This is a genomic window from Gemmatimonadetes bacterium SCN 70-22 (genome assembly GCA_001724275.1).
Classification (GTDB): Bacteria; Gemmatimonadota; Gemmatimonadetes; order Gemmatimonadales; family Gemmatimonadaceae; genus SCN-70-22.
This window is the reverse complement of sequence record MEDZ01000005.1, coordinates 1-57,671: the sequence shown is the minus strand read 5'-3', so window position 1 is coordinate 57,671 and position 57,671 is coordinate 1. Positions and strand designations below refer to the sequence as shown.

47 protein-coding genes and 1 pseudogene are annotated in these 57,671 nt (G+C 68.6%); 25 read left to right on the top strand and 23 right to left on the bottom strand.

Annotation, left to right across the window (positions count from 1 at the left end; translation table 11 throughout):
* Positions 1–610 precede the first annotated feature (610 nt).
* Positions 611–1,390: a hypothetical protein gene (locus ABS52_04475; protein ID ODT04515.1), complete on the top strand. Its 780-nt coding sequence runs from the start codon at positions 611–613 to the stop codon at positions 1,388–1,390.
* A 40-nt stretch (positions 1,391–1,430) separates the two neighbouring features.
* Here ABS52_04475 and ABS52_04470 read toward each other — a convergent pair whose 3' ends face one another.
* From ABS52_04470 to ABS52_04460, 3 genes are all read right to left on the bottom strand, one after another.
* Entirely contained in the window at positions 1,431–1,733 is a 303-nt protein-coding gene (locus tag ABS52_04470; GenBank protein ID ODT04514.1) for a hypothetical protein, read from the bottom strand.
* An 873-nt stretch (positions 1,734–2,606) separates the two neighbouring features.
* A complete protein-coding gene (locus ABS52_04465) occupies positions 2,607–3,659 on the bottom strand; it encodes a hypothetical protein (protein ODT04513.1) in 1,053 nt (350 codons plus the stop codon).
* 88 nt (positions 3,660–3,747) lie between these two features.
* The gene (locus ABS52_04460; protein ODT04512.1) at positions 3,748–3,996 is read right to left on the bottom strand and encodes a hypothetical protein; all 249 of its coding nucleotides are present in this window, start codon (positions 3,994–3,996) and stop codon (positions 3,748–3,750) included.
* Between the two features lie 76 nt (positions 3,997–4,072).
* Between ABS52_04460 and ABS52_04455 the strand changes: the two genes are divergently transcribed.
* Positions 4,073–5,491, top strand: a complete 1,419-nt coding sequence (locus ABS52_04455) for an integrase (GenBank protein ID ODT04511.1) — start codon at positions 4,073–4,075, stop codon at positions 5,489–5,491.
* Here ABS52_04455 and ABS52_04450 read toward each other — a convergent pair.
* Entirely contained in the window at positions 5,457–6,071 is a 615-nt protein-coding gene (locus tag ABS52_04450) for a hypothetical protein (protein ID ODT04510.1), read from the bottom strand. The genes ABS52_04455 and ABS52_04450 overlap by 35 nt on opposite strands.
* A gap of 57 nt (positions 6,072–6,128) precedes the next feature.
* A complete protein-coding gene (locus ABS52_04445; GenBank protein ODT04509.1) occupies positions 6,129–6,431 on the bottom strand; it encodes a hypothetical protein in 303 nt (100 codons plus the stop codon).
* Between the two features lie 88 nt (positions 6,432–6,519).
* Here ABS52_04445 and ABS52_04440 point away from each other — a divergent pair.
* Both ABS52_04440 and ABS52_04435 read left to right on the top strand, forming a co-directional pair.
* A pseudogene (locus ABS52_04440) lies at positions 6,520–7,383 on the top strand (hypothetical protein).
* A 718-nt stretch (positions 7,384–8,101) separates the two neighbouring features.
* Complete coding sequence (locus ABS52_04435) at positions 8,102–8,344, top strand: hypothetical protein (protein ID ODT04508.1); 243 nt, start codon at positions 8,102–8,104, stop codon at positions 8,342–8,344.
* A 484-nt stretch (positions 8,345–8,828) separates the two neighbouring features.
* Here ABS52_04435 and ABS52_04430 read toward each other — a convergent pair whose 3' ends face one another.
* The 10 genes from ABS52_04430 to ABS52_04385 all read right to left on the bottom strand — a co-directional run bounded on the left by ABS52_04430 (position 8,829) and on the right by ABS52_04385 (position 22,680).
* Positions 8,829–9,791: a hypothetical protein gene (locus ABS52_04430; protein ID ODT04507.1), complete on the bottom strand. Its 963-nt coding sequence runs from the start codon at positions 9,789–9,791 to the stop codon at positions 8,829–8,831.
* 11 nt (positions 9,792–9,802) lie between these two features.
* Positions 9,803–12,229, bottom strand: coding sequence for a copper-translocating P-type ATPase (locus ABS52_04425; GenBank protein ODT04506.1), 2,427 nt, complete (start codon positions 12,227–12,229; stop codon positions 9,803–9,805).
* A 59-nt stretch (positions 12,230–12,288) separates the two neighbouring features.
* On the bottom strand, positions 12,289–13,521 hold the full coding sequence (locus tag ABS52_04420) for a glyceraldehyde-3-phosphate dehydrogenase (protein ODT04505.1): 1,233 nt from the start codon (positions 13,519–13,521) through the stop codon (positions 12,289–12,291).
* A gap of 201 nt (positions 13,522–13,722) precedes the next feature.
* Positions 13,723–15,150, bottom strand: coding sequence for a hypothetical protein (locus ABS52_04415; protein ID ODT04557.1), 1,428 nt, complete (start codon positions 15,148–15,150; stop codon positions 13,723–13,725).
* A gap of 40 nt (positions 15,151–15,190) precedes the next feature.
* Positions 15,191–15,865, bottom strand: coding sequence for a DNA-binding response regulator (locus tag ABS52_04410; GenBank protein ID ODT04556.1), 675 nt, complete (start codon positions 15,863–15,865; stop codon positions 15,191–15,193).
* 105 nt (positions 15,866–15,970) lie between these two features.
* The gene (locus tag ABS52_04405; protein ID ODT04504.1) at positions 15,971–17,506 is read right to left on the bottom strand and encodes a hypothetical protein; all 1,536 of its coding nucleotides are present in this window, start codon (positions 17,504–17,506) and stop codon (positions 15,971–15,973) included.
* Positions 17,507–17,804: 298 nt separating this feature from the next.
* Positions 17,805–18,563: a hypothetical protein gene (locus tag ABS52_04400; GenBank protein ID ODT04503.1), complete on the bottom strand. Its 759-nt coding sequence runs from the start codon at positions 18,561–18,563 to the stop codon at positions 17,805–17,807.
* Between the two features lie 13 nt (positions 18,564–18,576).
* Positions 18,577–20,550, bottom strand: a complete 1,974-nt coding sequence (locus ABS52_04395) for a copper resistance protein CopA (GenBank protein ID ODT04502.1) — start codon at positions 20,548–20,550, stop codon at positions 18,577–18,579.
* Between the two features lie 246 nt (positions 20,551–20,796).
* A complete protein-coding gene (locus tag ABS52_04390) occupies positions 20,797–22,140 on the bottom strand; it encodes a type II restriction endonuclease (GenBank protein ID ODT04501.1) in 1,344 nt (447 codons plus the stop codon).
* A gap of 342 nt (positions 22,141–22,482) precedes the next feature.
* On the bottom strand, positions 22,483–22,680 hold the full coding sequence (locus tag ABS52_04385) for a hypothetical protein (GenBank protein ID ODT04500.1): 198 nt from the start codon (positions 22,678–22,680) through the stop codon (positions 22,483–22,485).
* A gap of 180 nt (positions 22,681–22,860) precedes the next feature.
* Here ABS52_04385 and ABS52_04380 point away from each other — a divergent pair, with 180 nt between their 5' ends.
* Entirely contained in the window at positions 22,861–24,435 is a 1,575-nt protein-coding gene (locus ABS52_04380) for a hypothetical protein (GenBank protein ID ODT04499.1), read from the top strand.
* A gap of 69 nt (positions 24,436–24,504) precedes the next feature.
* On the opposite strand, the gene ABS52_04375 is transcribed toward ABS52_04380, so the two are convergent.
* A complete protein-coding gene (locus ABS52_04375; protein ODT04498.1) occupies positions 24,505–24,984 on the bottom strand; it encodes a hypothetical protein in 480 nt (159 codons plus the stop codon).
* A 427-nt stretch (positions 24,985–25,411) separates the two neighbouring features.
* Here ABS52_04375 and ABS52_04370 point away from each other — a divergent pair, with 427 nt between their 5' ends.
* The gene (locus ABS52_04370; protein ODT04497.1) at positions 25,412–26,221 is read left to right on the top strand and encodes a hypothetical protein; all 810 of its coding nucleotides are present in this window, start codon (positions 25,412–25,414) and stop codon (positions 26,219–26,221) included.
* Positions 26,222–26,419: 198 nt separating this feature from the next.
* On the opposite strand, the gene ABS52_04365 is transcribed toward ABS52_04370, so the two are convergent.
* The 3 genes from ABS52_04365 to ABS52_04355 are packed head-to-tail and all read right to left on the bottom strand — an operon-like array spanning position 26,420 to position 29,102.
* Positions 26,420–27,721: an MFS transporter gene (locus tag ABS52_04365; protein ODT04555.1), complete on the bottom strand. Its 1,302-nt coding sequence runs from the start codon at positions 27,719–27,721 to the stop codon at positions 26,420–26,422.
* A 23-nt stretch (positions 27,722–27,744) separates the two neighbouring features.
* A complete protein-coding gene (locus ABS52_04360) occupies positions 27,745–28,383 on the bottom strand; it encodes an MBL fold metallo-hydrolase (GenBank protein ODT04496.1) in 639 nt (212 codons plus the stop codon).
* Positions 28,380–29,102, bottom strand: a complete 723-nt coding sequence (locus tag ABS52_04355; GenBank protein ODT04495.1) for a hypothetical protein — start codon at positions 29,100–29,102, stop codon at positions 28,380–28,382. The genes ABS52_04360 and ABS52_04355 overlap by 4 nt, the downstream gene beginning before the upstream one ends.
* A 219-nt stretch (positions 29,103–29,321) precedes the next feature.
* On the opposite strand from ABS52_04355, the gene ABS52_04350 reads away from it, so the two are divergent.
* The 8 genes from ABS52_04350 (at position 29,322) to ABS52_04315 (ending at position 40,302) form a co-directional block, all read left to right on the top strand.
* Complete coding sequence (locus tag ABS52_04350) at positions 29,322–31,373, top strand: hypothetical protein (GenBank protein ODT04494.1); 2,052 nt, start codon at positions 29,322–29,324, stop codon at positions 31,371–31,373.
* A gap of 317 nt (positions 31,374–31,690) precedes the next feature.
* The gene (locus ABS52_04345; GenBank protein ID ODT04493.1) at positions 31,691–32,131 is read left to right on the top strand and encodes a hypothetical protein; all 441 of its coding nucleotides are present in this window, start codon (positions 31,691–31,693) and stop codon (positions 32,129–32,131) included.
* Positions 32,132–32,343: 212 nt separating this feature from the next.
* Positions 32,344–33,648, top strand: a complete 1,305-nt coding sequence (locus ABS52_04340) for a hypothetical protein (protein ID ODT04492.1) — start codon at positions 32,344–32,346, stop codon at positions 33,646–33,648.
* Positions 33,645–35,174, top strand: a complete 1,530-nt coding sequence (locus ABS52_04335; protein ODT04491.1) for a hypothetical protein — start codon at positions 33,645–33,647, stop codon at positions 35,172–35,174. Before ABS52_04340 ends, ABS52_04335 begins: the two co-directional genes overlap by 4 nt.
* A gap of 13 nt (positions 35,175–35,187) precedes the next feature.
* Positions 35,188–38,367 carry a multidrug transporter AcrB gene (locus ABS52_04330; GenBank protein ODT04490.1) on the top strand — a complete coding sequence of 1,060 codons (3,180 nt, stop codon included), beginning with the start codon at positions 35,188–35,190 and terminating at the stop codon, positions 38,365–38,367.
* The gene (locus tag ABS52_04325) at positions 38,364–39,068 is read left to right on the top strand and encodes a hypothetical protein (GenBank protein ID ODT04489.1); all 705 of its coding nucleotides are present in this window, start codon (positions 38,364–38,366) and stop codon (positions 39,066–39,068) included. The genes ABS52_04330 and ABS52_04325 overlap by 4 nt, the downstream gene beginning before the upstream one ends.
* A 91-nt stretch (positions 39,069–39,159) precedes the next feature.
* Positions 39,160–39,372, top strand: a complete 213-nt coding sequence (locus tag ABS52_04320; protein ODT04488.1) for a hypothetical protein — start codon at positions 39,160–39,162, stop codon at positions 39,370–39,372.
* 84 nt (positions 39,373–39,456) lie between these two features.
* The gene (locus tag ABS52_04315) at positions 39,457–40,302 is read left to right on the top strand and encodes a hypothetical protein (GenBank protein ID ODT04487.1); all 846 of its coding nucleotides are present in this window, start codon (positions 39,457–39,459) and stop codon (positions 40,300–40,302) included.
* Positions 40,303–40,642: 340 nt separating this feature from the next.
* Here the strand turns inward: ABS52_04315 and ABS52_04310 are convergent, their stop codons facing one another.
* Complete coding sequence (locus tag ABS52_04310; GenBank protein ID ODT04554.1) at positions 40,643–41,257, bottom strand: cation transporter; 615 nt, start codon at positions 41,255–41,257, stop codon at positions 40,643–40,645.
* A gap of 281 nt (positions 41,258–41,538) precedes the next feature.
* Positions 41,539–41,934 carry a hypothetical protein gene (locus ABS52_04305; protein ID ODT04486.1) on the bottom strand — a complete coding sequence of 132 codons (396 nt, stop codon included), beginning with the start codon at positions 41,932–41,934 and terminating at the stop codon, positions 41,539–41,541.
* A 1,136-nt stretch (positions 41,935–43,070) separates the two neighbouring features.
* On the opposite strand from ABS52_04305, the gene ABS52_04300 reads away from it, so the two are divergent.
* The 11 genes from ABS52_04300 to ABS52_04250 all read left to right on the top strand — a co-directional run bounded on the left by ABS52_04300 (position 43,071) and on the right by ABS52_04250 (position 56,370).
* Positions 43,071–44,474: a hypothetical protein gene (locus tag ABS52_04300; protein ODT04485.1), complete on the top strand. Its 1,404-nt coding sequence runs from the start codon at positions 43,071–43,073 to the stop codon at positions 44,472–44,474.
* A 299-nt stretch (positions 44,475–44,773) separates the two neighbouring features.
* On the top strand, positions 44,774–45,721 hold the full coding sequence (locus tag ABS52_04295; GenBank protein ID ODT04484.1) for a hypothetical protein: 948 nt from the start codon (positions 44,774–44,776) through the stop codon (positions 45,719–45,721).
* An 8-nt stretch (positions 45,722–45,729) separates the two neighbouring features.
* On the top strand, positions 45,730–48,900 hold the full coding sequence (locus ABS52_04290) for a cation transporter (protein ODT04483.1): 3,171 nt from the start codon (positions 45,730–45,732) through the stop codon (positions 48,898–48,900).
* On the top strand, positions 48,897–49,232 hold the full coding sequence (locus tag ABS52_04285; GenBank protein ODT04482.1) for a hypothetical protein: 336 nt from the start codon (positions 48,897–48,899) through the stop codon (positions 49,230–49,232). The genes ABS52_04290 and ABS52_04285 overlap by 4 nt, the downstream gene beginning before the upstream one ends.
* A 108-nt stretch (positions 49,233–49,340) precedes the next feature.
* On the top strand, positions 49,341–51,920 hold the full coding sequence (locus ABS52_04280) for a cadmium-translocating P-type ATPase (protein ODT04481.1): 2,580 nt from the start codon (positions 49,341–49,343) through the stop codon (positions 51,918–51,920).
* Positions 51,920–52,843 (top strand): cation transporter, encoded by a 924-nt coding sequence (locus tag ABS52_04275; protein ID ODT04480.1) that lies wholly within the window; start codon positions 51,920–51,922, stop codon positions 52,841–52,843. The genes ABS52_04280 and ABS52_04275 overlap by 1 nt, the downstream gene beginning before the upstream one ends.
* Before the next feature lie 68 nt (positions 52,844–52,911).
* Positions 52,912–53,832 (top strand): hypothetical protein, encoded by a 921-nt coding sequence (locus tag ABS52_04270; GenBank protein ID ODT04479.1) that lies wholly within the window; start codon positions 52,912–52,914, stop codon positions 53,830–53,832.
* A 157-nt stretch (positions 53,833–53,989) separates the two neighbouring features.
* Entirely contained in the window at positions 53,990–54,277 is a 288-nt protein-coding gene (locus tag ABS52_04265; protein ID ODT04478.1) for a hypothetical protein, read from the top strand.
* A gap of 89 nt (positions 54,278–54,366) precedes the next feature.
* Positions 54,367–54,954: a hypothetical protein gene (locus ABS52_04260; protein ID ODT04477.1), complete on the top strand. Its 588-nt coding sequence runs from the start codon at positions 54,367–54,369 to the stop codon at positions 54,952–54,954.
* Between the two features lie 862 nt (positions 54,955–55,816).
* Entirely contained in the window at positions 55,817–56,032 is a 216-nt protein-coding gene (locus ABS52_04255) for a hypothetical protein (protein ID ODT04476.1), read from the top strand.
* Complete coding sequence (locus ABS52_04250) at positions 56,029–56,370, top strand: hypothetical protein (GenBank protein ID ODT04475.1); 342 nt, start codon at positions 56,029–56,031, stop codon at positions 56,368–56,370. Before ABS52_04255 ends, ABS52_04250 begins: the two co-directional genes overlap by 4 nt.
* 49 nt (positions 56,371–56,419) lie before the next feature.
* Here the strand turns inward: ABS52_04250 and ABS52_04245 are convergent, their stop codons facing one another.
* Positions 56,420–56,671, bottom strand: a complete 252-nt coding sequence (locus ABS52_04245) for a hypothetical protein (protein ODT04474.1) — start codon at positions 56,669–56,671, stop codon at positions 56,420–56,422.
* Positions 56,672–56,896, bottom strand: a complete 225-nt coding sequence (locus tag ABS52_04240) for a hypothetical protein (GenBank protein ID ODT04473.1) — start codon at positions 56,894–56,896, stop codon at positions 56,672–56,674.
* Positions 56,897–57,671 lie beyond the last annotated feature (775 nt).

Below are 57,671 nucleotides of genomic sequence, written 5' to 3'. Positions count from 1 at the left end.
CCGTCCTCCCCCGCACCGGCAAGCCGACGCTGGTACCGGATCCCGAAGCGCTCCAGGTCGAGGCCCTCGATCTACGACGTGACCATGACTGATGCCGACGCACCGCTCATGCGACAACTATCCTGACATAGGGGGACAGCGGGGGACAGCGGGGGACAGCGGCCACGCAGCCTGGGAGGTCAGCCACCAGCGCGCCCGACACCATCCTCGATATCGCGAGAACCCGACGGGCCGGCTGCTTTACTGCACGTCAAATGCGTGCACCAATCTTGCTGCCGCTGGATGACAAGTGCGGCGGGCGGCTGTCTCGGCCGCGTTGAGCATGAAAGCTGATGAGACCGGAGGGAATCTGATGCAAAAGACAAAGCGGGAGCGATGGCAGGCTGCCGCGACCGGCACGGTCCTCGTGCTGATCGGCGCCTTCGGGTGCAGCGACGGCGTGAGTGCGCCGACTGTCGGTGGGGGCTCACGGGGCGATCGCCTGACGACGGCCACGATACCTGAGACGCCGGATGTCCCGAATCTGCCGTCCACGGTAGTCGGTGACGTCCGAGAGTTCCGGCTGCGCGCGCACGTCTTCCAACAACAACTGGCCACGTTCCCCTACCGTATGGCGGAAGTCTGGGGCTACAACGGCTCGACGCCGGGACCGACCGCGATCGCGCACGACGGGGAGCGCGTCCGTTTTGTCGTACAGAACGACCTGCCCGAACCGACCACCGTGCATTTTCACGGTGCGCATGCGCCCAACGAGGCCGACGGGGTGCCCGGCGTCAGCCAGCTGAAGCCGATTCCGCCCGGTGGCTCGTACGTGTACGAGTTCACGCCCGGGCACGCGGGGACGTTTGCCTACCACTCGCACACGAACAGCGCCACGCAGGAACTCAAGGGGCTCGACGGCTTCTTCATCGTGCTCCCTCGGCGCGAGGCGGCGCGCGACCGCGTCGACCGCGACTACGCGTTCGTATTGCAGTCGTGGTTCTTCCAGGGCGACGGGCAGCCCGTCGTGGTGTTCCCGCCTGGCGGCGACTTCAACTTCCACACGATGAACGGGAAGACGCGAGATGCCGCGTCCGAAATGAGGGTGCGGGTCGGCGAGAAGATACGTGTGCGGTTCTACAACGCCAGCCAACTGGTGCATTCGATGCACCAGCACGGCTTCGACCTCACCATCGAGTCGCAGAATGGGCATGAGCGCGTCGACCGCCCCGTGGTCACGACGGTCGATGAAGGACCGGGGAACTTCCACGAAGTGGTGTTCACGCCGGACAAGCCCGGGCGGTGGCTCGTACACTGCCACTTTCCGCACCACACGTCGAACGCCATGCAGGAGGGTCCCGAAGGATCGCCGGTCGGCATGGCGCGCGTGTTCGACGTCGTCGCACGTTGAATGGCGCCCGCTGGTCAGCCGCGCTGGTCAGCCGCGCTGGTCAGCCGCGCTGGCACTCCTGCGCACATCGCACGACGCGCGCACACCGCCCCCGGAAATACGTCGCCGGGTGGTCGCCGCGACGCAGCAGCGCGTGCAGCATTTCGTGCCGAACTACCGGCCCGTCGTACACGTAGGGGCGTGCCAGCACGATGATGTTACCGGCCGCGAACCAGAAGGCGTTGAACCATGTCCCATCCACCGAGAAGCTGTCCCGGTCGATCACGTACCATCGCACGGCACTGATGTCGCCCCGGACATCGGCACAGGCCTCGGTCGCCCGCCACCACGCGTCATAGTCCACTGGCGGCGGTGCGAGCGCTAGCGTATCCCGCAGTGGCGCGTTTCCGGCGCCGACCGTCGGGCGGTCAGTGCCGCATGCGGCGACGATCACCATGAGGGCAGTGATGGCGAAATTCCTGCCGCGATCACATCTCGAGCGGTGGATGCTAGACAGAGGGCGGTGAGGGTATAAGGAGCGCGAACACAGTGGAATCGTGACAATTGACCGAGCACCACATCGGCAGCGCGAACTTCCGGTCAGGCTGCCACGGCTGACTTACTCCCGTCATGGCTACGCGCGGCGCCCCTGACGGGTCGTGTTCCCGGGCGTACCCGACTGCGCTCCAACGGCTTGCTCGAGATGCGCAGTCGGGTACGCGATGTGAAGCGGCGGGTCGGGACTGAGGGTCTTTGCTGCGGCCAAGCCGAGCGTCGCTCGCTCGGCTTGGTCACCCACCAGCCTCTCGTTCATCGTGACCTGGTGAAGACCCCATCGCCTCAGTCACGGCTCCTTCTTCGGCGTCGAGGCTCCGAGCGTTCGCACGTACTTCACCACGGCCTCGATTTCCGGGGCTGAGAGTTTGTCCTTGAACGGCTTCATGTCCTTGCCGACACCGCGAGTGATGGCGGCAGTGAGGGAATCATCAGAACGCGTGGAAAGAAACGCTTGATCGAGTTTGGCGATCTTAGGTGTCTCGCGCAGAGCCTGCTTCGATGGCGTGCCGCTATCGCCGTGACAACTGCGGCAGTTCTTCAAGTAGAGCGCTTTGCCATCCGCGTCCTGCGCGTCGCCACGAGTCGCGATGCCTGGAAGTGCGACGAGCACCCCTAGGATAGTTGTCCTGATCCATGTCATCCGTGTGCAACTCCGCTGCGGTGGATTTGTGAGGGACTATCAGAATGTCATCTGAAACTCGACCGCCAAGCCGTTACGGCGAGGGCGGCTCCCTCCCTGCGGTAGATCCCTTCGGTACTCGAGGGCCAGTCGCAGAAACTCCGGCAGATTGAGGGGGAGCACACCGCCCGCGACGAACCGGCGATCGGCGTCGTCTACCGCGTCACCGTCAGGGTCACGAACTTCCCACCGTGAGAAGAGCGTCAGCGGCGACGGACGAAAGGTGTGCTGACCCGAGAACCAAAAAGCCCGCCCATCAACGCGAGCACGAGCGAACTCGTCGCCGACCGGGAGATCACGATCTCTGCTGAGCACATACGCGCCGAGCGCTTCGAAGTTGCCCATATACTTGTTGGCCGTGACCGCGACTCGCGTGTACCGCGATCTTTCGCTGGCCGCCTCGGCCGCGAGGCCCTGCGTGCTCCCGAGGTACACCGCTGCACCGATCCCGGCGCCGGCCGCGTCCCAGACGAACTGGTTCGTCAACACCAGATCTTTGGACGTGCTCCGCGAGCCCTCTGCCTCGCCTCCCACGGCATTCACCACCTGGACCGAGCTGCGATTCGAACCGGCCACGAGGAACGCTTCCACGCCTACAAGATCTCCACCAAGGTTCAGGGGGACCGCGGTGTTGGACATGCCGAATGGCAGCGGCGGGGCAATGCCGATGGCACGGTCGAAACCGGCGACCCCTCCTCCAAGCGCGAGCATGTGTCCTTGTCCGGCGCGGAGGCCCCCGAAGCGTCGCTCGGACCCCCACACGGACGATGCCGAGACCAGTGCCTCGACCTCACCGTCAGCCGCGCGCGCGAGTTCGACCAGTCCCCCGTACGCTTTGCCGATCGCTCCCCCAACAAACACGCTCACGTTGTCGACGCTGAACCCATTGGTTTCTGTCGCGGCCCCACTCGCCTTCTCGTACAGGTATTGGACGAGCGTCCGCGCAGCAACGTAGTCCTGAAGGCGCGTGACCTCCGCGTTCTCACCGATCTCCTCAGGCATGCGGTAGCCCGCCCACTTGAACTGAATGCCGCGGGCGTTCAGGCGCGGCACCGCGGGACTATGGCACATGGAGCAGTTCGCATTGTACTTGCGAGCCCATGCGGGGATTGGGCCTGCCCCGCTTTGACGGACACGGGGTTTATGCTGCCTGCTGCTGCTCCTCGTACTGCACGGGGCTGACGTAACCGAGGCTCGAGTGCCGTCGCTGCCTGTTGTACCAGACCTCGATGTACGCGAACACCGAAGCCCGGGCGGCCTCACGCGTCGGCCAGTCAACGTCCTCCACCAGCTCCGCCTTCAACGTGGCGAAGAAGCTCTCCGCCACGGCATTGTCCCAGCAATCGCCCCTCCGGCTCATGCTGCACGTCATGCCCTGCGCCGCAAGCATCGCCTGGTAATCGCCGGAGGCATACTGGGTGGATTCAATCGGTCGTCGAAACACCTCTAGTGACGTTGAGGGTTCGATGACCAAGCATTCCGACTGGTTGGCGGCGAAGCGTGTGCAGAAGCCCCTGCGGTCCCCTGGACGCCCACCCGTCGGCCGACGCGAGGACCGTGTCCGCTTCTGGGCGGCTATTGCGCGTGGGCTGTATCCGGAGATGGCAGTGCAGGAGGCTCGGGTGTCGTGGGTGGTGGGGGCGCGATGGTTCCGGCATGCTGGTGGGATGCCGCCCACTCACCTCGCACCCTCCGCGCCGCCGCTCAGCGGTCGCTATCTCTCCTTCGCCGAGCGTGAAGAACTCGCGCTCCTGCGGGCCCAAGGCTTGGGGGTGCGGGACTGCGCACGGCGAATGGGCCGAGCCCCTTCCACGATCTCGCGGGAGCTTCGGCGTAACGCCGCGCGACGCGGAGGCTGCCTCGACTACAAGGCCACGACGGCGCAGTGGCACGCGGATCGCGCGGCGCAGCGCCCGAAGGCCGCGAAGCTGGCGGTCCACCCCAAGCTGCGGCAGTATGTGCAGGACCGCTTGGCCGGCGTGATCGCCACGCCCGGCGGCCGGCGGGTCCATGGGCCGACGGTTGAATGGACCGGCCGGAAGAAAGGGCGACGGCAGCACCGCCGCTGGGGCCGCGCGTGGAGCCCCGCTCAGATCGCGCACCGTCTGATGCTCGACTTCCCCGATGATCCCACGATGCGCATTAGCGCGGAAGCGATCTACCAAGCGCTGTACATCCAAGGCCGTGGGGCGCTCCGCCAGGAACTCACCGCGTGCCTGCGTACGGGGCGGGCGCTTCGCGTGCCGCGTGGCAGGACCGGGCGCAGCGGCAAGCACTTCGTCACACCCGAGATCCTGATCAGCGAGCGTCCGCCCGAAGTGCAGGATCGCGCCGTTCCTGGGCATTGGGAGGGCGATCTCATACTCGGCCTCGAGAGCTCCGCTATCGGCACACTGGTGGAGCGCACCAGCCGCTTTACCCTCCTGCTGCATCTCCCGCGGATGGCCGGCCACACGCCGGGTCTGCGCGTCACGGACACGAAGAACGGTCCGCCGCTCGCGGGGCATGGCGCTGCCGCCGTCCGCGACGCGATCACTCGCGCGATGAAGCAACTGCCCACGCAACTACGTCGTTCTCTGACGTGGGATCAGGGAGCTGAGTTGGCCGAACACGCGGCACTGCGCCTCGACACGGGGCTGGCCGTCTACTTCTGCGATCCGCGCAGTCCGTGGCAGCGTGGCACGAACGAAAACACTAATGGGCTGCTGCGCCAGTACTTCCCGAAGGGTACCGATCTCAGCGCACACAGCGCCTCAGAACTTTCCGCGGTTGCACTCGCGCTCAACACGCGTCCCCGCAAGACTCTTGGCTGGCGAACCCCTGCCGAAGCCTTCAACGACCTACTACGATCTACGCACACCACAACTGTTGCGACGACCGGTTGAATCCGTGCTGGCTTCCCCGATCCGTGTGATGCAAGACCCCTCGCCCCGGCTGCCGCGCCGTGATCGCCATGGCGAGCGCGTCGAGCGTGAGCCCACGCTCCAGGGTGTGTCGCATGCTCCAGCCGATCACACGCCGTGAGCCAAGATCGAGCACGACGGCCAGGTACAGCCACCCTTCCCGGGTGGGCAGATAGGGGATGTCGCCCACCCACACGCTCGCCCACGTGCGGGCGGCTGCGGCCTGCTGCTCGACGCCGAACTGGCGATCCAGCACGTTCTCGGCGACCGGATGCGCATGCGCCGAGTCGGTCGTGCACGCCCGGCGCCGGCGTCGGCGCGCGACCAAGCCATGCGCCTGCATCAAGCGCGCGACCCGCTTGCGCGCCACGTGCTGGCCCTTGGACCTGAGCTCGGCGTGGACGCGCGGGCTGCCGTAGGTGCGGCGACTCGCGCGGTGCACCTCGCGAATGTCGGCGGTAAGCGCGGCATCGGCGGCCGCGCGTCCCGTCGAGCGGCCTGCCGCCTGGCGGGCGCGCCAACCGTAGTACCCGCCGCGCGAGACGCGGAGCAGGCGACACATCAGAGCGACGGAGAGCGACGTCGAACCGGTCCCGGTGCTCGTCGATGCAGCCGTACGTCACCGCGATTCCCGCGCGAAGAACGCCGTCGCTCGCTTCAAAAAATCCCGCTCCTGCTTGGTGACCTCCAACTCTCGCCGGAGACGCCGGATCTCCTCATCCTGGCTCGTGAGCTTCCCATTGCCCGGAAACGCCTCGTGTGGCGCCGGTGCCGCGTTGTACTGCCGCCGCCAGGTCCGCAGCATGTCGGGCCGGATGCCGAGCTGCCGGGCCACCTGACCCGTCGTCCGTCCCGGCTCGCCGGCCAGACGCACCGCCTCCACCGTGAACTCCGCCGTGAACTGCCGTCGCTTCTCGCCCATTGGACACCTCCGCCCCGAACTATAGCGAGGCTATCTGGGTGTCCGTCCCAGCGGGGCAAGGCCAGTTTCAGGTCTCCGTGGTGCGCGCCTGTCGCCTGGCGGGCTTCTCGCGGGCCGCGTGGAACACGCGTGGTATCGGCGCAGTCGCGCGAAGGATCAGGGGGCGCTCCGCCTCCGGATCCGCGACCTCGCGCAGGCCCGTCCGCGCTTCGGGTATTTGCGCCTCCACGTGCTGCTCCGCCGGGAGGGCTGGCTGGTCCACAAGAAGCGGGTGCGGCGGTTGTATCGCCTGGAGGGGTTGCAACTGCGCAATCGGCTGCGCCGACGGTAGCACGTGGCGCTGCACCGTGGGGCGCCCCCGCCGCCGACCGCGCGGGCGCAGCGCTGGAGTAACCATGGAGCATGGACTTCGTGCATGATCAGTTGCTTGTCAGTTGCTCGACGGACGGCCCTTTCGCGTGCTGACCCTGATCTGACCCTGATCTGACCCTGATCGATCACTGGAATCGCGAGAGTGTGCTACTGGAGCCCGCGTTTGGCTTCCGGGGCGCGCGCGTCGCCGCCCTGCTGGATGAGGCCATCGCGCGGGCGGGACGCCCCGTCTCGATCACGTGCGATCCACGTGCGACCACGGCACGGAATTCACCTCCCGCGCGCTCGAAGCGTGGGCCTACGAGCGGGGCGTCCAGCTCGACTTCACGCGCCCCGGTAAACCCACGGATAACGGGCACATCGAGTCCTTCAATGGCCGGCTGCGGGACGAGTGTGGGACGAGTGCTTGAACGTGCAGCACTACGTGTCGCTTGACGACGCCCGCGCCAAGCTCAAAGCTTGGCAGCGGGACTACAACGACCACCGCCCACACAGCGCCCTGGGACACCTGACCCCCAGGGAGTTTACGCGTAAGCGTCAGGACACTGAGGAGCGTTCGCTCGCGGCTACTCCAGCTTAGACCTGTCTCCAAACGGGACCAACGTCACCCTGTCCCTGAGTCTCGTTTGCAACTGTCCGCTTGACGGGGGAGTCTACGGAAGGACAGCAAGGGCCTCTACGGCGTGCGGAAGGTGTGGCACCAACGGCGACGCGAAGAGACGACGGTCGCGCGGTGCACGGTGGAACGCCTGATGTGCGCCGACGGCTTGGCGCGCGTCCGCGACGATGCGGACCGATCTCGCCCTCGACGCGCTGGAGCAAGCGGTGTACGCCCGACAACCGACGGCGTCGCTTATTCACCACTCCGACCGCGAGTTGCAGCATCTCGCGATTCGCTACACCGAACGCCTCGCGGCGCCGGGATTGAACCCTCGGTCGGCAGCCGCGGAGACTCGTACGACACCACCCTCGCGGAGAGCGTGATCGGCCTGTTCAAGACGGATGTCATTCGCCGTCAGGGTTCATGACGTTCCCTCGAGGACGGGGTGAGCGCAACGTGAGGGAGCCTGGCCGAGTCACCAACGGATGAACACCGGGCTGAGCGCGCAGTTGTGCTTGACGGGGCGTGCCGTTGCAATCGCCTCAGAGCGCCCTCAGGCGGTCTTCATCTCTTGCTGACCTCATTCACACGCCAGCGGAGGAGATCGTGGCCGGTCGTTCGTCGGCCTTGGCGACGCGGTCGCCGGCGGGCAACGGGCGGTCTTCGGACGAGGCGAGTCCCGGGGATGCGAGGCAGCATGGCGGGAGAACGCGAGGATGCGAGGACGCGAGCGCCCGATGTGCAGATCCACCGGCCCCGGCCGTCGTCGGAGGATGTCTGCGCCGCCGGTGGAGACGCGTCGGTAGACGTCGCATCCCGCTGCCACAGCCGAGTCGCCTCGCAGTGGCCGACGGTGCTACTGCTGGCGACGCTCGCCACGACAACGTGGTCCGGGGCACTGCACCAGCGCGTCAACCTCATGGCAGAGCTGCTGCGCTAAACGCTCGGTGTACCGTCGTACGCGCTCGCGGTGATCGGTATTGTCGGTATCCACGAGCTCGGGCACCATGTGATCGCTGGGCGCGCTCGCCATGGGTCTGCCCGGCTGTACCGGGCAGCGGCGGCCGACGGCTGCTCCATGACGGCACCACACCGAAGACTCAACTGATGAGGCAGATCCCTCGTCCCTTCTGCGTCGCCCCAGGAAACCTCTCGCCACCTGGTGGCCTCGACTCATCGAAGGCAACGGGCAGTATCCCCTGCGACGCCTCGGCCGACCCAGGTCCGACCGCGTGCGACCGAGCGGCAGCGGCTGCAGCATCGCCCGATGCGCGCCTGTTTGAGTAGTACGCGGACTCGAAGTACCCAGAGTTGAGCCCCCTGTTCATCGGTTGACGACACGGGTGGCGGCGCCGGACGGCAGTGTGCCGATCTCGTCTCTGCCGAGCCGGCCATTCTCCATGTCGATGGCGACCGTGCGCCGTTCACGCGGGTGATGCCGTCGCGCCGACCTTCCGCTGCGTAGCGTTGAGGAAGGACTGGATTTTCGCGACGACCCAGGCTGGGTCACGGAGGAGCAGGTGGTGGTCGCCCCCTGGCCGGACGGCAAGCTGCCACAACCGACGCCCTTGCATCAGCCGACGCGCGCCCGCCAGCGGTGCTGTCTCGTCGCGGTCGCCGTGGAGCATAAGGATCGGGAGAGTGTCAGGCAGTCGTGCGGCGTCCGGCGCCGCGTCGTATCGGTAGACCACCTCCCAGAGCGTGGACGTCGAGGAGCGCCAAGTGTGCTGCACCAGGTCCTCGGCGACCTCCCGCGGGAGGTCCGGCAGGAGCCGCGGCAGCGCACGGCCCACGACGCGTCGCGTGACGATGCACGTGGCGGCCGCAAGTCCGACGTTCGTCATTAGCCACCGCTCCGGCACCCGACTGCGACCGAAGTGGGCGAGCGCAAGTTCCTCATTTCCAAAGTACGGCAGCCCCACGAGCACCAGACCGTCGATGCCCTGGGGGTGGCGTGCAGCGTAGGCGACTGCCAGAAGCGCCCCGAACGAATGCCCGACGAGCGTCACGCGCCCGCGTCCTGCAAGCACGCGGTGAAGTTCCGCGACATGGCGTTCCACGGAGTAGACGGTGTCCGGTTTCGCCGAGAGCCCGAAGCCGAGCGGGTCAACCAGCACCAGGCGGTGGTCTGCCGCGAGGGGGACGACGCGGCTGTCCCAGTACCGCGTCGTGCCGCCCACCCCCGGCAGGAAGACTAGCGTGCGCCCGCCCCCGCCCCGCTCGACCACGTGCAACGGCGGCCCCGCGGCGGACACCGGCTCAGTCGCCAGTGGTTCGGCGGCAGGGTCCGCCGGCTTCGGGATCGCCGGCTTCGGGATCGCGATATGCCCCGCACCCACCACAGCCACCGCGCCCGTGCCGAGTAGCACCCACGACCACGCTCGCATCGTGCCTCCAACTACGACGCGGCCACTCGTTGGGGCCCCGCGGCTCCGGCGTCGGCCGCAAGCACGCGATCGTCGATCGGCCCGCCCGGCGCCTGCCGGCGGATGCCGGGCAGGCGCGTCCACTTGAGCAGCATCGCGTTCACCGCGACGATGAGCGAGCTGCCCGACATCGAGACGGCGGCGACCCAGGGGCTCAGCAGGACGCCGAGGCTCGGATAGAAGACGCCAGCCGCGAGCGGGAACGCGACGATGTTGTAGCCGGTCGCCCACCAGAGGTTCTGCTTCATCTTGCGCACCGTCGCGCGGCTCAGCGCGATCGCGCCGAGCACGTCGTACGGGTCGCTCTTCATGAGCACCACGTCGGCCGTCTCCATGGCGACGTCGGTCCCCGCGCCGATGGCGATGCCGACGTCGGCCTGCGCGAGTGCCGGCGCGTCATTGACGCCGTCGCCCACCATGGCCACCAGCTTCCCCTGGCTCTGCAGCTCCTTGACCTTGTCCGCCTTCTGCCCCGGGAGGACGTCGGCGAACACGGTGTCCATCCCCAGCTCCGCCGCGATCCGCTCGGCGGTCGCCTGGTTGTCGCCCGAGAGCATCGCGACCTGCACGCCGTGCGCATGCAGCTCCTCGATCGTGCGGCGGGAGGAGGGGCGGATGGCGTCGGCGATGGCGATGAGGCCGCCGGGGCGCCCATCGATGGCGGCGAAGAAGACCGTGCGCCCCGCGCCCTGCATCTCGCTCGCGCGTGTCCCCAGACCGTCCAACGCGACGCCGTTGTCCTGCATCAGCTTGCGATTGCCCACGAGGATCGTGCGACCGTCCACCGTCGCCCGGAGCCCGTGCCCGGCGATCCCCTCGAAGCCGGTCGCGTCCGCGAGCGCGAGCTGCCGCTCCCGGGCGTGGTCGACCACGGCGCGCGCCAGCGGGTGCTCGCTCGACTGCTCCGCCGAGCCCACCAGGCGCACGAACTCGTCCTCGGCGACCGGGCTCGAGGGGTCGACGACCACGTCGACGACCCGCGGCTGACCGACGGTCAGCGTCCCGGTCTTGTCGAAGACGATCGTCTGGATCTTGCTCGCCTGCTCGAGCGCAGTTGCGTTCTTGAAGAGGATCCCGTTCAACGCACCCAGCCCGGTGCCGATCATCACCGCCGTCGGTGTGGCCAGGCCGAGCGCGTCGGGGCAGGCGATGACCACGACCGTGATCGCCAGCGTCATCGCGAACATGGCCGGCTCGCCGCCGATCCAGTACCAGCCGACGAAGGTCAGGACGCCGAGGACGATGGCCGCCACCACGAGGAGCTGGGCCGCGCTGTCGGCCAGCCGCTGGGCCGGCGCCTTGGAGTTCTGCGCGATCTGCACCAGCTTGACGATCTGAGCGAGCGCGGTGTCCGCACCGACCTTCGTCGCCCGGAAGCGGAAGGTGCCCATCAGGTTGATCGTGCCGCCCGTCACCGTGTCGCCCGGTCGTTTGTCCAGCGGCAGGCTCTCGCCGGTGATCATCGACTCGTCCACCTTCGACTCTCCGTCGAGCACGTCCCCGTCCACCGGGATCTTGTTGCCCGGCCGGATGAGGACGATCTCCCCCTGCAGCACCGCGGACGTCGGGACCTCGACCGGCTGCCCGTCGCGGACGACCGTCGCCATCGGCGGCGCCAGGTCGAGCAGCGCCCGCATGGCGTTCGACGCGCCGGCCCGCGCGCGCATCTCCATCCAGTGCCCGAAGAGGATGAAGACGAGCAGCACCACCACCGCCTCGTAGAACGTCTCCCCCTCGACGACGAAGGTGGTGACGATGCTGAACAGGTAGCCCGCGCCCACCGAGAGCGCGACGAGCACCGACATGTCGAGCACCCGGTTCTTCAGCGCGCGCCAGCCGCCGACGAAGAACATCTGCCCGCCCCACAGGATCGCCGGCGTGGAGAGGAGGAACATCAGGACGTTGTTCGACAGCCCGAAGGGGGCCTCGAGCCGCAATCCGAAGAGCATCTCCGCCATCGGCGAGTAGAGCACGACGCCGAGGGAGAGCGCGAGCGTCACCCAGAAGCGGCGGCGGACGTCGCGCACCATCGCCTCCATGTCCATCCCGGCGCCGTGCCCCATCTCGTGGGCGAGCTGCGCCGCCGGCTGCGAGACCGGCGCCGCCGCGGGCCGCCCCGGCGGGGCAGGGTGCCCCGCGTGGTCGACCGCGACCCCCGGCTCGGGGGCGCAGAGGTGGCGCGGCACTACCTCGCCGCGGCAGTGGTAGCCGCATTGCTCGATGAGCCGCTCGATCTCGGCCTGGGTGGTCACCGTCTCGTCGAAGCCGACGGTCACCGTCTCGCTCAGGTAGTTCGCCTCGGCGTGGTGCACGCCGGGCTGGCGCTGGAGAAAGGTCTGCAGCGCGGGGGCGGAGCTCCCGCGAAGGAGTCCGCCAGCCTCGAGGACGACTTCACGCATTCGGGTTCACCTCGTACGATGACACGTGCTGCGGCGACTGCCGCGACGACGGATGGCGGTCACGCCTTGCCCTCGGGTGTTCCTGCGGGCCCTGCGGGCCGGTTCGTCGTGGCGCTCCGCCCCGTGCCCCCCATCTGCTCGGGTGTCGGCTCCGGATCAGTCGGCTCCTCAGCGCCCTTGAACCCGACATCCATGAACGCCGCGCGCCGCTCGCGCACGACCGCCAGCTCGGGGTGCGCTACGTCCGCGCCCGTGACGTGCGCCACGGGCTGCGTGGTGCGCGGCAGGAACGCCTTCGTCACACCAAGCGTCGCATCCGTCTTGGCGATGGATGCCGAGCCGTCGTGCTCGATGCCGGTGAGCGCACGGATGCAGTCGATGGTCTCCGGCACGACGATCGACTCGTTGTGCACCTGGAAGGTGAGATAGACCTCGCGGTCGTCGACCGCGAGCGCGTCCTCCCAGACGCCCACCTCCCACATGTCGCCGCGTGGGCGGCCGAGGTCGCGCATCAACTCGACCACGCTGTTGAGCGCCACCAGTCCGTCGCCGCTGCGCACGAAGGCGATGCGCGGCGCGTCCCAGAGCGCGTCACGCAGCTCGTCGAGGCTCACCGGCCGCGTCGTCTCCACCATGGCGAAATGGATGTGGCTCAGGTTGTATGGCCCAGCCCCGGCCATGGTCGTGATGTCGAGATCGGGGATCACCGTCCGGGCGTCGGGACCCTGGTGGCTTGGGACCTTCGTCTCGGGGATGACGGTGTTGATCATCCCGTTCAGGTGCGACTCCCACGGGTCGGTGCCGCGGCGGAGCAACACGGCGCGGGCGCGCTTCACCCAGCCGTGACGGTGCAGCGCGAACAGCACGCGACTCAGCGCGGTCGTGTTGCACGACACCACGCGCGCCGAGTCGCGGCCGAGAGCGCCCTCGTAGTTCACCTGCGCCACGAAGGAGTAGCCGGCCACCTCGTGCTTCTCGCCGCCCTGCCAGATGGACTTCACGCCGGCGGCCTGGTAGCGGGGGCGGTTCTGCGCGCCGATCTTCTTCGGCGTGCAGTCCAGCACCACGTCCACCTGCCCGAGCAGGTCGTCGAGGGAGCCGGCGACGGGGATGCCCGCCGCCTCCATGCCGGCCCGCGCCTCATCGGCAGCCGCGTAGATCGGGTAGTCGCGCTCGACGGCGACGCGGATGCGGTAGTCCGAAACGACGTCGGCCACGCCGACCAGCTCCATGTCGTCCTGCAGCGCGACCGCGTCCGCGATGCGCTTGCCGATCACGCCGTAGCCGTTCACGGCGACGCGGGCTTTGGCTCTCTCTGCCATCATCCTGCTCCTGCAGAAGGGTGGGACGGACTGTGCGAGTGGCGGCCAGTCGATGGGCGAAAGGTTCACTCGCACGCTGAATGCACGCTGAGGAAGCACTGAAAGCCGCGCCGACGCCGCAGCCCGTGGTGGATTGTGAGGTGGGCGGGCCCGGGCGTGGCCGATCCGTCGTCACGCGACCGTGGGTAGGCGGATGCTGACCGTCGTCCCTTGCCCCGGTGCGCTCGCAAGGGCAATGGTGCCGCCGTGCTGCTCGGCGATCCAGCGGGCGATGCCGAGCCCGAGGCCCGTGCCGCCCGGATCGCGGGTGCGCGCCGGGTCGGCGCGGTAGAATCGATCGAAGACGTGCGGCAGATCGTCCGCGGTGATCCCGATGCCCGTGTCACGGACGCTGACCTCGACAACACCGCTCTGCCGGCGAAGCACCACGCCGACGCGCCCGTTCCGGGGCGTGTAACGGAGCGCATTGTCGAGCGGGATGATGAGGAGCTGGGTGAGACGGTCGGGGTCGCCCAGGACGACCACCGGCTCGATGGCTTCGATCTCGAGCCGCTGGCCGCGTGCGAGGTGCCGTACCTCGCCGAGCACGGTCATCAACATCCGATCCAGCTCCACACGCTCGCGACGCATCGGCACGCCCGCGTCGGCCCGGGCCATCGCCAAGAGATCCGCAACCAGGCGGGCGAGCCGCGCCGACTCGGCGTACGCCTCGGCCACCGCTTGCTCCCGCTCCGACGTCGGCATGGCGACATGGCGCCGCAGCAGCTCCAGGTTGGCCTGAATGGCCGTGATGGGTGCGCGCAGCTCATGCGAGGCGTCGGAGACGAAGCGTTGCTGGGCGGCATACGCCTGTTCGAGGCTGCCGAGCATCTCGTTGAACGTCATGGCGAGGCGGCCCAGCTCGTCGCGCGGGGCGCCGACGGTCACGCGCCGCGAGAACATGCGCGACTGCGCAATGTCGTGCGCGGTCGCGGTGAGGAGCGCGACCGGTCGGAGCGCCCGGCCGGCGATGAGCCAGCCGGCCACAAAGGTGAGCGCGCAGCCGAGGACGGCCATGACAGCCATGAGGCGCGCGAACTGCCGGACCGAGGCATCGAGGTGGGCGAGCGAGAGCGCCGTCGCCAGGTAGTGCGGCGTCCCGTCCGGCGTGGTGTCTGGCAGGACGAACACGCGCCACCGTCCCCCGTCGGCTCCTCGCATGAGTCCGAAGGCGCCTGGGCCGTGCTCCGCCGGGTGGAGCGCGGGGGCGAGCGCGGCGACGGCGGGATAGGCGGCCCGTGGTGGCCCGGCGAGCACCGCCCCGACGTCGACGTCGATTGCCGGCGCCGTCGGCAGAAGCGTCTGCCGTCGGTCGTCGGCCCGGTACATCTGGACTCCGGTCCCAAGCCGGTGCGCGCTCGAGGTGATCCGGGCTCGCTCGGCGTCGCTGCGGGCGCCGCCGAGCTCCGCGGCGACGTAGCGGGTAGCGCTCCGCAGCGACGCGTCGAGCTCGTCGTAGTGCGCCCGGCTGTGGACAGCATAACTGTAGACGCACACGAGGACGACGACCGCGCCAGTAAGGGCGCAGTACCAGAGCGCGAGCCGCAGCCGAAGCGACATGGTCACGGGATGTGCTCCCGTGGCCGACTGCTCTTGCTCCTCACGTCTCGCGTAGCACGTACCCCGCGCCGCGGAATGTGTGGATGAGTCGCGGTTCGCCGCCCGCCTCGAGCTTCTGCCGGAGCTGCTTGACGTAGACCTCCAGCACGTTCGAGCTTCCCTCCATGTCGTAGCCCCACACGCGGTCCATGAGGAAGTGCTTGGGCAGGACGCGACGTGGGTGGAGCAGGAACTGCCGCAGCACCTCGTATTCCGTGGCCGTGAGCTCGATGTCGCGCACAGTCCGTAACGCGCGACGCGTGCCGGTGTCGAGGCTCAGGTCGGCGAAGCGTAGCACCTCCGGGGCGTCTTGCTCGCGGCGGCGGAGCAGCGCCTTGACGCGCGCCGCGAGCACCTCGAGAGTGAATGGCTTGATGACATAGTCGTCGGCGCCCTGACGCAGGCCGCGCACCTCGTCGGCCGGTGCGTCGCGCGCCGTGAGCATCATGACGGGCAGTTCCGCGTCGGCGTTCCGCAGGCGCTCGAGTACCTGGAAGCCGTCGAGCCCCGGCAACATGACGTCGAGGATCACGAGGTCGGGTGCGTGATCGCGAGCGATGGCGAGCCCCTGCGCGCCGGTAGCAGCCGTGTCCACGATGAATCCCTCGTAGGCCAGCCCGCGCTTCAGCACGCTGGTCACGGTCGGGTCGTCGTCGATCACGAGGATGCGTGGCATGTCGTTCACCTCTTTCGGTTGATCATTCGGGCCGGCATGGCAGCCAACGCCGGCGCGCTGCCGCACGTCGGGTGCTGCCCGGTCGCCGTCCGCCAAGCGGCCGCCTCACGAGCGCCGCCTCCGGAGGGCGCCAAGCGCGGTGGCGAGAGTCCCCACCACGCCCACGGCGAGGAGCACATCGCCGGCGATGCGGTGCCAACCGTCCACCATCACGAGCATGGCTCCGGCGACGACGAGCGCCGCGGACGCGACCGCGCCCGTGAGCCTCTCGAGGTTCCGGCTCGCGCGCTGCCCGAGCGCGGTGAGCTCCGGCGCATGTACCCGGCCGAGGTCGCCGTCGGCGAGGCGCCGGAGCGTTCGTCGCACGTCGGCCGGCGCCTCGCGCGCCACGCGTTCGAGGTCGCGGGTGAGCTGCCGTCCGTCCCGTAGCAGCCGCTCCGGCGAGTACCGGCGGAGGGCGAGCCGCGCGACCTGGCCCCGGAAGACCTCCAGCACGTCGAGCTGAGGGTCGAGCCGGCGCATGACCGCCTCGGCGAGGAGGAACGCCCGGGCGAGCAGGAGCAGCTCGCCCGGGTTCCGCACGCGATGCTGGCTCCCCACCCGCAGGAGCGATGCGAGCGCGTTCCCCACCGAGATCTCCGCCAGCGATCGCTCCCGCACGTCTCGGAGCAGCGCCGCCAGATCGGCCTCGAGCGCCGGCCGGTCGACGTCGTCGCCGACGAGCCCCAGCTCCAGGTACGTGTCCGTCGCGACCCGCGCGTCGCCGCGCACGACGGCGTCCAGGAGCCGCGTGAGCCCCTCCCGCAGCGGCTCGTCGAGCTCGCCGATCATGCCGAAGTCGTGCAGGCAGAGCCGCCCGTCCGGCAGCACGAACACGTTGCCGGGGTGCGGGTCAGCGTGGAACAGGCCGGTCTCGAACACCTGGTACAGCACCAGCGTGGCGAGCTGCCGCGCCAGCGTCGGCCCTGCCGCCGGGTGCTCCTCCGCGTACCGGTCGATGCGAACGCCCGGCGAGTGCTCCAGCGTCAGCACCGCGCTCGTCGTGCGCTCCGACACGACGTCCGGGATCCACACGCCGTCCACGTCCGCCAGCGCCGCGCGGAAGCGGCGGATCGTCTGGCCCTCGCGGGCGAGGTCGGTCTCGCGACGCAGGCTCTGGCGGAACTCGCGCACCATCCCTACGAGGTCGAGCGAGCGGAACCGCGGTGCCAACTGCTCGGTGAGCGCCGCCAGGTATGCAAGCGTCGCGGTGTCCTCGGCGATCCGCTCGGACAGGCCGCCCCGGCGCACCTTTACGACCACGGCACGGCCGTCGGCCAGCGTCGCGACGTGCACCTGCGCGATCGTCGCCGCCGCGAGCGGCTCGCCCTCGAACGAGCCGAACAGCTCCTCGACGGTGCCGCCGAGCTCCGTTTCGATGGTGGCACGGACCTCGGCGTCCGGCATCGGCGGGAGCCGATCGTGCAGGCGCTCCAACTCGTCGATGTACGCCGCCGGCAGGAGGTCTCGCCGCATGGCGAGCACCTGGCCGAACTTGAGGAAGACGACGCCGAGCTCCTCCAGCGCCTCGCGCGCCTGCGCCGGGGACGGCCAGTGCCGCTCGCCGCGGACGGCGCCGATGAAACCGTGGCGCGCGAGCACCCGCAGGATCCGGCCCAGGCGGGGTGCCGAGCGCAGCGTCGCTGTCATGCCAGAGTCTGGCGCGGTGCGCCGCTCCGCCCTCAGCTGCCTAGCCGTCCGTCCTGCGGATGCGCCCGTCACGATCTCCTCCGGTGTCTCGCGGCCTCGCGTCCTGCGCTGGTCCGGCTCGTCCAACCAGAACCGCATCGTCACTCGACGACGGCGCTGGGTCGCACCCGAGTTTATGACAGATAAAAGCAGCCGGCCAGCGGGTGGCAGCCCGCTGGCCGGCAAGGGATTCCCCGACGCTCGGCGTCGCTCAGCGCCAAAGCCGCACCCCGGCCACGAGGGAGAACTCGCGCACCGGCTCGCCCGACGCGTGGGCGAGGTCCGCCGTGCCTCCGAGCCGGCGGGCCCACGAGAAGCCGAGGTAGGGGGCGAACTCACGCCGGATTTCATAGCGCATCCGCATGCCGAGCTCGACGTCGTTGAAGCCGGACCCGACGCCGAACTCCGGCACCTCCTGGAGGGCGACACTCGTCTCGAGGCGCGGCTGGAGCACCAGGCGCTGCGTGAACAGCAGGTCGTACGACGCCTCCAGGCTCGCGGAGACGTCACCGTCCTGGCTGACGAAGAGCGTGGGCTCCACCTCGAACCAGCCCGGCGCCAGTCCCTGGACACCGAGCGCGAGCGAGGTGCGGGTGCTCGTGCTCCCCTCGCCGTAGTGGGTGTCCACCTTCGCGCCGACCTGTCCGTCCCACCAGGGTGTGAGCAGCCGGCCGTAGAGTAGCTGGACCTCCATCTCCCCGCCGCCGTTGCGCGTGCCGTGCTCGCCGTCCGCCTTGGCCCAGAGACGGTTGGAGGCGCCCCCGGCCCAGCCCAGCAGATCGTAGCGCACGGGCCGGCCCACGCCGTCCGGCGCGAATTCCAGCACCTCGGCCAGGACGTAGGTCTCCCGTCCCCAGTCCATCATCTCCAGCAGGTGCTTCAGCCCGATGCCCTGTGCGTCAGCGCGGCCGGGAAGGGTCAGAAGCAGCGACCCGAGCACTACGGCTGCGGAGCGTACGCGACGGACCAACCGTCGGAACAGTTCAGCTCTCATGGTGGTGTTGCTCCGTGGTTCGGGGCTGCCCCGGCTGCGAGACCTCGACCACGCGAAACATTCCCACTTCCATGTGATAGAGGATGTGGCAGTGGAAAGCCCACATCCCCGGCGCATCGGCCGTGATCAGCAGGGAGAGACGCTCGGCAGGCTTCACGTTTACCGTGTGCACGCGCGGGATCAGCTCGCCGTGGCCGTTCTCCAGCTCCATCCACATCCCGTGCAGGTGCATCGGATGGTTCATCATGGTGTCGTTTACCATGGTGAACCGCAGTCGCTCGCCGTACTTGAAACGGATCGGCTCGCTGTCCTTGAACGCGACGCCGTCGATCGACCACATGAAACGCTCCATGTTGCCAGTCAGGTGCAGCTCGATCTCCCGCTCGGGAGCGCGGAAGTCCGGACGCGGCTTCAGCGCGCGCACGTCGGTATACCGGAGCACGCGCCACCCGTCGTCGCCGAGGCCGAGGCCGGGCTCCGAGAGACGGCTTTGCACCATCATCGGCACGGCGGCGTTGCCGGGGCCGTGCCTGTTCGCCTCGTGTTCGAGCATGCCCGGCACCGTGCCGGGGGAACGGAGCCCACTCGTCCGCACGATGCCGGCGATCGCGTACTTCGCTTGGTCGACTGTCTCGGCCTTGGCCATGGCATTCATGTCGTGCCCAGCGTGATCGGTCATCGCGCTGGTGTCGCGTGGGGCGGCCGCGCTCCGCGCCGTGTCCGCCGTCGGCGGCGTCTGCCCCATTCCCGGCATCTGGCTGTGGTCCATGCCTGCCATTTCGTCGTGGTCCATACCCATGTCGGCCATGGTGAGCACGGGGCGCGGGCGGCGGGGCGGTACCTCGGCGCTCATCCCCTCGCGCGGCGCCAGTGTGCCGCGCGCGTAACCGCTGCGGTCCATGGACTCGGCGAACACGGTGTAGGCGCGATCCTCCGTCGGCTCGACGATCACGTCGAACGTCTGCGCGATCTCGATGCGGAACTCGTCCGTCTCCACCGGCTGCACGTACTGGCCGCTCGCCTGAACGAGCGTCATCGGCAGCCCCGGGATGCGCACGTCGAAGTAGGTGGCCGCCGCGGCGTTGACGAAGTGCAGCAGCACGCGCTCGCCCGGACGGAAGAGCCCCGTCCAGTTCGAGACGGGCGCCATCCCGTTCACCAGGTACGTGTAGGTGGCGCCGGTGACGTCGTTGAGGTCCGTCGGGTTCATGCGCATTCCCGCCCACATGAGTCGATCCCGAACAGTGGACCTGAAGCCGCGCTTCGCGACGTCCCCAAAAAAGTCGAAGACTGTGCGCTTCTGGAAGTTGTAGTAGTCCGGCTGCTTCTTGAGCTTCTCCAGCACGCGGTATGGGTTCTCGAACGTCCAGTCCGAGAGCACGACGAAATACTCCCGGTCGAACTGGTACGGGTAGCCATCCTGAGGCTCGATGACGAGCGGCCCGTAGTGACCGAGCTGCTCCTGAAGACCCGAGTGGCTGTGGTACCAATAGGAGCCGTACTGCTTCAGAGGGAATCGGTACTCGAATGTCGAGCCCGCAACGATGCCGGGAAAGCTCACGCCGGGTACGCCATCCATCTCTGGCGGCAGAAGCACACCGTGCCAGTGGATGGAGGTATCCTCCTTCAGCCGATTGGACACACGGAGGATCGTCTCCTGCCCCTCGCGGAGCTGGAGGAGCGGACCCGGGACGGTTCCGTTGATGGTGACCGCCGTCGTGCGACGCCCCGCGATCTCGAACGGCGTCTCGGCGATCGCCAGGTCGTACACGGCGACCCCATCGATCATCCGTGGCTGGAGTGGCTGCGCCGCGCGTCCGTTGGGCGCCGTACGCGCGTAACTGGGCAGCAGCGCCTCGGCGCCGGCGAGCAGCCCGAGGGCACTGGTCGATTGCAGGAATCGGCGGCGCGACAGCGGCGCGCGTGCGGCGGCCTCCAATCGGTCGCTCAGGTGGTCCTTCATGATCTCATCGGTAGGAGAATGTCCACGTGGGAGGGCTCGGCTCCGGATCGGTGGACACACGGGCGTCGAGCACCTAACGCGGCCCGGTTGCGTTGCCACCGCGTCATTCGGCTTCGTCCGGGTGTACTGCACGCAGCATAAAACGTGCACGAATCGTATTCAGCCGTGCCATCGGCAACAAGGCTGGATCTCTGAGAGCGGTTGCTCGGTCGATGCGCCGCCGCAGTCGTCGGCCAGTCTCCCGGTCTACGGTCGGGTCAACGCTCGCGCGACCGCCTCGACCGCCTTCAGCCCGTGCCCGAAGCGCCCCATGGCGTGCCGGTGCGCCTCCAGCTCGCCATACGGCAGGAAGCGCACGGAGAGATCGGCGACGCGGCTGAAGGCCGGCCGGGCGAGCTGCGCGCGGACCTCGTGCTCGCGGTCGTCCGGCGCGACGAGAAAGAGCCCGCGTACCGCATGGTCGGGGACACCGAGCGCGAGGTCCAGCAAGCGCACGATGCCCGAGTAGATCGAGGTCGTGTGCTCGACCTCGAAGGCTGCCGCTACGCGGCCGTCGTCGGCGACTGCAGTATCAGGCCGCTCCAGCCAGAGCACGTCGATGAGCCGGATGGCGTCCGCGCCCGGCGCGCCTGCCACGGCCGGTGGGAGTGTCTCGAGACACCCGTCACTCAGGCGGCCGTCGCCGCACGGTCTGGCCCGATCGTTCGCCGCCACCCACACCTCGTAGCCGAGCGCGTGTCCGAGATCTCGAAGCCACCCCTGCACCTCGGTGTGTGTACGATCACCCTCGCGGGCGATGGCGAGCGCCCTCGCCGACTTCGCCCCTTCGTCGCGAACGCGCGCGAGGTCCGCTTCCCACTTAGCTCGCTCCGCCGCCGCCGCCGCGGCGATGCCGCGCGGCGGCGCGGCGTACCGGCCGCTCCCAACATCGAACAGGAGCCCGGCGATGGCGCCCAGGTCGTTGGATAACAGGTCGCGATGTTGAGCGTTCAGCCGGAGGACGCCCTCGCGCATCGCCAGGTACTCGTCCCAGCGGCCGAGCTTTACCCGGGCGCCGGTGAGGGCGTTGTACCCGTTCACGATCGCCGTGTTGAACGGCGGGACGAGCGTCGGGTGCAGGAAATAGAGCAGGTTCGCCGCGGCGGGGCCCAGCCCCTTGATCGCGCGCTCGTCGAGCCGCCGAATGGCGGTCAGGACCTGCGCCTCCGTGGAGCAACAGGCGCAGGTGTCGAGGAAGCGGCCGAAGGCGCGCTGGTTGTCGGGGTGCTCGTAGATGTCGGGAATGCGCAGCTTCGGCTTCCACAGCCACGCGTGATCGGCCCCCTTGAAGAGCTGCCGCTGCTCAGCCACGGAATGTACGACTGTCTCGAGGGCAGACCCGCGGTAGGCATTGCCGAACGTCCCGATCTCGATCTCCGCCACCACCTCGGTGATGCCCCGGCGGATGGAGCGGAAGTTCTTGAGGCGCTCCTCCCAGAGGAACCATGAGCGGTAGGTGCCGCCCGGATCGTCCCGCCATCGGGCAATGAGCGTACGAAGTGCCGCGTCGGCGGGTGTTGGCTCGTCGTCGCGGGCGACGGTGGAAGACACGGGATGTTCCGGGAACGTGGGGAATCGAAGAGCAGGCAACGACAGGCGTGCGGACTCAATGCACTGCAGGACCACGCTGGAGCATGGCCGCAGCCGGCTAGACCGTTGACTGCCTTGGGCGATGCGCGAGTCTCATCGCCCGCGGCTTCCCGCGCAAGGTGTTGTTCGGGGTGGGCGTAGGTTCATGCCGCCTCCCGGCAGACGCATTTCATGCGGCGCGTACACTCGATGCGTTGTAAAGGCACCATGCTTCGCCCTCCACCTGCGAGGAGACGATCCGCCCTCGAGCCCAGCCGAAGGGTGGCGTCAGCATCGGGCCCCCGCCGCTTTCGCTCCATTCACCTATGACTCGCACCTTCTGCTTGCGTGCCGGCACGAGCCGGAGTCTCGCGTCGGGTTCACGCCGGCGCTCCCGGCGAAGACGGTGACGAATGGCGCCGTGATGAGGCACAATGAGCAGACCGGCAGGATGGTCAGGATGAAGGTGGGCCAGATGGCGGAAACCTCCATGACCCACCAAGAAGCCGCCTGCACCTCCACCCAGACGGCGCTCGCCGCAGGCGTGAATACCAGCCGACTGGCGCATGTCGGGCAGTCGGGGTTATTCTTTAGTCAGCGTAAAATCCGCGCCGCCGGCGCGGCGTCACCGCAGGAACGATCCGAGGCCGCCGCATGGCTCGGAATCGTGCCGCAGGGCGTCTCTCATCGGCCCATGCTGGTATGGACAACGTGCGCCTCCCCTCTCGACTTCTCCGCGGATTGCTGGCCCTCGCGCTCCTGACACCGACTGCCGCGCTGGCGCACGGGAAGCTCAAAAGCTCGGCACCTAGAGCCGGGGCGCCCCTGTCGGCGGTGCCGACGGAACTGCGGCTCACGTTCACCGAGGCGACGGAGCTGGCCTTCACGCGCATCGAGCTCTTTGGCCCAGACAGCCAAGCGGTCGTCCTCGGGCCGGTCGCCTTCGCCGACGGCGACGCCCGCCGCGTGGTCGTCGCCGCGATTCGTGGCGCGCTGCGTGAGGGGAAGTACACCGTAGCCTGGCAGATGGCTGGGGCCGATGGGCACCCCGTGCGTGAACGGTTCACCTTCAGGATCATGCCGGGCGCGAGCGGACTCACCGACTCGTCGGTTGTCGGCGCCGCGACGCCGCTTCCCGGCGAGGCCGCTGGCGGTGTCACGGCGCCGGGGCAGGTCCCGCCACCTGCCGCGCACCACGATCCCGTCACTATGCCGACGGGCAATGGATTCGCCGCGGAGTCGCCGCTCTACGTGGCGATCCGGTGGGTGACCTTCACCGCGCTGCTCGTTGCACTCGGTGCCGTCGCCTTCCACTTCTTCGTGCTGGGCTTCCTCCGGCGTGCCCAGGATCCCGACTCGCCGATGCTCGCGCCGGCGAGCGCGCGCGCGGCTGCGCTCGGGCTGTGGGCGACCGCTCTTCTCGGCGTGGGCGCGCTGCTCCGCTTGTACGCCCAGTCGTTCGCCCTGCAGGGGGCGGAGCGCGCGCTCGATCCCGCGTTGATCGCCACGATGCTGAGCCGGACCGTGTGGGGATGGGGATGGGTGCTTCAAGCAGTGGGCGTCACGATCGCGGTCGCCGGCTTCCTCTCGGCACGCCGTGCACGTCGGTCGGGGTGGGCGGTCGCCCTACTCGGCGTCGTGGCCCTCGCCTTCACGCCCGCTCTCTCCGGCCACGCGGCCGCGGTGCCCACGTTGACGCCACTGGCGGTTCTCGCCGATAGCGCGCATGTGATCGGCGCCGCCGGCTGGCTCGGCAGCCTCCTGTTCGTCGTCGCCGTTGGCATCCCGGCCGCCCGTCAACTTCCGGAGGGCGCGCGCGAACGCGGCGTGGCAGATCTCGTCAACGCCTTCTCTCCGACGGCACTGGTGTTTGCCGGAATCGCGGCCGCGACGGGCGTCTTCTCCGCCTGGCTCCATCTCGATGCCGTGAGCGCGCTCTGGCAGTCGGCGTACGGCCGGACACTGCTGCTCAAGCTGGCTGTCCTCTCGGCCGTGGCAGCGACGGGCGCCTACAACTGGCTACGCGTCAAGCCGACGTTGGGGACCGCGCAGGGTGCTATCCGCATCCGCCGCTCGGCGACGCTCGAGCTGGCGGTCGGCGTGCTGGTCCTCGCCGTGACGGCTGTGCTCGTGGCCACCCCGACGCCGATGGACGCGACGATGGACGCGACGATGGACGCGACGATGGACGCGACGATGGACGCCACGGCGACGACGCAGGCGGCAGGTGAGACGAGGGGCGAGGTTGGGACGGACGCGGTGACGCCGCGGCGGTGAATGGCCTGAGCCATTCACCGCCGCGGCGCGCGTGAGGGCGAAGTCAGCCCGCCACGAAGCGTCACGTCGTCACATCTGGCCCTTCGTAAGCGCGCCGCAGGCGACGATCGTCTTCATGTCCGACGCCGACGCGTGCACGGCCACATAATACGCACCATCGGCCGTCAGCGGCGCGGGAAGGGTCGCCTTCGCCGTGCCCTTGCCGTCGCTTCCGATGGTGACCGGCGGGAACGCGCTCACCTCACCGACGACATCTTGGTCGTTCGTGCACGTACCCTTGTGAATGCGCCACGGCCGCGTGGCTCCGGCCTGATCGCCGGTGAGCGTGAGCTCTGCCGACGTGCCGTGCAGCATGACCATGCCGGCGGGGGACTGGGCGCCGGACGGCGCGGCGAGCATGGCGTGTCCGCGCTCCATCTGCTTGGCGGAAGGCGCACCGTGGCTGGCGTGTCCCGCGTGCCCGCCCGCCGAGCCTGTGCTCTGTGCCGAGGCGGTGGCGGTCACGCCGAGGAGGGCGGCGCCGACAATGCCGAGAAGTCGAACGAACATCGAAGTATCCTCGTGGTAGAGAAGTGCCACCGCCGCTGTCGAGCGCGGCAACGATTGGAGAGGGCAGCATGAACGCGTCGCCAGTTCTCCGCGTCATGGGCGATAGTTTATGCAAGCTAAAATGCGAGGCTCTACAGCGGAAGTCGGCGGCGAATGTGCACGACGTCGACCGTTACCCCCCTCCTGGGAGGGGCAGCCGCCTCTCTGCCGGGCGACTCGTGGGGCCGCACCCTGACGTGTCTTGGAGCATTGACAGCGCAGCGCCGGGGGCGTTCTATAGGGCGTAAAGCAATTGGATAGCTGGCGTCAGCGAACCGACAGGCATCGCGATGCCTGTCGTGCCGGTTCACCCCTCCACTCACCGAAGGCACCCGTGCGCAACTCGATTTCCCCGTCCCGCCGCTGGCGGCAGTCGTTGACCACCGCTGTGCTGGCCGGCGTCCTTTTCGCGGCAAGCGCCGTCGCGCTCTCTGCCCACGACTTCTGGATCGTTCCCACCGCATTCGAGGTCGCGACCGACGGCGCGCTGGAGGTGCATGGCCAGACCAGCACCGCGTTCCCGACCAGCCTCTCGGCCGTGGCGCCCGATCGCGTCGCCGAAGCGCGGCTGATCGGCGCGGCCGGCGAGGAGCGCATCGGCGACTTGTCGGTGAGCGGCAAGTCGCTCCGCATCCGGCATCGACCGACGACAGCCGGGCAACGCGTCGTCGCCGTGGGGCTCGTCACCCGCACCTCGCGCGCGGCCTCGGCAGCGCTCAAGCGCTACATCGCGCTCGAGGGCGCTCCGGAGTTGGCCGAGCGCTACGAGCGGGACGGCATCCTGCCCACTACGGACAGCGTGACACAACGGACGACGAAGTATGCGAAGACGCTCGTCGAGGTGGGACGAGGCGGCCCACGCGCCTTCCGGCGCACGGCCGGGCACCCGCTGGAGTTCGTGCCGGTGACCGATCCGGCGACCCTGCACATGGGCGACACGCTCGTCGTGCAGCTCCTCTTCCGCGGCCGGCCGCTGGCGGGCGCGCACCTGCATGCCGGCGCGGCGCCCGCCGAGGGTGACACGACGAAAGCGCGGGATGTGTCGATCGTGACGGGCGACGACGGCGAGGCGCGGCTGCCGATCGACCGGGCCGGCCCGTGGAACGTCCGCACGCTGCACGCCGCCCCTGCCGAGGGTGCGGCGGGTACGTGGGACGTGTTCTTCGCCACCCTCGTCTTCCGCGCCGCCGGCCACTGAGACGCATGGGACGCTTGGGACGACACGGCGGCGGGGGAGTACTCCCCCGCCGCCGTGTCGCGTGCACCTGTCGGAGGAGTGAGGCTGCGCTGGTACAGTACGAGAAGGGAACTCGATCGCGTCATCGATCGTTCCGCGCCAGCTGTCGCCGCTACGTCGCCCCCCCATCTCGAGACCGACACGCGATGTCGACCGCGTTCATGGCAGCCTCCGGCCGGGTAGGGAGGGTGGGACCGGACGTGTATGCAGCGTCTCCGGCATGCGCAACGCCACCAGCCCACCCGACGCCGCAGTGAGCGCCGCGACGACGCCGATGGCGGTGCCCATCCCGAACACGTCGGCGACGACACCAGCGAGGAGTGCACCGACGGCGTAACCCATGTCGCGCCACAGGCGATACACGCCGATCGCCGAGCCGCGCCACGACGGATGCGCGACATCGCCAATGGCGGCGAGCAAGGTCGGGTAGACCATTGCCGTACCGATGCCCAGCGCCACACCACTCGCCGCCCACGGGGCGAAGCCGCGCCAGAGGAGCATTGCGGCGAGCGCGACGCCCTGGAGCAGCATCCCTCCCGCAATCAGCCCCTTCCGTCCCACGCGGTCGGAGAGTGCGCCGGTCCAGAGCTGGGCCACCCCCCACGTGGCGGGATACACGAAGGCGAGCACCCGGATCTGCCGCACCGAGAGTCCGGCGGCGGCAAAGAACAGCGGGAAAAGTCCCCAGGCGAGGCCGTCGTTCAGGTTGTTGACCAGCCCTGTCTGACGGGCGCTGGCGAGTGCCGGGTCTCGCCACGTGCCGCGCGCGAGGAGCTCTCGGAAGGCCGGCGTGGTCGCGGAGACGGCGGCACGCGCTCGCGCCTGGGCGTGTGCTTCCGCGTGCACGTGGGCTGTGGTGTCGCGAACGAGGAGCACGCTGAGGGCGAGCCCCGCCGTGGCGAAGGCGATGCCGAGGTAGAACGGCTCGGGGCGCAGGCCGTAGCGGCTCGCAAGCATCCCCGTGGCGAGCGCCGACAGCGCGACCGCCAGGTAGCCGGCGAACTCGTTGAGCCCCATCGCCAGGCCGCGCTGTTTCGGTCCCACGAGGTCGATCTTCATGATCACCGCCGTGGACCAGGCGAGCCCCTGGTTGATGCCGAGCAGCACGTTGGCCGCGACCACCCATCCCCACGTCGGCGCCCAGATGACCATGAGGGGGACTGGCAGGGCAAAGAGCCACCCAGCCACAAGAACCTGCTTGCGACCGTAGCGGTCGCCGAGCCGGCCGGCGAGGAGATTGGTCAGCGCCTTCACGACGCCGAAGGTGGCGATGAAGGAGAGTGCCGCGCTCTTCGAGGCGAGGGCGAACTCGCGTTCACCGAGCAGGGGAAGGATACTCCGCTCGAGCCCCACCATCGCGCCGACGAAGGCGTTCACGAGCAGCAGGAGGGCGAACTGGCGCCAGTTCTCGCGCAGGCCGAGTGGCGGGTGCGCGGACCGATCCTCGGGCGCTGGCAGGATCGTGCCTCCAGTCGCCCGGAGGGTCACGGCGAGGTTTGCATGGTGTCGGGTCGGGCGTCGTGCGTACTGTCGCTGTGCGTGTGTTGTGCGACCCCCATGTTCACGGCTCGCGTATCCGCGGCGCGCGGCGGGCGCGGCGGGATGTCCTGCAGCATCATCGCGACCAGCGCCCCGGTGTCGGTGACGCGGAAGGCCCGGTTGAAGCGCCGTTCGAAGCCGATGGTGGAGAATGGATTGCCGCTCAGCCCGCGGCCGCAGACGGAGCCGGAGAAGGCGCCCGGGAGGACCTGGACGAAGTCGCTCAGCGTGCGGAGGCGCGCGGCGCTGGCGGCCAGTGCGCGCGCCCCTTCCTCGGTGCTTGCCGCGAGCTCGGTAGGCCCCAGGTCACCCACCATGAGCGTATGCCCCGTGAAGATGAGCCACGGCTCCTCGGCGCGCGCGCGGTCGGTGACGACGGGTGCGAGGTGCTCTGGGGTATGGCCCGGCGCGTGCCAGACCGTCGCCGTCACGTTGCCTAAAGACAGGCTGTCGCGGTCGCGCACTGCGTGGAAGGGATATCTGGCGCCGGCACTCGCGTGCAGGACGTACGGCGCGCCCGACGCCGCGGCCAGCGCGCGGCCCGTGGAGACGTGGTCCGTGTGCAGGTAGTGACGCACGATCATGACGCCCTCCGACGCGAGGCGCGTACGGGTGGAGGAGTTGACGCGCGGGGAGGCTCGGGGCCTACTGCTACCGGATATCCCGCCAGTCGCCACTCAGGGAGCCCCTCGGCGAGCCGGCGCGCGTCGAAGCCGCGCGCGCGCAAGCGTTCGACGGCCTCGATCGCGTAGACACAGTACGGGCCGCGGCAGTATGCGACGACGGGGTGTTCCGGCGGCAAGTCGCCCAGTCGGGATTCGAGCGCGTCGACGGGGAATGAGCTAGCGCCAGCGATGTGCCCCGCCTCGTACTCGAGGGCGGGGCGGACGTCGATGACTGTCACTTCGCCGGCGGCGAGCCGGCGTCGGAGCTCGGCCGCGCTGACCGGTTCGAGCGGGTCGCGTCCGTCGAAGTAGGTATGGGCCAGGTGCTCGACTTCGTGCAGCCGTCGCCGGGCGAGCGATTGGATCTCGCGAACGAGGACGACGACCGCGTCATCGGCGAGGCGGTAGAAGACGAACTGCGCCTCCTTGCGTGTCTCGACCAGGCGGGCGCCCTTGAGGACTGTCAGGTGTGAGCTGGTATTGTTGACGGTAAGCCCAGCCTCGCGCGCGAGTGCCTCGACGGTGCGCTCGCCTTGCGCGAGCAGGTCGAGCAGCTCGACGCGTTTGGGGCTGGCGAGCGCCTTGGCGGTGTCGGCCCAGGCGGCGTAGAGGCGATCCTTGACGCGGCGGTGGTCCACGAGGACTCCAGTATTCCAGTGATTGTCGGAATACTAGAACCAGGGATCGTGCGGCGCAAGCGAGCGGTGGTGGACGAGGCTGCCGATCACGCCGCATGCGCGCCCTGTCGGAGCGCCGCCCTTCGCTTGCCGTTCGCTTGCCCTTCGCTTGCCGTTAGGCCTCCGGACGGTAAGTTGCCGCCGGTCGCCACACAGGTGCGGGAGATCGCATGGTTTCGCATGACGAGCGCTGACGCGCCCCGGTCTCTCGGCACGGTCTTCATCGGCGACGGCGAGATGGCCGCGCGGTGTCGTGCCCTCGACTGGGCCGCCACCCCGCTCGGGCCCGTCGAGCGCTGGTCCTCGAGCTTGCGCACCGCCGTCGGCATCGTGCTCGCCTCGCGGCACCCGATGTTCCTCTGGTGGGGGGCTGACCTGGTCCAGATCTACAACGACGCCTACCGTCCGTCGTTCGGGGAGGGTGGGCGCCACCCGGGGGCGCTGGGAATGCGTGGCGCGGAGTTCTGGACGGACATCTGGCCCATCATCGGCCCGCAGATCGAGGGGGTGATGACGCGCGGGGAGGCGACGTGGCACGAAGACCACCTCGTCCCCATCGTGCGGAATGGGCGCCTGGAGGAGGTGTACTGGACGTACGGCTATAGCCCTGTCTACGACGACGACGGCACCATCGGCGGCACACTCGTCGTCTGCACGGAGACCACCCCACGGATTCAGGCCGAGCGGGAGCGGGAGCCGCTGCTCCGGGCGATGCAGATCGAGCACTCGCATCTGGAGGCGGTCTTCCGCCAATCGCCATCGTTTCTCGCCGTCCTCCGCGGCCCCGACAACGTGTTCGAGCTCGTGAACGGCGCGTACGAGCAGATCATCGGGCACGGGCGCGAGGTGGTGGGAAAGCCGCTGCTCGACGCGCTCCCGGAGACCCGCGGGCAGGGGTTCGACGACTACCTGGGGCACGTCCGCCGCACGGGCGAGTCGTTGGTGTTTCGGGACTTGCCCGTGTTGCTCCATCGCCAGAAAGGGGCGCCGCTCGAGGAGCGCTTCCTCGACGTGACGTACCTGCCACTCGTGGAGGCGGACGGCAGCGATCTCGCCGTGATCGCCCACGGCACCGACGTGACCGAGCAGGTGGAGGCCCGTCGGGCGGCGGAACGCGCGCTCGCGGAGGTGCGCGCGAGCGAGGCGAAATTCCGCGCCCTCGTGGACGCCATCCCCACCCTCGCATGGATGGCTCAGCCAGACGGCTACATCGACTGGTACAACGCGCGCTGGTACGAGTACACGGGCACCACGGCGAGCGAGATGGAGGGGTGGGGGTGGCAGTCGGTGCACGATCCGGAGACGCTGCCGTCGGTGCTGGCGCGATGGCGGGCCTCGATCGGAACGGGTGAGCCGTTCGAGATGACCTTTCCGCTGCGCGGGGCGGACGGAGAGTTTCGCCCCTTCCTCACCCGGATCGTGCCGGCACGCGACGCCGAGGGACACGTGGTCCGGTGGTTCGGCATCAATACGAACATCGAGCCCGAGCGGCGACTGCGCCACGCGGCGGAGGAGGCCAATCGGGCAAAGAGCGAGTTCCTCGCAGTAATGAGTCACGAGCTGCGCACCCCCCTCAACGCGATCGACGGTTACGCCGAGTTGCTGGAGCTGGGAATCCGCGGGCCGTTGACTGATGCCCAACGCGAGGACATCGGACGGATCCGGAGGAGCGAGCGCCACCTGCTGGGGCTCATCGACGGTGTCCTGAGCTTCGCGCGCATCGAGGCTGGCGCCGAGCGGTACCACCTGGAAGACGTGTCGATCGATGAGATCCTGATCACGAGCGAGTCGCTCACTGCGCCTCAGGTCCGCCAGAAGGGGCTGACGCTGGAGCGCATGTCCGGCGACCCGGCGCTCCGGGTCCGTGCCGACCGTGAGAAGATGCAGCAGATCCTGCTCAACCTGCTCTCGAACGCCATCAAGTTCACGGCGCCCGGCGGACGCCTCGAACTGCGGTACGTGGCGCAACGGGACGTGGCGCAGCCGGTCGTTCGCATCACGGTGACCGACACGGGGGTCGGCATCGACAGCAAACATTGGGCACGCATCTTCGATCCCTTCGTGCAAGTATCGGCGCCGCTCACGCGCGCTCACGAGGGCACCGGCCTCGGGCTCGCCATCAGCCGGGACCTGGCGCGCGGCATGGGGGGCGACCTGACCGTCGAGAGTACACCGGGCGTCGGGAGCACGTTCGAGCTGCGCCTCCCTCTCGCGACGAGGGTGGCGCGTTAGGATGCAGTGGGCGGCGGAGGGCAGTTGGCGCGGTTCAGCTTGATTGCCTACCCGCGAACTCGTAGCTTCTGCCCACCAACTTGGGAGAGACGGCGATGAAGAGCGACGTTTGTTGCTGCGAGAATCCTTCCTGCTGCTGCGCATGCGGCTGCGACGCGGGCCCTTGCTGCGGGCAGTGTTGTTGCGACTGAGCGTCGCCAGCGGGCGATGATGGCCTCGAGACGGGGATCGCCGCCCGGTACGCGTCGAATGCGACGTGGCGCGCCGCCAAATACGCGGCCATGCGCAAACGAGTGGTTATTCCTATACATTGGAACGTGCGCCAAACCCCCCTCTTTCGCCTGATCGCGTTCGCCATCGCCCTCATGGGGGGCTTTTCGGGTCCCGTGCTGGCATTGTCGCACGGGCAGGTGCACGAGCACCTGGCGCAACGACACGGGAGTGGCCGCACGGCCGAGCACGCGAAGCATCACGACGCTCCGGCTCGAGACGTCCCGGCGCATCACGTGGCTGCAGCGAATGCACCGAATGACGATCACGCACATGGGCACCTCCGCCTCGACGCCGTTCCGAGAGCCCAGGAGCTGATCCGACTCGCCACGGCGCCGAGCGTCGCGGCCATGGTCGCGGCCCCGGTCACGATTCACGACCCGCTCCATGCGGTGCGCGCACCAGCCCGCACCGACCGCGTGCTCCTCGCGCGCCCCGATCCGGAGCAAGGCCCGCCACCCACCCTGCGGGCCCCACCCACCCTCTGACCGACCCCTCGCACGTCACCGAGCCCCCGCCCCAGCGGGCGAGCCACTGACGTCTCGAGGTGTCCTGCGTTCGCCGTCCTCCACGTCGCGCCCCGACGCGGACGTCTCCGAATCGCGCGCATCCGGGCGCGGCTTCCCTGCCGCGTCGATAGGAGCGTCGAGCGACACGCCAGCTCAGGTCAGCCTTGTCCACCTCCTGCTTCATGCGCCGAATGCGACAGCTCGGCGTGTTTCGACCAGCCCTCACGATCTTCGCGAGCGGCTCTGCCCTCCTGCTGCCCCCACGCAGTGCCGATGGGCAGCTCACCTTGAATGCCGCCCTGACGGCCGCGCGCCGCGCCAGTCCCGAGTTGCGTGCGGCCCGTGAGGCGGTGAACGCCGCGGCGGATCGCGAACGCCAGGCCGGCGCGTTTCTCAATCCCACGCTCGCGTACAGTCGCGAACAAACCTCCCGAGCAGGCCAGACCAATGCGCAGGACATCGCGCAGTTCGAGCAGCCGCTCGAGGTCGGCGGGCAGCGCGCAGCGCGACGCGAAGCGGCGCGGTTGCGACGCGAGGGGGCCGAGGCACGACTCGCCGCAACGATGGGGCAACTCGATTTCGACGTGGCCCGCGCCTTCGCCTTTGCAGTGGCCGCCGATCAACGGGTGCGCCTCGCCGAGCGGACGGCGAGCGCGTTCACGGAGGCACAGCGCGTCAGCGAGCAGCGGCTCACCGCGGGTGACGTCTCCGGCTACTCGGCGCGGCGGCTTCGGCTCGAAGCCGCGCGTTTCGCGGCGGTCCGAGCGGGTGCGGCGCTGGAGCGTCGCTCGACACGCACCGCGCTCTCGACGCTCATGGGTTTGCCGACCGCGGCGGGCGACTCGCTCGCACTTCCAGACGAGCTGCCGGCGACCGCCACTGCGCTCGCGGCGCTCTCCCTCGACTCGCTGCTGCAACGCGCGGAACGCGAGCGCGCGGACGTGCGTGCCGTTGCACTCGATGCCGCAGTCGCGTCGGCGGAGGCCCGCCTGGCGGCGCGCGAACGGATTCCAACGCCGACGTTGTCCGCCGGTTACAAGGGTGAGCGTCTGGCCGATCCGTCGCTGGGCTCGCTCACCGGCTTCCGCGGCATCATCGCTGGGGTGTCGATTCCCCTCCCGGTCTTCGACCGGCGCGCCAGCGCCGTCGCGGCGGCGGAATCCGACGCGCGCCGCGTCGCCGCCGAAGTCGATGTCGCGCGGCGGCGCGTGGGTCGCGAGGTGACCGACGCCCTGGACGCCCTGCGGGCCGCCGAGGCACAGCGCGCGGCGCTCGCCCCGCACCTCGGGGCAGACGCCCGCATCGCCGTGCAGGCGGTGCAGGCGTCCTACGTCGAAGGAGAGATCACCCTCCTCGAGTGGCTTGACGCCGTCCGCGCCTATCAGGACGCAGAGTCCACCTACCTCACCCTGCAGGCAGAAGTCGCCATCCGACAGGCTGCGCTCGCGCGCGCCGTCGGCACGGCGCTGTTCCCCTCTGACTCGCCTGACCAATGATCACGATGCCTGTAACCTTTCGCGCGCCACGCGCGCCACGCGCGGCGCTGCTCGGCGCGACCCTGTTGGCGTTAGGCGCCTGTGGCCGCGGTGGCGCCGGCGACGGCGCGAGCGCCGCCCCCGAAGCGCCCGAACCCGCGGGAGGCGCCATCACCCTCTGGACCGACTCGACGGAGCTCTTCATGGAGCATCCGGCGCTGATCGTCGGCGCGCCGGACAAGTTCGCGGTGCACCTGACGGACCTCACCGACTTCGCGCCACTCCGCTCCGGGCGCATCACGCTCACCTTCCGTGCACGGGACGGGGGAGCACCGGTGGTGGTCGTGCAGGAGACGCCTCGGGCGCCGGGGATCTACGGCCCGGCGCCCACTTTCGAGCGCCCGGGAACGTACGACCTCACGATTCTCGTCGACTCGCCGCAGGCGAAGGACAGCATCACCGTGCCGGGCCTGCCGGTGTATGCCAGCGTGGCCGAGGCGCCGCTGGTGGACGCCGGGGGAGAGCGCGCGATCTCCTTCCTCAAGGAGCAGCAGTGGAAGACGCCGGGCTTCACCACCGCCTTCGCCGCCGAAGGCGAGGTGGCAGCGACCTTCGAGGCGTCGGGGGTGATCGAGCCGCAGGCAGGGCGTTGGGCGCAGGTGAGTGCCCCGGTGGCCGGACTGGTGGATGCTTCCGGGATCGCCAGGTCGCCGGTGCCCGGGGAGCGGGTGGGACGCGGACAGGTGCTCGCCGTCCTGGCGCCGTCGTTAGGCGATGGGGGCGGGGCGCTGGTGGCCGAGGCACGCGCGCGGCTGCGCGAGGCCCAGGATGAGTACGACCGCGCCCAGCGACTCGTGGCCGTCGAGGCGGTGCCGCAACGGCGCGTGCGCGCGGCCGAGATCCGGCTCACCGCGGCCAAGGAGGCGCTCGCCGGCTACGGCACCGACGCCGGCGGCCGCGTGACGGTGCGCTCGCCCGTGGGCGGCGTCGTCGCCGAGCGACGCATAACCCCCGGGAGCCGCGTGGAGGCGGGGGCCCCGCTATTCACGATCGTCGACGCGTCGGTGGTGTGGCTGCGAGTGAATGTGCCCGCGGCGCAGGCGCCGAACGTCTCGCGGAGCTCCGGAGTGGAGTTCCTGGTCGAGGGATCGCCCCGCGCCTATTCGGCGCGGCGCGTCGTCTCGGTGGGAAGTATCATCGACTCGCTCTCGCGCACCGTCCCCGTCCTGTTCGAGGTGGCCAACCCCGACGGGTCGTTGAAGGTCGGGGCGAATGCACGGGTCGCCGTACGCACGGGTCAGCGCGAACGCGGCGTGACGATTCCCGCGTCGGCGGTGCTCGACGAGGATGGTCGTGCCATTGCCTACATACAGCCCGACGGCGAATCGTTCGTGAAGCGAGAGCTCACCATCGCCGGGCGGGAGGGCGATCGTGTACTCCTTCGCACGGGGATCGCGGTGGGGGAGCGGGTGGTGACCGGTGCCGCCTATCAGATTCGGCTGGCCTCGCTCTCCACGAGCGTGCCGGCGCAGGGCCACGAGCACTAGAGCGGGAGAGCGAATGCTGAACAACCTCATTGCCCTCTCGCTCCGCAACCGCGTCGTCGTCCTCGCCATCGCGGGGGTGATGCTCGTCGGCGGCGCGTGGACCGCGTGGCGCATGCCCGTGGACGTCTTCCCCGACCTCACCGCGCCCACGGTCACGGTCCTGACCGAAGCGCACGGGATGGCGCCGGAAGAAGTCGAGGCGCTCGTCTCCTTCCCCATCGAAACCGCCGTCAACGGCGCCACCGGCGTGCGCCGCGTGCGTTCGTCGACGGCACAGGGTATCTCGGTCGTCTGGGTGGAATTCGACTGGGGGACCGACATCTTCCGCGCGCGACAGATCGTCGCCGAGAAGTTGCAGGTGGTGACCGCTGCGCTGCCGGACGGGATCTCCGCGCCCGTGCTCGCCCCGGTGTCGAGCGTGATGGGCGAGATCCTGATGATCGGCCTGACCGGGGCTGCACCGGCGACCGACAGCTCGGCCCGCGAGCTGCGCACCATCGCCGATTGGACCATCCGTCGCCGGTTGCTCGCCGTTCCCGGTGTGGCGCAGGTGATCCCCATCGGGGGAGGGGTGAAGCAGTACCAGGTGCTCGCCGACCCGGCGCGCATGCTCAGCGCCGGTGTCACGCTCGATGAAGTGGTGCGCGCCGCGCGCGGCTCGAACGCCAACGCCTCGGGCGGCGTGTACATGGACAAGGGCCAGGAGTACGTGATTCGCGGGATCGGGCGGGTGCAGTCGGTCGACGAGATCGCGCGGACGGTGGTCGCGGTGCGCGGCAGCGTCCCGGTCCTCCTGTCGCAGGTGGCCGACGTGCGCGTGGGAACGGCGCCCAAGTTTGGCGACGGCTCGGTCGACGCGGCCCCCGGCGTGGTGCTCGCGGTGCAGAAACAACCCGGTGCCAACACGCTGGAGCTCACGGGACGCATCGAGCGCGAGCTGGCCGCGATACAGCCAACGCTCCCCAAGGGAGTCACGATTCACTCCGATCTCTTCCGTCAGGCGGACTTCATCCGAGTCGCCGTCGACAACGTGGTCAAGGCGCTGCGCGACGGCGCGGTGCTGGTCGTCGTCGTCCTCTTCCTCTTCCTCTGGAACTTCCGGGCAACGGCGATCTCGGTGGTGGCGATTCCACTGTCGCTGGTGGTGGCGATCTTCGCCATGAAGCTCCTCGGGATCACGGTGAACACGATGACGCTGGGCGGCATGGCGATCGCCATCGGGGCGCTGGTCGACGACGCCATCATCGACGTCGAGAACGTCTTCCGGAGGCTCAAGGAGAACCATCACCGGCCGGACGGCGAGCGTCGCAGCGCGCTGCGCGTCGTCTTCGACGCGTCGAAGGAGATAAGGGCCAGCATCGTGAATGCGACCATGATCATCATCGTCGTCTTTCTCCCGCTCTTCTTCCTGGGTGGTGTGGAGGGACGGCTCCTTCGTCCCCTGGGCTTCGCCTACGTCGTCTCCATCCTCGCCTCGCTCCTCGTCGCCGTCACGGTCACCCCGGTCCTGTGCGCCTACCTCCTGCCGAACTCCGGCGCGGTGCAGCGCGAGCACGAGAGCCGGCTCGTCACCTGGCTCAAGGCGCGGTATGACCGGGTGCTCCAGCCGGTGTTGGCGCATCCCAAACGTGTCCTTGCCTTCGCCGCCCTCGCCCTCGCCGCGACGTTAGGCACCCTCCCGCTCCTCGGCTCCGCCTTTCTCCCCGAGTTCAACGAAGGGGCGCTGACCGTCTCGGTCGTCACGGTCCCGGGGACGTCACTCGAGGAATCCAACGGTATCGGGCGCCGCGTCGAGGGGATCCTCAAGGCGAACGCCGCCGTGCTCAACACCGACCGCCGTCAGGGACGAGCGGAGCTCGACGAACACGCGCAGGGGGTCAATGCCGCCGAGATCGACGTGACGTTGAAGGACGGCATCGACAAGGAGGCGGTCTTCGAGGAGCTGCGCAGCGCATTCTCGGCGATACCGGGAACGAGCGTGACCGTTGGCCAGCCAATCGGCCACCGCATCGACCACATGCTCTCGGGGACGCGGGCCAACATCGCCGTGAAGATCTTCGGTCCCGACCTGTATCAGCTCCGCCAGGTGGGGGCGAGCGTGCGCGACGTGATGCAGGGAGTGCCGGGCGTGGCAGACCTGCAGCTCGAGCAGCAGATGGACGTCCCCCAGCTCCGCATCCGCGCCGATCGCACGGCGCTCGCCCGCTACGGGATGAGCGTAGGGCAGCTCGCCCAGGGGATCGACGTGGCGCTCAACGGTGAGGTGGTGTCGCAGGTGCTGGAACAGGGGCGGAGCGTCGACCTGGTCGTGCGATTCCCCGAGACGCTACGCGCCAACGCCGAGGCCATCGCCGCGGTCCCCTTCGACACTCCCACCGGACAGCGCGTCCCGCTCTCGCAACTCGCAACGGTCACCGTCGACCGCGGGCCGAATACCATCTCGCGCGAGAACGTGCAACGCAAAATCGTGGTGCAGGCCAACGTGGCCGGGCGCGACCTGGGGAGCACCGTCGAGGAGATCCGGCGCACAGTGAGCGAGCAGGTATCGCTTCCGCCCGGCTACTTCGTGGAATATGGCGGCCAGTTCGAGGCGCAAGCCGAGGCCACGCGCACGCTCGGCGCCCTGTCGCTCCTCGCCATCGCCGCGATCTTCATCATCCTCTTCATGGAGTTCCGCTCGGCGCGCACCGCCACGCTCGTCATGGCCAACCTCCCGTTGGCGCTCATCGGCGGGGTTGTCGCCGTCCTGATCACCGGGCGCGTCGTGAGCATCGCGTCGCTGGTGGGCTTCGTGACACTCTTCGGCATCGCCACCCGCAACGGGATCCTCCTCGTGTCACACTACCGGCAGCTCCTGGCAGAAGGAGTCCCGTTCCGCGAGGCGGTAGTGCGGGGCTCGCTCGAGCGCCTGTCGCCGATCCTGATGACCGCGCTCACGGCGGGGCTCGCACTCATCCCGCTGGCGTTAGGCGGCGGGGAGCCCGGCAACGAGCTGCAGACGCCGATGGCCATCGTGATCCTGGGCGGACTCCTGTCGGCGACCGCCTTGAACATGCTCGTGGTCCCCGCGCTGTACTGGCTGTATGGCGAACGCGCGGTGGCGCCGGCCACGTCGTTCGAGCTCACACCCCGTGGCGAGATCGGCGGCCTGACCCCCGCACTCGCCACCTCCATGCCATCCTCCCGTTCATGAGACCATTACTTGCGCGGCTGCTGGCCTTTGCCATCCCCTTGCTCCTGCTCCCCAGTGCGGCGCTGGCGCACGGCGTGGCGGCGGGCGACAAGGGGTACCTGCAGGAGATGTCCGGCGTGCTCCTCATCCCGTTCGCCTATCTTGGCGCCAAGCACATGATCACGGGTTACGATCACCTGCTCTTCCTGCTTGGGGTGATCTTCTTCCTGTACCGGCTCAAGGACGTGGCGCTCTACGTCACGCTCTTCGCGGTCGGCCACTCGGTCACCCTGCTGGCCGGCGTGCTGACGGGAGTGGGCGTCAACGCCCACGTGATCGACGCCATCATCGGGCTCTCGGTGGTCTACAAGGCGCTGGACAATCTCCGGGCCTTCGAGCGGTGGTTCGGGCGCAGCCCGAACCCGCGCGTCGCGACGCTGGTCTTCGGGCTCTTCCACGGATTGGGGTTGGCGACCAAGATCCTCGACTTCCAAGTCTCGCCCGAGGGACTCGTTCCGAACCTCGTGGCCTTCAACGTCGGCGTGGAGCTGGGGCAGATTCTCGCGCTGAGCACGATCCTCATCGCGATGTCGTACTGGCGTCGCCTTCCCAGCTTTGATCGCCGCGCGTGGTCGGCAAACGTCGCCATCATGTCCGCCGGTTTCGTGCTGATGGGTTACCAGCTCGTCGGCTACTTCGTCACGCGTTCCTTCGGAGGCTGAGCTCGTGTCTGCTCCCGTCCCCACATCCCGGCCGTCGCCGGAGCTGCCGTCCTCGCGCGCCCTGGTCCGCTCAACCCTCATCGCACTGGCCGTGGCCGGAGCGTTGCTGCTGACGGCCGTACTTCCGGCGGAGTATGGCATCGACCCCACCGGCGCCGGGCGCGTGCTGGGCCTCACGCAGATGGGCGAGATCAAGGTACGCCTGGCGCGCGAAGCGGCCGAAGACGCAGCCGCTGACGCGGCGGCGCTCGACGCGGCCGAGGCCGAAGCGACCGGGGTTCCGGATAGCGTGCCCCAACAGTAGACGCCGCGGTGGCCACGATGCCTCGCTCTCCCGCAGGTACTGGTCCCCTGTTTGTCCCCCATCCCCATACTGGAGAGTAGCCCAATGCCCGTTCCACAGTCGTCGTCGCGCGCTCGTCGCGTCGCTCCTGCCGCCGCTGCCGTCGCCCTGCTGCTCGCCTCGGCGACGATCGCCGCCGCGCACGACATGTTCGTGAAGCCCACGCGTTTCTTTGCTCCCGAGAACGCCGAGGTGCGCGTCAGGCTCCTCAACGGCACCTTCTCCAAGAGCGAGAACTCGATCGCCCGAAATCGGCTTGCCGACGCGAGCGTGCTCACCCCGCGTGGTCGCATCAAGCTCGACACGGCCGAATGGGGAGTGAAGGGGGACACGAGCACCTTTCACATCCACACCCGCGCCGCGGGCACCTACGTCATCGGCGTCTCCACCAAGGCGGCCCAGATCGATCTCTCGGCGGACGACTTCAACCTCTACCTGAAGGACGACGGTATTCCCGACGTGCTGGAGGCGCGGACCAAGGCCGGGGAGCTGAACAAGCCGGCCAAGGAGCGGTACCACAAGCACGTGAAGGCGCTCGTGCAGGTCGGGAGTGCACGGAGCGAGCTGTATGCCACGCCGATGGGCTACCCGGCAGAGCTCATCCCCACGGTGAACCCCTACACCCTCCAGAAAGGGGCGACCCTGCGGGTGAAGACGCTGGTCGATGGCAAGCCGGCCGCGAACCAGTACGTCCTCTACGGCGGCGAGCTTGCGAACGGTGCCGGTGGGATCGAGCAGAAGAGCACGCGCTCGGACGCGCAAGGCATCGCGAACATTCCGCTCGCGGCGGCGGGCGTGTGGTACGTCAAGTTCATCAACATGACCAAGGTCGCGAAGGATTCGGTGGACTACGAGTCGAAGTGGGCGACGCTGACGTTCGAAGTGCGGTAGCGTGGAGTCGCAGAGTGGGACGTCCATCCAACGCACACATGCGCGCGTAGCTTCTGCGCATGCAGCTACTCGACGGCTTCCCCCTCGAGCCCGGCTGCAGCTACGGCGCGGCGTACTGCACGTCGGCGGAAACGCTCAGGACTCGCGCATCTCCGGCTCAGCCTCGCTTCGCGTCTCCGTTCGCGTACTCTCCGTGTGACACCATGGGCCGCACAGTCGACGGTCCGCGGCCTCAGCGTGTGTGAGCACGCTCCCCGCGCAGGTCGACTGAGCGAGCCGTGGCGTCGCGCATTCGGCGTTCGTGTGTCGTCGCCCCAGAGTGCCTAGCCGTGCCGCAGCGTCACTCCGATGCGTGAACTGACGTGTCTGTCGTTCGCCCCCGACTCGCCGCCCGCAGCTCCGCGCGCGCGTCGAGCACGATGGCCCACGCCGACTGCAGGAACAGTGCAGCAATCGCGACGGCCACAACGAGGTCAGGCCAGGGCGACCCCGTCCAGGCAACCAACCCAGCAGCCACCACCACAGCCAGGTTGCCTAACGCGTCGTTCCGGGAGAAGAGCCAGATCGCCCGGACATTCGCGTCGCCCGTCCGGTGCGGAAGCAGGACGGCGGCGGCCGCGAGGTTGACCAGAAGCGCCCCGCCGGCGAAGACACCCATGAGCTCGGCCTCGGGTTGCTGCTGCACGATCATCCCATAGGCCGTGGAGGCGAGGACACCGACGCCGAGCGCCGCCAGAAAGAGCCCCTGGAGCAACGCCGTACGAGCACGCGCCTTCAGCGACCACCGAAGCGCGAGCAATCCGAGGAACGAGATCACTCCGTCGCCCACGAAATCGAGCGCGTCGGCTCGCAGGGATTGGGAGCCCGAGAGAAAACCTCCGACCGCCTCGACGACACCGTATCCGGCGTTCAGGAGTACCACGATCCAGAGCGCGCGCCGATAACCGGGCGACACGCCACCACGGGTCGACGCAACGTCGTCTGAGGCGGAGGACTCCCCCACGGATGCCCCCTCAGCGAGCCGCTCCAGACGGTAGCCGAGGTCGAACACCACACGCTCGACGTGCTCCTGCGCCTCAGGCTCGGACACCGTCGCCGTCATGCGGTGCGTGGCGACCGACACCTTCACCTCGGCGACACCGGAAACGCGCCGCGCCGCCGCTTCGATCTCGGCGGCGTCGTGCGCGCAGTCCATCCCGGTCACACGATACTGCACGACGGACGTGCGGTCTCGGGTCATGCGGACGACGAGAAGGATTCCTCGTCGAGCCCGGGAGAGGCCTGCGCCTCGAAGAGGTGCGCGAGCATGCGTTGCACCGTGGGATCGGTAAGCCGGTAGTAGGCTACCCTGCGATGTTTCCGAAATGCGACGATGCCGGCGAGCCGCAAGCTGCGCAGGGCGTGCGAGACCGCACTCTCCGACACGGTCGGGCCCGGCGCGGAGGCGACGAGGAGCGTCAGGTCGCACACGCAGAGCTCCTCGGTACATGCCAAGGCCGCCAGCAGACGAAGGCGCGTCGGATCGCCCAGCAGTCGAAGTCGGTGCGACGCGCGCTCCACGGAAGTCGACGTCGGCAAGTCTGCGCGAACGCGGGCCACGGCGGCGGGGTCAATGCACCGGACCTCGCACATGTCGGTGGGGGCGCCGCCAGTTACCCTGATCCGCCGCGCGGGTTGTGGAGCGACCGGGCGACGGCGGGGAGCGGGGGGTGCGTCTTCGGGCGGACGCACGATGGGCACGGGATCGGATTGCGGCATTGCACCAACCGGGGTTAGGTTACGTTGTCATCTGAGCGATTGCTCAGGTATGGTAGAGTGTCGCCGCGGGACTTGCAACGTCGGGCGTCGCCGAAGCACGTGCCTTTCGATGGTCGACGAGTCTTGCCTTCGCGAGCGATCAAGTGCTACCTATCCGCAGCGTGGTGCGAGGGAGTCGCACCCTAACCTTTCGCGGTCGGACTGTGACGCTTCGTCGGTGCACCGCACTCGTCCTGATATGGTGTTTCGCGCTTTTCTCGGGCGAGGCGCTGTTGGCCGACGTGCACGACGGCGATGCCACAGCGACTGAGCTGCAGGTCGTCAGTGGGGCCCACGTTGGTACCCACGTGAGCGCAGCTATCGCTTTGCGAATGCAGACGACAGGGCAAACGACCGCCCAGGGTAGCGGCGACGACTCCCCGCCACCGAGTGAGCGAGCGCCCCAGCAGCCGGTCCATACGCAGCATGCCTGTCACTGCGTGCACGCGCACAGCGGCATGGATTCGAGTGCACGAGCCGTGAGTGCGCCCCCGTCCCCCCGGACGAACACCCCCGTGCCTCGTGCCGTGCTGATGCCGCCGAGCCGCGGTCCGGAACCTCAGCTGCGTCCCCCGATCGCCTGAGCCGATCGCGCTTCACGAGCGTGCTCGCGTGACGTCCCCGCCAGCCTCGTGAAGATCGCCGGACACCGCCCACCAGTCGGCGCTCCGAGCTACGCGCATTTCACTCAACGTTCGCGTCCGCCACCATCGCCGCGTTCCGGAGTTACGGGCTTCTCGAATCCCGTATTCGGCTACCATCCCGCTGATAGCGAGATCGGATTGCCTTCCGGGCGCGGATCGGACGCACTCGATCACTTCGGGAGAGCTCAGCTCGTGCCCCTCAATCCATTTCGTGCACGTCGGCGAGACGCGCGGTCTTCACCTCTCGGTGACAGGAACCGCCCTGCTGCTGGCGACAACCTCAAGCTGCACAGTGTTCGTCGTGCCCTTGCCCTCGCGACGACGCTCATGGGCATCGGAATGCCCGACTCTTTGGAGGCGCAGATACCCGGGCAACGCCGAGCCGAGGGCTCGGCCAGCGACTCGGTCGTCCTGAGTATTGGCGACGTACAGCGGCTGACACTGGCGCGAAATCCCTCCTTCCTGGCTGACCGCCAGGAGAGCGCCATCGCACGCGGCGGGCTGCGCCAGGCCGGACTCCTCCGCTTCAATCCCGAGCTTTCGGTGGCCTCGCCAGGCACCGGGTCGACCAGCCTTCGCAACCCGGTGGAACTGACCGTGTTGCAGGAGATCGAGCTCGCGGGGCAACGCGGCCTTCGGCGTGATGCGGCGCAGGCGGGCGTGACACGCGCGGAAGCCGGGGTGGCGAACAGCGCGCGCCTAGGCGTGGCCGACGTCTCGCGCACCTTTTATCGCGCGCTCGCGACGGAGCGGCGTCTCGCGGTCACGCGTGACGGTCTCGCCCTGACCACGCGCCTCATGGACGCGGTGCGAACGCAGCTCGGCGAAGGGGAGATAAGCGTGTTGGAGGGAACACTCGCCGAGATCGAATTCGGCCGGGCGAAGGCACGTGTGCTCGAAGCGGAGCGTCTCGCGTCCGGCAGTCTCCTCGAGCTCAAGCGACTGGTAGGGATCGACGCGACCACCCTCGTGCGTCTGGAGGACCCGCTCGCGCCGCCGCCCGTTTTCCTCGCCGGTCTCCCCTCCGACTCGCTTTCGGCGGTCGCGGCGCGCGCCGACACGGTTGCGGCGGCCGCATCCGGCTCACAGCCGTCGGGTCAGCTCCCCGATCCTGCGGCCCTCGATGCTGACTCACTGATGCACCTCGCACTGTCGCAGCGTCCCGATCTCGCTGCATCCACCGTCGCCGTGCAAGAGCTCGAGACACTCACCGCTCTCGCGCGACGCGAGACGCTGCCGAACCTACGCGTGGGCGCACTGGCCGAGCGGGTCCCCAACGAGGGTGGCCTGCGCCTCGGCCCCGCCATCGGCGTCTCGCTCCCCTTCTGGAATCGCAATCAGGGTGTCATCGCCCAGCGGCGTGCCCAGCTGCAACAGAGTGTGCTGGAGCGACGGGCCGCCGAGGCCCGGGTGCGCACCGACGTCGAAATCGCCCTTCGCGCTTACCGCGCCGCCACGCAGGAGGCGGCGACCTACGAGTCGACGGTTCGCCAACCAGCACGCGTCAACAGCGTACTGCTCGAGACGGCGTTCCGCGCCGGAAAGATCGCGCTGCCTACCCTCCTCCTCCTACGCAACCAACTCGTGGAAGCGGAGCTCGGCTATTGGGATGCCTGGCTCGCACGTCAGGACGCACTGGTGCAACTCGACGCCGCGACTGGACTACTCGCGCGTGAGAGACTGCGCGCCTCCGACGCCACTTCTCCATCCTCCCCCAGGACCTCACGATGAGTTCCCTGATCAATACGCATGGTGCAGGCAGGCCTCCCCTTGCGAGAAGAACCTGGCGCCACGCACGAACGCTGTCGTGGCTCACCGGCCTCCTTTCAGCGATCGCCATAGCCTCTTGCGGCGGAGGGGCACCCGAATCCGCCGTCGACAGCGGCGACTCAAGCCCCAGTGGCGACAGCGCCAAGGAGAGCCGGGCCGGCGGACCGGACGAGGATGTCGTAACGCTCGACAGCACAGCGCTTCGACTGGGCGGGATCGCCATCGACACGGTCGCGACGATCACGACGAGCGGACTGCCCGTGACCGGCACCATCACCTACGACGCCAACCGCGTGAGCCACGTCGGCTCTCGGACGGAGGGACGCATCACCGGGCTTCGCGCCGAGCTCGGCGCGCGTGTGCGGCGTGGACAGCTGCTCGCGCTACTCGAGAGTCCGGACGTCGGCCAGATCCGGGCCGACGAGCGCGAGGCGGAGGAGCTGGTGAAGATCGCGGAAGAGAACTTCGCGCGCGAGCAGCGTCTGGCCATCCAAGGCATTTCGAGCCGAAAGGAGCTGCTCGACGCGGAGGCGGAGTTGCGCCGCATGCAGGCGTCCTTGCGCAGCGCACGAACGCGTCTGCAGGTGCTTGGGGCGGGGCACGGGACGGGCGGGCAATTCGGCATCTCGGCCCCCTTTGCGGGCGTGATCGTGGCCCGGGACGCGAGCGTGGGTGAGATGGCGAGTCCGGCAGACACCCTCTTCACGGTCGCCGACCTGTCACGCGTGTGGATCGAGCTGGACATCTTCGAGCGTGACCTGACGCGCATTCGGGAAGGCCAGTCGGTCGCCGTGCGGACGGCCGCGTACCCGGACCGCACGTTTGAGGGCCGAATCGTCTACGTCGGATCCGTGCTGGATGCGACGCGCCGCACGGTGCGCGCGCGCGTCGAGATTCCGAATACCGACGGCGCCCTCAAGCCGGGAATGTTCGCCAATGCGAGCATTCAGGTGGGGGCGGGCGGTCCAATCGTCGTCGTCGTTCCGCGAGAGGCGGTGCAGGAGGTCGAGGGACGGCAGGTCGTCTTCGTGCCGGGCACGAACGCGGGCGAGTTCCGAACCCAGGACGTGGAGGTCGGCGAGTCGATCGACGGTGGGCGTGTGACCATTCGCAGCGGTCTGCGGCTCGGCAGCCGCATCGTGACGCGCGGCGCGTTCGCCCTGCGATCCGAGCTGGCGAAGAGCGACATCGGCGAAAGCGGACATTAGGAGAGCCGATGACTTCCCTCATAGCCTTCGTGCTCAAGCAGCGGCTGCTGGTGCTAGCCCTTGTGGCTCTGCTCATCGGCGTCGGCATCTGGTCCGCGATGCGGCTGCCCATCGACGCGGTTCCCGACGTAACCAACGTACAGGTCCAGATCAATACGAACGCCGCGGCGCTGTCGCCGCTCGAGGTGGAGCGACAGATCACGCTGCCCGTGGAACTGGCAATGTTCGGCCTGCCGGAGCTCGAGGAGATCCGCGCGATCTCCAAGTTCGGCCTGTCACAAGTCACGGTGGTCTTCAAGGAAGGCACCGACATCTACTTCGCGCGACAGCAGGTGCAAGAGCGCCTGCAACAGGCGCGCGAGCAGATCCCGGAGCGCATCGGCCGCCCCGAGATGGGCCCGATCTCGTCCGGGCTCGGGGAAATTTTCCAGTACACGGTTTCAGCACGCGATACCACCGGGCTGGACCCGACGGAACTGCGGACCCTGCAGGACTGGGTGGTGGCGCCGCAGCTGCGCGGTGTACCCGGCGTGGCCGAGGTCAACGCCTTCGGTGGCTTCGAGAAGCAGTATCAAGTACTCGTCCGTCCGGAAGCGCTGATCCAGTACGACCTCACGTTGTCGCAGGTGCTCAATGCAATCGCCGCCAACAACCAGAATGCGGGCGGCGGCTACATCACGCAGGGCGCCGAGCAACTCGTGATCCGCGGCGTGGGGCAGGTGCAGAACCTCGAGCAGATCCAGGGGATCGTGGTGGCGAGCCGCAACGGCACCCCCGTACGGGTCGGCGACCTCGCCGACGTGGTGATCGGTTCGACCATTCGACAGGGCGCCGTCACGAAGGATGGGACGGGAGAAGTCGTGACTGGCATCGTCCTGATGCGCCTTGGCTCGAACTCGCGGACGGTCGTGAACGCCGTGAAGGAGCGCTTCGCCACCGCGGCGAAGAGTCTCCCGCCGGGCATCGAATTGCGCGCGTTCTACGACCGCACCGAACTCGTCGACCGCACGATCAAGACGGTGGAGAAGAATCTCGTGGAGGGCGCGGTCCTGGTCGTAGTGATCCTCTTCCTCCTCCTGGGCAACCTGCGCGCCGCGTTCATCGTGGCGCTCGCCATCCCACTCTCGATGCTGTTCGCGGTCAGTCTGATGGTGAAGGCCGGAATCGCGGGGAGCCTGATGAGCCTGGGGGCGATCGACTTCGGGCTCGTCGTGGATGGCTCCGTCGTCATGGTCGAGAACTCCATGCGCCGGCTGGGCCACCGCCGATCGGGCGAGGGGTTCGTCGCGACCGTGCTGTCGGCGTGCTCCGAGGTGGCGCGGCCCATCCTCTTCGGAGTGGGCATCATCATCGTGGTGTACCTGCCGATTCTCACGCTGGAAGGGGTCGAGGGCAAGATGTTCAAGCCCATGGCGCTGACCGTCGTCTTCGCGCTCGTCGGCTCGCTGCTCCTCACCTTCCTGCTGACGCCCGTCCTCATCTCGCTGCTGCTCAAGGGCAAGGTCGAGGAGAAGGACGTCTGGCTCGTGCGCAAGGCAAAGGCGATCTACGAGCCGGCGCTCGAATGGACGCTCGCGAACGTGCGCAAGGTACTCACCGGCTCCGTTGTGGCGGTCGCACTGGCTGTGGGCCTGGCGCCGTTTCTCGGCTCGGAGTTCATTCCGCGCCTCGATGAGGGCTCGTTCGCGCTGCAAGTGCTCCGGCTCCCGAGCGTCTCGCTCGAGGAGTCGGTGCGGCAGACGACGCAGCTCGAGACGGTGCTGCTTGAAGCGTTCCCCGACGAGATCGAAGACGTCGTCGCCAAGACGGGCCGGCCGGAGATCGCCACCGACCCGATGGGCGTCAACATCAGCGACATCTTCGTCCTGCTCAAGCCGCACGATGGATGGTCGAAGGCCGAGTCCAAGGGCGAACTGGAGGAGAAGATGTCGGCCGTCCTGTCGGAGATCCCCGGACTCGTATTCAGCTTCAGCCAGCCGATCGAGCTGCGAGTGAACGAGCTGATCGCTGGCGTCCGCTCGGACCTCGCCATCAAGGTGTATGGGGATGACCTGAGCCAACTGAGTACGATCGCCGACCAGGTGGTGGCGGAAGTGTCGAAGCTCGACGGCGCAACGGGCTTCAAGGCGCAGCAACTGGAGGGCCTTCCCCAATTGCAGGTGACGGTCCTGCCGGAGCAGTTGAGCCGATACGGGATCAACTCGGCCGACGTGATGCAGGTCGTCGAGGCGATCGGCGGCGTGCAGGCCTCGGAAGTGCTCGAGGGTCAACGGCGTTTCGCGCTGACCGTCCGGTTTCCCGCAACCGTGCGGCGGAATGCCTCGACCATCGCGGGCATTCTCGTCAGCGCGCCGAATGGTCAGCGCGTGCCGCTCGGCACACTCGCCCGCGTCGAAACGGTCAACGGGCCGGCGGAGATCAGCCACGAGAATGGCTCGCGACTGGTCATCATCGAGGGCAACGTGCGTGGCCGCGACATCGGCAGCTTCGTGGGCGACGTGCGCGCGCTGTTCGAGGGGGGCACCATCACGCTGCCCACCGGCTACCGACCGGAGTTCGGCGGACAGTTCGAGAACCTGGAGCGCGCCTCACGGCGGCTGACGCTCGTCGTCCCGCTCTCACTCCTGCTCATCTTCGTACTCCTGTTCGCGACCTTCAACTCCGTGCGGCAGGCGGCGCTCGTCTTCACGGGCATCCCGCTCGCCACGGTGGGCGGCGTGATCGCGCTCTTCCTGCGCGGCATGCCCTTCAGCATCTCCGCGGGCGTCGGCTTCATTGCGCTGTTCGGCATCGCGGTGCTGAACGGCGTCGTGATGGTCTCGTACATGAACGAGTTGCGCATGCACGGCATGCCCCTCGAACGAGCGATCCGCGAGGGGGGCATGACGCGACTGCGGCCCGTGCTGATGACAGCGCTCGTGGCGAGCTTCGGCTTCATCCCGATGGCGATCTCCACCGGGGCGGGCGCCGAGGTCCAACAGCCCCTGGCGACGGTCGTCATCGGTGGCCTCGTCACGAGCACGCTGCTGACGCTGCTCGTGCTTCCGTTGCTCTACCTGCTCTTTGAACGGAAGCAAGCCGAGCGCGACTCCGAGCGCGAGCCGGAGGCGCACGTTGCGCAGGGCGTGCCGGCGGCGCCCCACACCGATCTGATCGCCAGCGGAGGACATCCGTCATGAAGCTGATCATCGCCATCGTGCAGCCGTTCATGGCGGCGGAGGTGTACCGCGCATTGCATGGGGTGCACGCCGTCACCGGCGCCACGTTCACCGACGTGCGCGGCTTTGGACGCGGGCGCCGACACGGCGCGCCGAATGTCGAAGAGATTCCGAACGGCACCCCGAAGGTACGGGTCGAGGTGGTCGTGCGTGACGTGTTGGCCGGTGAGGTGGCGCAGGCCATGCGGCAGGCCGCACGAACCGGCAATCGCGGAGACGGGAAGGTGTTTGTCCTGCCTGTCGAACACGCGCTTCGCATTGCCGATGATGAGGAGGGCGAAGGTGTGGTCTAGCGGGCCGGGCGACGTGACGGAGGTATATCCCGAGCGTCGCCTCGCACCGCACCACCGGCGCTACCGCATGATCATGTTGATCGTCACGAGTTCGCACGAGAGGACACCATGAATCGTTCCACCCGGCTGGACCTGCCACTCCTCCTTCCCGACGTGACCGACGCGCGTGACGCGTGCGTCGCGCGTCTCATGCACCTCCTCGAGAAGCGTTCCGACATCGTCAGCGTACATCTGGTGCAACCCGGTGATGCACTTCCCGATGACGAGCCTCCGCTCGAGGAGTTGCGTCCAGCCGCCAACACGACCCCAAACGGGGCCAGCGGCGCGCAGTTGTGCCTGCACTACGACGCCGAGCGGCTGTCACTCGCGCAGATCGAGAAGCTGGCGCGTCTCGCCGGTGCGCAGCTGACCGACCGCTTTGCGCACGAGGTGATCCCCATTCACCTGGTCGGCGCGGAGGATGAGGGTCGCCGAATCGAGGCGAGCCTCCGGCGGTTACCGGGCGTGACGACGGCGGCGGTCAGCCTGGCCGGGCAGGTTGCGCGCGTCGAGTACGACCGGCGGCGCATCTCGCTCGCCACCATTCACGCCGAATTGGCCGCGCTCGGCGCCCAGGAGCGGCGCGCGCCGACTGCGGCTGCCACCGGTGCGGGCAACGGGGTGACATCGGGTGCTGCGATGCCGTCCGTGCCGTTGCCGAGTCGCGACGCTCGTGAAGCGGAGAATGCGAACGTCAGTGCGAAGGGTCGGATCGAGGGCCCCGAGCCGGATGTCTCGTGGTACGCCCGCAATCGCGAGCTTGCGTGGAGCCTGATGGCGGGAACCATGCTCGCTGCCGGGTGGGGGCTGGAGCGCGCCGGCGTGGCGCCGATGGCGTCGATCGCCGCCTTCGTCGGCGCGTACATCTTCGGGGCGCGCGACAACGTGGCCCACTTCCTCCGGGATCTGGGCAAGGGACGCTTCAACTTCAACATCGACCTGTTGATGGTTGTGGCGGCCCTCGGCGCGGCCGTGTTGGGCGAGTGGTTCGAAGGCGCACTCCTGCTCTTTCTCTTCAGCCTCGGGCACGCGCTCGAGCACTACGCGCTCGGACGCGCGCGCAACGCCATCAAGGCACTCGCCGAGCTCGCGCCGACCCGGGCCGTCGTCCTGCGCGACGAGGGTGGCGTCGCGCGCGAGGTGACGGTAGCGATCGAGGAGGTGCGACCGGGGGACCGCGTCGTAGTGAAGCCGGCCGAACGCATCCCGGTTGACGGCACGGTGACCGAGGGGCGTTCGGGGGTGAATCAGGCGCCGATCACCGGCGAAAGTGTCCCTGTGGAGAAGGTGCCTGGTGAATCGGTTTTCGCCGGTTCGGTGAACGGCGAGGGGGTGCTCGTGGTCAACGTCACCGCGGCGCTCGGCGACCGCACGCTGGACCGTGTGGTGAAGCTCGTGGCGGAAGCGCAGACGCAGAAGGCGCCCACGCAGCAGTTCACGGATCGCTTCGAAAGGATCTTCGTTCCAGTCGTGCTGGTGGCCGATCTCCTCCTCATCGTGGTGCCGCCATTGCTCGGCGTGTGGACGTGGGGTGAGGCGTTCTATCGTGCCATGGCGTTGCTGGTCGCTGCGTCGCCCTGCGCCCTCGCCCTGGGCACACCCTCTGCGGTCCTGGCAGGTATCGCCCAAGCAGCTCGGCGCGGCGTACTCATCAAGGGAGGCGCGCACTTGGAGGCGCTCGGCGCGATCCGTGTGCTCGCTCTGGACAAGACCGGGACGATCACGAAGGGTGAACCGGCGGTCACCGATATCGTGCCTGCGGCGGGCATCGGGGCGGACGATCTGCTCGCCACGACCGCCGCAGTCGAACGGCGTTCCCAGCATCCGTTGGCGCGTGCGATCATGGCGGCGGCGGCGACGAAAGGTCTCGCCATCGCCGAAGCGGGCGAGGTGCAGTCGGTCACGGGGCGTGGCATCCGAGCGTCGGTTGGCGCCGATACCGTGGACGTGGGGCGGCTCCTGATGTTCGAGGAACGCGGGATGCTGGTGCCCGAAGCGATTCGGGCGGACGTCGTGCGGCTCGAGGCGAATGGCCGGTCAACGATGGTGGTGCGGCGGTCGACGGACGACCAGACCGATGGCTGGCTCGGCGTTATCGGCATCGCTGACGAACCGCGGGCGAACGCGGCGGCGACGATCGAGCGGCTCCGCAAGAGCGGCATCACACGCATCGTCATGCTCACCGGCGACAATGCCGGGGTGGGCAATGCCGTTGGACGTGCAGTGGGCGTAGACGAGGTGCGCGCCGGATTGTTGCCCGAAGACAAGGTGGAGGCAATCCGGGAGCTCGTCGCCACGGGTCCGGTCGCCATGATCGGCGACGGCGTGAACGATGCGCCCGCGCTGGCAAACGCCACGGTCGGCATCGCCATGGGCGGCGCTGGAACGGCCGCTGCCCTGGAGACGGCGGACGTGGCGCTCATGAGCGATGATCTGGGCCAGCTACCCTTCGCGATCGGCCTCAGTCACCGCGCACGTGCGATCATCCGACAGAACCTCTACGTGTCGCTGAGCGTGATCGCGGGGCTTATAGTGGTCACCGTCACCGGAGTCGCCGGGATCGGAACCGCGGTCATCGTGCATGAGGGAAGCACGCTGGTCGTCGTCGCCAACGCACTCCGCCTCCTCGCCTATCGCGGCGTCGACTGATGCAGACTTCCGACCCCGAGGCGGGCGCGAGATCCGGGAAGCGTCGAATGACGAATTCCGGCAAGCATCAGCGAAAGCTGACGGTCGTGCTCGTGTTGACTGGCACCTACCTCATCGCTGAAGTGGTCGGCGGGATTCTCACGAAGAGCCTCGCGCTGCTCGCTGACGCGGGCCACATGCTCACCGACGTCGCAGGCGTCGGGTTGGCGCTTTTCGCCATCCGGTTCGCGGCGCGACCGGCGACGCCCGAACGAACGTACGGCTATTACCGCACCGAGATCCTGGCGGCGATGGCCAACGCAATCGTGCTTTTCGGCATATCGTTCTACATCCTCTACGAGGCCTGGCAGCGGTTCCGCAATCCGCCAGCGGTCGAAAGCGGGGCCATGCTCTGGGTAGCCGGCGTCGGCCTTGTGGTGAATCTGATCAGCATGCGCCTCCTGCGCGACGCGTCGAACGAAAGCCTCAACATGAAGGGCGCGTATTTCGAGGTGCTCTCCGACATGCTGACGTCCATCGGCGTGATCATCGCCGGGGTCATCATGCTCACGACGGGGTGGTACTACGCCGACCCGCTCGTGTCAGCCGGCATCGGATTGTTCATCCTTCCCCGGACCTGGCGGCTGCTGCGCGAGGCGGTCGGCGTGCTGCTGGAGGGTACGCCCGCCGACGTCAACCTCGTGGCAGTGCGCGACACGGTCGTGGCCACAGAGGGCGTGAGCGGCGCTCACGACCTCCACGTCTGGTCGCTGACGTCGGGGACGAATGCGCTGAGCGCGCACGTCGTCATGGCGCCTGGCAGCGACCACGCGACCGTGCTGCGCGCTACGCAAGTCGCCATCAACGAGGCGCACGCCTCGATCGTGCATGTCACACTCCAAGTCGAGCCGCCTGGATGGGAACAGGCGGAGACACACACATGAGCGGGGCTCCAACGCTGAGACCCTCGCCGCCCACCAGTGGAGATAGCGTGTATCTCGGGCATCGAGCGTTGGACCGGGCGAGCTTGGGGCAGCACGGGCGGGCGACGCTGCTGACCGCTGTTGGCATAGGAGTCGCGGGAGCTGTACTGGTGTTGGCGGCCAGCCTCATGCGCGCGAAGCGCGGTGAACGCTTCGAGGGGCGGAGCGTGGCAGCGTGGACGCGGGCCCTTCAGAGTGAGGATGCCGAGACGCGACGGCAGGCAGCAGGCGCCTTCGTGCGGGCCGCCCCGCGCTCGCCGGCCGTGACGCATGCACTACTCGCCGTGCTTGACGCCGGCGACCGCGATGAGCTCCACGGGACCGTAGCCGACGCAATCGTGCAGCTCGGTCCCGTAGCCCAGGCAGCCTCCGGACAGTTTGTCGCGCTGTTGCGGGACGAGCACCCGGGGATTCGCGCGCAGGCTGCGTTGATACTGGGTCAGGTCGGATCAACGAAGGGCGATCACCTTGCGCCGGTGGCCGCCGCGCTGACGGATGCCGATGCTCGCGTGCGCCGCGCCGCGGCGCGATCGGTGGGGCTGGGCGGCACCCATGCCGAGCGGTACCGCCGGGAGCTCGTCATGGCCGCGGGCGACTCCAACGCAGCCGTGCGACTCGAGGCAGTGCGAAGCCTCATGGTGACTGCACCGGAAACAACACTTGTGCTTCCAGCTCTCGTGGCGGCCTTGAGCGACTCCTCCGAGCAGGTGCGTTTGGCAGCCGCTTACGCCGTCGCGCGATACGGGGAGTACGCCGGGACCGCAGTCCCCGCGTTAGGACGCGCCTTGAAGGACGGTCACTTCGGGATGCGTGTCGCGGCGGCCGTCGCGCTCGGACGAATCGGCCCTCGTGCCGCTGCCGCCGTGCCGCAATTGCGCCTGGCGCTGTCGGACCCGGATGGGGGGACGCGCGAGGCCGCGGCGGCGGCGCTCGCTCGCATTTCACGGTAGCCACCGCAGTGGCACGGCAGGTGGGGCGATCCAGGTCCTCTGTGGGGTCCAATGATGCATCGTCTGATGCATCCTCGGCGTTCCCTCCCAGTCGCGACGGACCAGGAAGCGGGGGTTGGGACACGGGGCGCGCTCGACATCGGACAGCGGGAGAGCGATGACGGGGACGCACGTGGTGCTGGAAATTCCCCTGCGCGGTGCGGCGAGCGAGGGGATCGAGGAGCGCATTCACGGAGCCCTCGCGGACGTCGCTGGCGTCATCCGTGTTTCCGTGGCGTCAGCGGCCTTTCGCGTGCGGATCGTGCACGAGCAGTCGGACGATGTGCGCGCCAACATCGTGAAGGCCCTGCAGCCGCTGGGGATCTCCGCAGCCCATCCGGACGTGCACGGCACGTCGAATCATGCTCCGTGGGGAGTCCGACCTCCGGGAGAGGATGCCGTATGAGAAGTGGAGTCAGCGCCGTCCGGCCTGAAGGCCCTAGCCACCGGCGAGAGGCGTCGGCGTGCCGACAAGCGCTCACGCGTCTCACCCTCGTGTTGCTGCTGTCGGTGGCATTCGGCTGCTCCGCCGACCCGGGATTCAGCGGGCGAACGGCCGAGGAGTGGATCAGGCAGCTCGAGCAGTCGCCCGACAGCGTGGAGCGACGCGCTGCCGCCCGGGCGTTGGGAAGTGTCTTGGCGATCCACCCGCGATCCACGCGCGTCACCGCTGCGCTCGTGCGGGCACTGGCTGACACGAGCGATGATGTGCGCCTCGAGGCCGGCACCGCACTCGTGCAGCACAATCGCCTCGCACCGACCGCCGTGCCTGGTTTGGTACGATTGATGAGTGATAGTGCGCACGAGCACACGCGCGAGCACGCGGCCGAACTGCTCGCGGCCGTGATTCCGGAAAACGTTGGCGACGTCGTTTCCCCCCTGATCCGCGCACTCGAGGATCCCAGCGTCCGAGTCCGCGGTGCGGCCGTGCGCGCGCTCGTGCGCCTCGGTGAGTGGCCCCAGACCGTAGAGGGTCTACGACGGGCGGCGGCGAGCGGCGGAACTGCCGCGAAGGAGGGAGCGCGCGAGGCGCTTGCACGCCTCGCGCGCTCCCAGGTCCCGGTCCACCCAGGGGAGCGGTGAGAGCAGTTCGTGGTTCGCTCACCACCGAGCAGCGCTGATCATCGTCGGCAACCCTGCGGTCGCTGCGGACATCCGTAAGGCGTGCCTGCAGCGCGGTAAATTCCCATCTATTCGAGTCCTGCACCATTCGCTTAGCGTGAATCCGTCTGCCCAAATTGGGGGCGCGGGCGGCCTGTTCGACGACCGGGGGAAGTACGCGCTGGAGCGTGCACCTCCTCGTCCCCACCGATCGTCCCGGAACGCGACGTCGACGACGCCCGCTCCTAGGGCGGTGTCCCGTTCGAAGGCGGCATCCGTCACGGCAGAGAGGCCAGCGCTCGTCCCTCTCGAATCTTCCGACTCAGGCTGACGCGGCCGGCGACGCGCCAGTCGCGAGCCCTGCCTGCGCTGGAATCTCTGCATCGAGGAACTCGCTCGTGCCCTTGGGGCCCGTAAGCCACACCCACAGCGGCCCGCCTCCGGGGTGAGCTCGATGCGGAAGGTCAAGAACGGGCAGCAGAGGCGCTCGTTCGCGATCCAGCGTGCGACGTCGTCGAACGCGTGGGCGTCGAAACGGTAGGCGTAGCCTTCGACGCCGTCGGCGTTCTCGGCATCGCCGTCGCGGGCGAGCGTGTCCCTAGAGAGCGCGCGGCGTTCGCGCGCCATCGTGCCGAAGAGCAGGGCGACGAGCTGGAAGTGCGCGCTCCGTTCGGCGGCGGGAATGGCCCCTGAGACACAAGCGATAGGGATCTCGCTCGATGACGGGGGAGTTCTGCCTTCGGCGGTCATGGTCGTGGCCTCGTCGGGGGTGTACGTCGGCCCGTTGCCGTTGTCCGGGCCACGAGAACCCTACAACTTGGAGCGCACTTCGCGTCGTGTCCCCGTGCGGGGCGGGACGTCTGACGAGGGGGCGACAATGGCAGGGATGAGAATCTGGGAGGTCGGGCGGTGCGCGCGACTCGTCGCGCTCGGTGCGGAGGAAGGGGCCACGCTGCACCTCGACTTCGGCTGCATCGACGGTCTGACGGCGTGTGTGCCGCGCAACAGGGACACGGCCCTGTCCCGTCCATCCTCGCTCCCGCGCGGGCGAGAAGTGTGACTCCACTCGCAAAGTCGGTCGCCCTGTTCCTCGTGGCGGGCCTCTGCGAGGTGGGCGGCGGGTACCTCGTCTGGCTTTGGCTCCGCGACGGACGGGGCGTGGCCTTCGGTGCCCTCGGGGGCCTGATCCTCTTCGCCTACGGCGTGCTGCCCACGCTGCAGCCTGCAGGCTACGACTTCGGGCGCGTGTACGCCGCCTACGGCGGCGTCTTCGTCGTGCTCTCACTGCTCTGGGGCTGGTGGGTGGATGGCCACCAGCCCGATCTGCCGTCGGTCCTCGGAGCGCTCATCTGTCTCGCCGGCGTCGGTGTCATCATGTACTGGCCTCGCGGCGCCTGACGAGCGCGTCGCGTCGCCAATGCCCGTCAGCCTGCGGCCGCGCGTTCGCCTAGCGCCTGCCCGCGGCCAGCAGCCGGTCCAGAGCGCCGCGCACGCTGTCCTCCGGCACGACGCCCTGAATCGCTTCCACCGGCGTCCCGTCCGGTCGGAGGAAGAAGAAGTGCGGCGTGGACTGGAAGCCGAGCCGCTTCATCGTCGGCTTGTTCTTCTCGTTCAGCATGTCGAGGTAGAGGAAGTCCACCCGACCCTCGTAAAGTTTCTCGAGCCCGTGCACGACGGGCGCCATCTTCTGGCAGCCCATTCAGCCGTAGTGGAAGACCTCGACAAGCTGCGGGCGCCCCGTCGCGGCCAGACGGGCGACGTCGCTCGCAACGAAGCCGCCAGGGTTCGGCTCGCCGCGCGGACCGGTCGCTGGCGCGACGGTGTGTTCGGCGAGTTGCGGCGGCCGGCGGCCAAGCAGCAGGGCCGCCGCCGCTACCACGAAGACTGCGGCGCCGAGCGTGGCGAAGATGGCGCGCCTAGTCATGTGTTGCGGGTTGCTGGAATCAAGGAAACCGAACGTCGTCGAAGCTGAAAGATGAACGACGCCGACACAAGGGACGCGCGTACTACTACACCGCGTGACCCGACAGAACGCAGAGGGTCGGACTCACCATCCCTTGAAACGACGTGACACCTGAACGCCACGGAGAACGCAACTGCCACTTCACGGCTGCGTGGTGTCGGCGTCTCCGCGACGCCCCTCCGGACTCGACGAGCTTTCTCCAGCCGCCGCCCCTATGAGTCTGGGGGACGGGACTTGTTGCCCCAAGACGCGTCAGGACGCTACCCGTCGCGGGCGAGGAGCCGCTGGTAGAAGCTGGTAGACGGCGCGTATCCACGGAATTGAAGCGAATCGCGCAGACGCCCCGACCGTTCTTCGAGAAAGATCTCCGCGCCTTCGGCGCGGTCGCCCTGCGTCTGTTTGCACCGATTGAATACTGAATCTGCGCAGTGAAGTGGCTTCGCTTTTCTGAACAGGGTGGTTGAGTAGACGGTGGGCTCTCCCGGCGACAAGTTCGCTCCGAACCGAAGGAGCCCACGATGCCGAAACGCCCCCATCGGAACCATGCTCCGGCTTTTGAGGCGAGACTCGCCTGGGCGGCCGTGCGCAACGAAGGCATTTTCCTGGCGCTGGCGAAGCGCTTCGACGTACATCCCGCCTAGGGAAGCTCTGAATAGGTCTGAAACATGTCCGTCCGAGACTCCGGCGCCGTCGTCAGCCGCACTATCCGCGTTCGCGCGGCCGGTTCACGCCGGCG

What these genes read in the sequence shown, in the direction of transcription:
- ABS52_04430 (ODT04507.1), bottom strand. Translation starts at nt 9,791, where the DNA reads ATGCGAGCGTGGTCGTGGGTGCTACTCGGCACGGGCGCGGTGGCTGTG.
- ABS52_04415 (ODT04557.1), bottom strand. Translation starts at nt 15,150, where the DNA reads ATGTCGCTTCGGCTGCGGCTCGCGCTCTGGTACTGCGCCCTTACTGGC.
- ABS52_04350 (ODT04494.1), top strand. Translation starts at nt 29,322, where the DNA reads ATGACGAGCGCTGACGCGCCCCGGTCTCTCGGCACGGTCTTCATCGGC.
- ABS52_04275 (ODT04480.1), top strand. Translation starts at nt 51,920, where the DNA reads ATGCAGACTTCCGACCCCGAGGCGGGCGCGAGATCCGGGAAGCGTCGA.
- ABS52_04315 (ODT04487.1), top strand. Translation starts at nt 39,457, where the DNA reads ATGCCCGTTCCACAGTCGTCGTCGCGCGCTCGTCGCGTCGCTCCTGCC.
- ABS52_04330 (ODT04490.1), top strand. Translation starts at nt 35,188, where the DNA reads ATGCTGAACAACCTCATTGCCCTCTCGCTCCGCAACCGCGTCGTCGTC.
- ABS52_04435 (ODT04508.1), top strand. Translation starts at nt 8,102, where the DNA reads ATGGCGGGAGAACGCGAGGATGCGAGGACGCGAGCGCCCGATGTGCAG.
- ABS52_04450 (ODT04510.1), bottom strand. Translation starts at nt 6,071, where the DNA reads ATGTGTCGCCTGCTCCGCGTCTCGCGCGGCGGGTACTACGGTTGGCGC.
- ABS52_04290 (ODT04483.1), top strand. Translation starts at nt 45,730, where the DNA reads ATGACTTCCCTCATAGCCTTCGTGCTCAAGCAGCGGCTGCTGGTGCTA.
- ABS52_04240 (ODT04473.1), bottom strand. Translation starts at nt 56,896, where the DNA reads ATGACTAGGCGCGCCATCTTCGCCACGCTCGGCGCCGCAGTCTTCGTG.
- ABS52_04410 (ODT04556.1), bottom strand. Translation starts at nt 15,865, where the DNA reads ATGCCACGCATCCTCGTGATCGACGACGACCCGACCGTGACCAGCGTG.
- ABS52_04335 (ODT04491.1), top strand. Translation starts at nt 33,645, where the DNA reads ATGATCACGATGCCTGTAACCTTTCGCGCGCCACGCGCGCCACGCGCG.
- ABS52_04455 (ODT04511.1), top strand. Translation starts at nt 4,073, where the DNA reads ATGACCAAGCATTCCGACTGGTTGGCGGCGAAGCGTGTGCAGAAGCCC.
- ABS52_04285 (ODT04482.1), top strand. Translation starts at nt 48,897, where the DNA reads ATGAAGCTGATCATCGCCATCGTGCAGCCGTTCATGGCGGCGGAGGTG.
- ABS52_04245 (ODT04474.1), bottom strand. Translation starts at nt 56,671, where the DNA reads ATGGGCTGCCAGAAGATGGCGCCCGTCGTGCACGGGCTCGAGAAACTT.
- ABS52_04460 (ODT04512.1), bottom strand. Translation starts at nt 3,996, where the DNA reads ATGCTTGCGGCGCAGGGCATGACGTGCAGCATGAGCCGGAGGGGCGAT.
- ABS52_04445 (ODT04509.1), bottom strand. Translation starts at nt 6,431, where the DNA reads ATGGGCGAGAAGCGACGGCAGTTCACGGCGGAGTTCACGGTGGAGGCG.
- ABS52_04280 (ODT04481.1), top strand. Translation starts at nt 49,341, where the DNA reads ATGAATCGTTCCACCCGGCTGGACCTGCCACTCCTCCTTCCCGACGTG.
- ABS52_04380 (ODT04499.1), top strand. Translation starts at nt 22,861, where the DNA reads ATGGACAACGTGCGCCTCCCCTCTCGACTTCTCCGCGGATTGCTGGCC.
- ABS52_04325 (ODT04489.1), top strand. Translation starts at nt 38,364, where the DNA reads ATGAGACCATTACTTGCGCGGCTGCTGGCCTTTGCCATCCCCTTGCTC.
- ABS52_04360 (ODT04496.1), bottom strand. Translation starts at nt 28,383, where the DNA reads ATGATCGTGCGTCACTACCTGCACACGGACCACGTCTCCACGGGCCGC.
- ABS52_04305 (ODT04486.1), bottom strand. Translation starts at nt 41,934, where the DNA reads ATGTGCGAGGTCCGGTGCATTGACCCCGCCGCCGTGGCCCGCGTTCGC.
- ABS52_04375 (ODT04498.1), bottom strand. Translation starts at nt 24,984, where the DNA reads ATGTTCGTTCGACTTCTCGGCATTGTCGGCGCCGCCCTCCTCGGCGTG.
- ABS52_04300 (ODT04485.1), top strand. Translation starts at nt 43,071, where the DNA reads ATGGGCATCGGAATGCCCGACTCTTTGGAGGCGCAGATACCCGGGCAA.
- ABS52_04425 (ODT04506.1), bottom strand. Translation starts at nt 12,229, where the DNA reads ATGCGTGAAGTCGTCCTCGAGGCTGGCGGACTCCTTCGCGGGAGCTCC.
- ABS52_04265 (ODT04478.1), top strand. Translation starts at nt 53,990, where the DNA reads ATGACGGGGACGCACGTGGTGCTGGAAATTCCCCTGCGCGGTGCGGCG.
- ABS52_04395 (ODT04502.1), bottom strand. Translation starts at nt 20,550, where the DNA reads ATGAAGGACCACCTGAGCGACCGATTGGAGGCCGCCGCACGCGCGCCG.
- ABS52_04475 (ODT04515.1), top strand. Translation starts at nt 611, where the DNA reads ATGGCGGAAGTCTGGGGCTACAACGGCTCGACGCCGGGACCGACCGCG.
- ABS52_04340 (ODT04492.1), top strand. Translation starts at nt 32,344, where the DNA reads ATGCGACAGCTCGGCGTGTTTCGACCAGCCCTCACGATCTTCGCGAGC.